A 57,671-nucleotide genomic window follows, 5' to 3' on the forward strand; every position below is an offset into this window, starting at 1 on the left:
TTGCCAAATGGCAAGTATATCCGATGCAACAGATGAAAAATCTGGGCGTAGAACCAACAAGCTGCGTAGAGCCGCCTGGGCCTGTTCCCCATTTCCCAGTTTGCTGTGTAGCGCGGCCTGCCATAGATGGGTCCAGAAGAAACCTGGCATATCGATTTGTTCCAATTGTGCCAGCACCGCTTCATAGTCGCCCCGGTCGAACTCGTAAAAAACCCGCGGAAACAGATACCACTGAGGATGCACAGGGTTCAGAGCGATTGCCCGGTCTACAATAGCAAGTCCTTTGTCCCATTCGCCACTGAACGCCAGACGCATCCCGTAATGGGCCAGAATGTCGGTGTCATTCGGATTCAGGTCAATCGCCCGTTGCCCGGCCTCGCGGAACCCAGCAAAATCACCGAGCACGAACCGAATATTGGCCATCATCAGATGTCCCGCCGCCAGATTTGGGTCGATCTCGACCGCCCGGCGTGCTGCGGCATCGGCTGCGGCCAGAATCTGTTCGCGATTTCCGCCCAGCCCAAAACGTATCTGTTGCAGATACAGGTTCGACAGCACCGCCCAAGCCTCGGCATAATCCGGAGCCTTCTCAAGCGCGTTCAGGATGCAGGATTTGATTTCGGCATGGCGATCCAGATTGATGGTTACCTGATAGCTGTAATAACCAAGCACACATTCATAAGCATCGCGATTGTTGGGTGGAATTCTATCGGCATCTCGCATCGCGCCAAGCGTCAGTAGCCCGTATTTCCCGGCCAGTTTACCCATTACATCTCGGATAATGCTGTCCTGTACCGCATAGATCTCCTTGGAGGTATTGCTGACCTCGTAGCTTTGCGACCAGATATATCTTCGGTCTTTCAGATCAATGAGGCGTGCGGAAAGGCGCAAGGTGTCGCTCCTGTCCATCACATTGCCTTCCAGCGCGAAATCGGCGTTGAATTCTGTACGCAAGCTCGCCGTATCAATCTCGGTTTCACCAGAATGCAGTGTGCTGCCAAGGGGCAAGACCCAGATGTCCCGGAACCGGATCAACTCGGTCGTCAACTGCCGGGTAAGACCATCGGCGAGGTACTCGGGGCCATCTCCCAGAGTTTCAAAGGGCAGTACAGCCACGACGGGCCCTTTGGGCAAGCTGTGATTTGCATGTTCCTCTGGCGTCCCTGAACGGGTCAATCCCCAGATTAGCCCAAACAATGCCAGGCCAAAGGCGACAGCCAGTCCAATCCCAGCGCGTCGTCGTCCGCTGAACCCGGCATTTGGCCGGGCGTCAGCAGGTGCCTGATCAGGGCTCGGCAGTGAAGATTTTGCGAACCGCGGCGCGTATCCTCCTTTGGGTATGGTGAGAGGTAACGGGTCGCCCCGACCGGGCCCGGCATAGTAGGTGTCAATCTCCTGCCGTAGTCGCCGCGCCTCAAATCGGACAATCGGATCGACCTGCTGGTCGAAGCTTTCGTCGCGGTCAAAGACGGACATGGCAATCGACACGCCTTTGATCTGATCTGAACGACCGGCCAGATATTCCTCGATGATATAGTTCAGAAATGCGCGGCGTTTGGGGCTGGCGGTGAAATCCGGATGATCCAGGATACGTTGCATCTGTACCCGAATTTCGCGCTCGGTAGTATCCACTACAATATCCCTCTGCCTCGGGAAAACCAAGGAAAACCATTATGTTGGCCTCGTTGATACATGTGTTTTTCGACATGTGGCAACATGTTTGCACTTCTCGGGAAAAATTCTGCGGATAAGAGGGCCGCACTGCTGGTCGTACAGGCAGGCACCCGGCTTCCAAAAGATCGCGCATCTCGGCACTTCTGGAGGTCAATGCACCGGCGGGACGAATTTCAACCTCGTGGTTCGTCCCGTCAGACCTCCTGCGCTGCGATCTCTTTTGAAGCGTTCATGATAGGAACCGATTATATATGCCACGCCGAACCACCTTACTCTTGACCGTCACCCTTTTGACGCTGACCTCAGGTCTTGCCGTCGCGCAGGATGATAGTCCTCAGCACTTTGACCCGAAGGGCAAGTTGCCCTCGGATTACACGATCGAATTCCAGCAAACCCAACGCAATAACCTGCCGTTCGATGACGAGCGTGACTTTGAAGAAAGCCGCAAGGGGCTAATTGCGGTTCCAGAATACCGCCAGATCAAAACCGAGGATGGCACCGTCGCCTGGGACATCGGCAGCTATGACTATCTGCTCGAGGGCAAAGAGTTCGACTCGATCCACCCGTCGTTGCAGCGTCAGGCGATCCTAAACATGAATTTCGGCCTGTACGAGCTTCTCGACGACAGCATCTATCAGGTGCGTGGCTTCGATCTGTCCAACATCACTTTTATTCGTGGCGATACCGGCTGGATCATCTTTGACCCGCTGGCCTCCAAGGAAACTGCCGCCGCAGCGCTGAAGCTGCTGAACGACACCGTGGGCGAACTGCCGGTCAAGGCGGTTGTCTATTCGCATTCCCACGCCGACCATTATGGCGGTGTGCGCGGAGTGATCACCGATGAGGACGTGGCAAACGGCGTGGAGGTGATCGCGCCCGAAGGTTTCATGGAACATGCGGTTTCCGAAAACATCTATGCGGGCAACGTGATGAACCGCCGTCTGTTTTTCCAATACGGCGTATTGCTGCCACGCAGCCCGTTCGGTCATGTGGATCAGTCCATCGGCAAGAACATCTCGGCTGGCACCACGGGCCTGATCGAACCGACCCGCCATGTCTCGGACGCGTATGAAGAGATCATCGTAGACGGCGTGCGTATGATCTTCCAGAATACACCGGGTACTGAAGCACCTGCTGAGATGAATACCTATTTCCCCGACCTCAAGGCATTCTGGGCGGCGGAAAACATCACTGGCACAATTCACAACATCTATACCTTGCGTGGCGCACTGGTGCGCGATGCGCTGAGCTGGTCCAAGCATGTCAATGACGCGCTGTACAAGTTTGGGCAGGATGTCGAGTTGATGTTCGCCTCTCACTCTTGGCCCCGTTACGGAAATGAGCGCATTCAAGAAGTGATGCGTGCGCAGCGTGACACTTACGCAAATCTTAACAACGGGGTACTGAATCTGGCCAACAAAGGCGTGACCATTAATCAGATTCACAACGTCTATGACGTGCCGGAAAGCCTGCAGCAGCAATGGGCCGCGCGCAGCTATCATGGCTCGGTCGAGCATAACAGCCGGGCGGTGATAAACCGTTATCTGGGCTACTGGGATGCCAATCCCACCACGCTGACACCTCTGTCGCCAGAAGACAGCGCTCCGCTGTTTGTCGAGATGATGGGCGGCGCCCAACCGATCCTGTCGAAAGGGCAGGAATTAGTCGACACCGGCAAATACCTTGAAGCAACCGAGATTCTGAACAAACTGGTCTACGCCGAACCACAGAACCAGGCCTCCAAGGACCTGTTGGCCGACGCGTTCGAGCAGATCGGGTATCAGAAGGAAAGCCCTTCGGTCCGCAACTCGTTCCTTGGCGCGGCGTTCGAACTGCGCAACGGTATTCCGCAGGGCGCTACCATCGAGACTACCGGTCCCGATACGATAAAGGCGATGCAGACCACGATGTGGCTCGACTTTCTGGCCATTCGCGTCAATAGCGCCAAAGCCGCCGATATGGAGTTCACCATCAACCTGTCGATCCCCGACCGGGACGAGAACATCTTTGTCGAGATGAGCAATGCCACCCTGACTCATATCGTCGATCAGGTGGCGGAAGACGCCGATCTTTCGATCAGTCTGAGCCGCACGGACCTAGAAATGGTCATGACCGGTGAGCGCAGATTGACCGAGATGCTCGCTGATGGCACCGCGCAGTCTGAGGGCAACGCCGAGATCGTAGCGCAACTGGCTTCGACCCTGGATCAATTTGATTTGGGTTTCGAGTTGATGCCCGGCACCGGTGCGCAGGATTTGACGCCACCCGCCAATGATTTTGCCCAGCCCGGGTTAGCAAACTCGAGTGGCGGCTGAGACGGGACCGTCCGATTGAAAGCTGGCTCAGGGTTTTGCTGCCCTGGGCCTCTCTCTTTCTGACTATTGGACCGGGAGAAGTTTTCGACCAGTAGTGCTGGTATCGGAGCAGCAGAATGCCCCGCCCGAACGACTGCTGGATTGTTACCGCCGTGCGCGGACTCTTTCATCCGTGGTGTCAATGCGGGATCAGAATCTTCAGCCTAAGAAAGCCAAAGCGCATGACGCAAAAATCAAACTGAGATGTGCTGAAACTTGCAATTTGTGAACATCAGCCAAGATATCAAACTACCTAGAGGTCCTGATCCGTGGATTTCAATTCACTCCTGGACCCTGTCCCGTACAACAATTCAAAAAACTGGCCGCTTAGCGCCGCGGGTCGGATGGGTATCTTCGAACTGGAGGAAGCTTCACAACCCAACTGTCGAATGTGACGTGGTCAGACTTTAGCTGCGATATGCTATGATCGCTTCCAAATTTCGATAAGACACTGTGTGTCGCAAATCGAAGTATTTAGTGTAATCAATAATGTCTTTGCGGAAACGGCAGCCTTTAAAAAGATCATATATACGACCGTTCTGAGAACTACCTTAGCGAAACGAACACCTCAACTGGCTGTTTGGTCAGCCCGAACCCATATCTTGCGACACTTCTCAAGTCGTGAGACGAAACTGTATTTCAGGTTCATTGGACCGAAAGTAGTAACCTGATGTTAGAACAGTGGGACGATTAACTGGGCCAGAAATGCTTGTTCTCTGAAGAAGCACCCGTCAAACTGTATTTTTCTTCAAGCCAAGGTACTAAATTTGGGTTAGAACGCACATTCTAACCAACGCTTCGCGACATTCTACAAACAGGAAATTCCTTGCCAAGTGGACTAGCCCCTGCCGAACTGATCGCAATCCTAATCGCCGTGACTGATGATCAGCCGCGTGTCATGACCTTGCGTGGCGGTAACGCGCTACCTTCGGGACCGTTCGAATCTTCACACCGCAGCTTGCAAAGCGGCTTGCGGGCCTGGATTGAGGCGCAGACCGGCCATCCGGTGGGATATCTTGAACAGCTTTATACCTTTGCAGACAAGGATCGCGATCCACGCTCGGGTTATGCCGACAACTCTCAGCGTATCTCGATCAGCTATCTCGGTCTGGTGCGGGAGCAGGATACTACCGGTGCTGGACGTCCGGCATGGCGTAGCTGGTATCAGTACTTCCCATGGGAGGATCATCGTGATCGCAGCCCAGAAGAGCTACTGCAAATTATCAAACGTATCTCAGCTTGGGCAGGAAGTGATCCGCTAAAACTGCAGCGTGTGGACTATCTGTTTGGTTTGAATGGGAAGACTTGGAACGAAGAACTGGTTTTGCAACGTTATGAGCTGATGTACGAAGCAGGGCTTGTTGACACTCCTGAATTCGGTCGTCACATGGAAGCGGACAACCGTCGCATTCTCGCCACCGGCATATCTCGCTTGCGGGCCAAGATAAAATACTCTCCGGTGGTGTTCGAGCTCATGCCCGAAAGCTTCACCTTGCTGCAGTTACAGCGCACAGTCGAAGCGCTGTCTGGTCTACACCTGCACAAACCCAATTTTCGCCGCCAGATTGATCAGCAGGAATTGATTGAAGATACCGGCGAAATGTCCAGCGGCACCGGTGGTCGCCCGGCGCGCCTGTTCCGATATAGGCCGGCCATTCTAGAGGCTCGCATGCTGTCGGGCGTCAGATTACCTCTCTCCCGGTCCTGAACCTCGCTTGACATAATCTCGAATCGAGAATAAGCATGGCCCCAATATACTCGATGCGAGTATAAATGGAGAAGCCAATGAAAGATTTTCGCCTTCCAGACCTCTACGACCGGGTAAAGCAGATCATCCCGCAACCCGAATGGATGCTGTTTGAAGATGATCTGGAAGCCGTCCTTGATCTCAAGCGTGAGAGGAATGCGGTCATCCTCGCCCACAATTACCAAACGCCGGAGATCTTCCACGGAGTTGCCGATATCGTGGGCGACAGCCTTGCGCTTGCGCGCGAAGCTGTCGAGGTTGATGCCGATGTCATTGTGTTGGCTGGTGTGCATTTTATGGCGGAAACTGCCAAGCTGCTGAATCCTGATAAGACAGTGCTGATCCCAGATTTGGGGGCGGGGTGTTCACTGGCGGATTCCATCACACCCGAGGATATTGCGCTTCTGCGCGAAGCCCATCCCGGCGTTCCGGTGATCACATATGTAAACACTTCGGCAGCGGTGAAGGCGGCATCGGATATCTGCTGCACGTCGGGCAACGCAGTAAAGGTGGTGGAATCCCTCGGAGTGCCGCGCGTGTTGATGATCCCGGACGAGTATCTCGCCAAGAACGTCGCCAAAGAGACCGATGTCGAATTGATCGCATGGCATGGACATTGCGAGGTGCACGAACTGTTTACTCCAGCCGATATACGTGAAATGCGCGAAGCGTGGCCGGGTGTTACGGTCCTAGCCCATCCTGAGTGCCCGCCCGAAGTGGTTGCCGAAGCAGATTTTTCTGGCTCTACCGCAGTCATGTCGGATTTCGTCGGCGACAAAAAACCGACGCGGGTTTGCCTGCTGACCGAATGCTCGATGAGCGACAACGTGGCGCTGAACCATCCTGAGGTGGAATTCGTGCGCCCCTGTAACCTGTGTCCACATATGAAGCGCATTAGTCTGCGCAACATTCGCAACGCATTGGAACTGGGCCATCACGAAGTCACCGTCGATCCGGCCATCGCCGAAGATGCGCGCCGCGCGGTAGAACGGATGCTGGCAGTGAAATGATCTGGCTCGAAGGGCTTCATGGTCGAACTGCCATCATCGGTGGCGGCATCGCCGGGCTGACGGCAGCGCTGGAACTAGCTCCACAACCCGTAGTACTAATCACCCGTGCAGGGCTGGGCCAGGAATGTTCCAGCGCTTGGGCTCAAGGAGGGATTGCCGCCGAACTAGGCACGGATGGTGATCCTGCGCAACACTTGGCCGATACTTTGCGGGCGGGCGACGGGCTGTGCGACGAAACCCTGGCGTCGGCCATTCTCTGCGAAGCGCAAAAGGCGATCACTGGTTTAGAGAAACATGGCGTTCGTTTCGATAGAACCGCCGACGGCACATATGCCTTGGGGCGCGAGGCCGCGCATTCCCGCCGCCGCATACTGCATGCAGGCGGCGACCGCACCGGAGCCGAAATCACATCGGCCCTTGCGAGTGCCGTGTTGCAATGCCAGTCGATCACTTGCTTGACCGGAGTCGAAGCCCGACGGGTGTTGACGCTAGACGGACACGTCACAGGCGTTCATCTGCAAAAAGATGCCCAAGCAGAGGTATTGCGCACATCTCAGGTCGTTATGGCGACAGGCGGTTGCGGCGGTCTGTTTGGTGTCAGCACCAACCCTTCAGGTAATTTCGGCCAGGGTGTCATGATGGCCGCCCGCGCCGGGGCAGCGTTGCGCGATATGGAATTTGTCCAGTTTCATCCCACAGCGCTGGATGCCAAGCAGACACCACTGGCATTGGTCAGTGAAGCCGTCCGGGGCGAAGGCGCAATTCTGATTGACCAAACCGGCAAGCGCTTCATGTCGCATATTCCGGGGGCTGAACTGGCCCCGCGCGACGTGGTGGCTCGTGCCGTGCATCAGGTCATATTGGAAGGTGGGCGAGTGTTTCTTGATGCTCGTGCCGCGCTTGGTGCCGAATTTGTCCAGCGGTTCCCTGGCATCCATGCATTGTGCGCAGCAACCGGAATTGATCCGGCGCGCGATCCCATACCGATACTTCCGGCTGCGCATTACCACATGGGCGGTATCGCCGTTGATGAGTATGGAAGAAGCACTCTGTCAGGCCTTTGGGCCATAGGTGAATGCGCGGCGACTGGCCTGCATGGTGCCAATCGCCTTGCTAGCAATTCACTGCTGGAGGCAGTGGTGATGGGACGCCGTGCCGCAAATGATGTTGCCACGAGTGAATTGCGAAATCTCTCACTTGCTCCTGCGGTGGACGTGCTGCCTAATTCTGATCCAAGCTTTGTCCGGCCTTTGGTTTCAAAATATCTGGGTGTGATCCGTGACCAGACGGGCCTACGTTTTGCCATTTCAAAGTTGTTGCCGTTGGTCGAAACCGCTGCCTGCGCTTCTGACCCGGCACTAGTCGCGCTTTCGATCGCGGTCTTTGCCGATCTGCGCCGAGAATCGCGGGGCGGACACTACCGAAGTGACTTCCCTAATCCTGAGGCGAACGCGCAATCTCTTTTGATGACTCTGACCGAAGTACTTGCTCATGCGAGTTTGACCAGTCAGGAACCCTTTTTGAGGACTGCTTGAGAAATGACTATCATGCCCCTAGCCCCGTTGCCCCGAACGATGCTGGAGCCGGTGATCCGCCGCGCACTTGATGAAGATTTGGGCCTCGCCGGAGATGTCACCTCTTCGGCTGTTATTCCTTCGGATCATGTTTCCGAAGTTGTGGCTTGCGCGCGTCAATCCGGATGTATTTCCGGTCTGGATTGTGCTGAATTGGCTTGTGAGCTGATAGATCCGGCGATCAAAGTAATCCGCCATGTCGAGGATGGTGGGACAGTCGCGCCCGGCGCAGTGATCGCCACTTTCAAAGGGCCGTCGCGCAGTCTGCTGATTGCTGAACGTACGGCGCTCAACTTCTTGGGTCATCTATCGGGTATTGCAAGTGTGACTGCCGATATGGTTCGCCGCGTCGAAGGCACGCGTGCTGCCATCGTCTGTACCCGAAAAACAACGCCCGGTTTGCGGGCGTTAGAGAAATACGCTGTGCGATCAGGCGGCGGCATGAACCATCGCTACTCCCTAAGTGACGCGGTGCTGATCAAGGACAACCACATCGCCATAGCCGGGGGTGTCCGCCCGGCCTTGACGCGGGCCAAAGAGACAGTCGGTCATATGGTCAAGATCGAGATCGAGGTCGACACGCTGGAGCAGTTGGCCGAAGTACTGAAAATCGGTGTTGATGCGGTGCTTCTGGATAACATGGATCCAAGAACCTTAAGCGAAGCTATAGGCATGATTGATGGTCAAGCCATTGCCGAAGCTTCAGGCGGGATAACCCCAGATAATGTGCGGGCTGTGGCGAACACCGGTGTTGATTTGATTTCTATGGGCTGGATCACCCACAGTGCACACTGCCTCGATATTGGTCTGGATTTTGTGCTCTAACAGCACCAAGAGTAAACCAACAGTTACGACGCTCATTGCCCAAATTGTCGAAATCAACGGCCTTTCCAAAAGATTGCCAAACGCAAGAGCATCGCCGACACAATAGGAAACAAGGCAATCAAAAGGTGCGCGGCGGCGCAGCCTGCCTGTTCAGTCTTGTCACTCCGTTAGCCAGCTAAGCTGGGCAAGTTTTAAGTCGCATTCATTCGTCAGAGAGTTGGCGACCGAACCTTTCGTTCTCGCCCACACTCGATTTCTTATGCTGCTTAAATAAGCAGGCCATGACATCTCAATTCGGAGAAACCGCATCGTCGGCGTCATTGCCTCCGGACGTTTTACCCTCATGGCCGAAGAAAGTCGGATCAGTCTCAAAATCAGGCGCAAGGAACTCGGACATCTGGTCAGGGCTGTCTGTTTCTATATTATATATCAATAATTTATCCGGTTGGTCCTTAAAAAATTCGGGCACCTCCTGATGATGCCGGTCCCATTCTTCTGACCAATGATCAATTACCTGATCAACCGACTCGAAATTCATACCCTTACGATAACGCTCGGCATAAAACCCATTGCCATGGTTTCGGCGACTTGCGATCCACCTGTCTTTGTCTCGAGTGTTCAATATGAAATAGGAATTGGGATAATATGCCGCGAGTTGACGAAAATAACGGCAACCTTCAATCACGCGCGAGCCGCTTACCATCTGCATGTCGGTGTAGCCGACCCAACGGTCAATGCCATTGAGCGGCGCATAGCCATACTTAAGATTGTTAGCGAGCGCGCGGGCCAGATTGCCACGCTTGAAGTGAACCGTCGGAATGCCGTTGTTATCTAGAAAGGCGGAAATCGACCTTGTGCCGCACTTGTTGAAACCGACCTGAAATATCCGCCGCGTACGGCCTGCACGAGTAGACAGATATTCAGGATGAGTTTTTGATGATTGCGGCACGAAGGAAGGCTCCTACTCGGACTCTGCGGCGGCTTTCTGGTTCGCGCGCATGGCAACTGAAATAAGCTGACGGGCCGTATGCTCCGTCAGAGGTGTGGTTTGGCCAGCCATCATCAGGCGAGCAAAAAACGCGCGTTCAGGTTCTGACTCCAAAAGTTCCTTAAATCGCTTGTGCCGCCATTCGCAGGCCTTGTCATGTTGCTTCTTCAGTGTGGCATCTGATTTTAGCTCGGTAACCCGAGCAGCCCGTGCCGATTGGTAGCGGGAAATAGAGACGTCCTGATCGCTGTTAAAGTTGTAATCGACCCAATAATCCATGCCGATTTTCTCTTTGAAATGCACCCCACGTCCACGCGCACGTTTGAGCAGAAAGGAGTCCATCGCGCCCAAAGCATAATGGTTAAGCTGAACCCTCATGGTCGTATCTTGCGTATAGTTGGAAAATACCCGCTGGCGGCGATGATCGCCACCAAGCAAACGGCCTGATCCATCATACCAGCGCGCCTCATCCACGCGGGTCTGATCAGGCGAAATTGGCCGATGAATGCCTGGTTTACGGTAAATCCCGTTGTTGCGATAAAGCGTTTTGAACATTGAGGCGCGCCACGGCCAAAGGATGGGTTTGGGGGCGCAGGAAGTGAACTGTTCGGTCACCGGCGCATCTTCAAAATAAACGATCCCTGCATTTCCGAATAGCCGCCAGGTGAGCGTGATCGCATCCGCCTCGGGGAGGCTATGGATGAGCGCGTTTAATGAGCCGTCGCCAATATGGATATTTACAAACTCATCAATATCGAGCGCCAGTATCCAGTCTGCTTCTTTCAATAGAGGATGTTTGGCGGCTTGTTTCATAGCCTGCCACTGTACGCTCTTATCGGGCTTGGCTTCATGGCTGACATGAGTGATTTGCCCCATCTCTTCGAGTCGGTGCAACATCAGATCGGTGCCATCCGCGCAATCATTCGAGAAGATCAGAAAATCAGTGAAACCAACCATCTGATGATGGGCGAGCCATTCCAACAGGAACGCGCCTTCATCTTTGACCGTCAGGATCGCTAGCTTTCGTGTCATTCTATTCCTTTGATCCGACGCTTCAGTCTGGTGATCCGCCAGACCGCATGTCATGTGGTGCTCATTGAGAATAACGGTTTTGCAGATGTTCTGAACTGCGAATTTCGCGTAGGAACGAAAAAAGTACGGCGCGGCATCATGTTGCCAACTTGGGTGATTTCCAACTCGGTGGTAGGTGGATCTAAAAGGCTGAGAGTGAACCGGATAGAGGCACTTATTGTTCAATTAGCCGTCGTAGCCCGACAGCTCCGTTTGCAAGTGCAGATCGGCGGTAAGACTTCAGTGCTACCTGCAGATCGCCGAGTTCTGCATCACTCGCCCCTGAAATGCGGGTCAGGCTTGCCTCCAACCCATTGTCAGCAATCAGCATTGGTGGTCGGTAACAGGCCTCTGACCAGCGGTCCATGACGATCGGCACACAGAATCCACCTGAAGAGGACAGGGCAGATGTGATCTTGATCCGTTGATATTGTTCATAGTCAAATGGCATGAGCGGATGTATCACCTGAGCGCCCGCCAGTGCGTCAAAATACGCGGCATGCCCGACCTGCCCGCTGTTGTCCAAAGGCACGCACGTAAAACGCGCGTCAAGCTTTCGGTCCTGGATCTCACTTTCAACCTTGGCGCGATCTCCGCCTCCTGACGGCAGGATGAAATGCAGATTCTGAAAGGCGTCCGGTCGATTGCCAAGAAGATCCAGCAGGCCAGGGTAATCACGTGTCCGCATGTTAACGTTGCCGGGGATCACGACCTGACGCGGCTGGCCCAACTTTGGTTCCGGATCATCGATCCAATAAAACGGCTCCAACGTCGCGATCCTGTCCATATGGGCTTTGCCCACCCGGCTGATCCATTCAGCCGTGACATGTGCACTCAGGCTGATGTAGCGCGCATTTGGCATCTGAAGCGTCTCGCGCAGGGGTGCCATCTGGCTGAACTGATCCAGATTATGCAGGACCATGATCAATGGCTTCTTCACTCCATGCGCCCAGCTTGCCGCTTTTGGACGACTCAAAGAGGCCATCAGGACGAAGTCATGTTCGGCCGCTTCAATTGCAGCCATAGTAGACTTGATATGTTTTGGTGCATCCGCAGCCCGGTAATCCGGTGTGCTCAAAGGCACATACTCAACATCAAATTCCAATCCCGGCACCAAGGCCATGATATCTCCGCGCAGCTTTAAGATCCGGCGATGCAGAAAGATTCGTGGTCGGTACCCGTTGGCATTACAGGCGGCCACCAAGCTGGGGATAACTTCTTCATGGCGCGGTTCAAATTGTACAATTGCACAGCGCTTCATAGTTTCTTCCTGTTGCCTGGGTTGCCTCGGGCCCTCGTTTTCGGTTTGACCCTGTGGAAGTTGTCTATCGATAGCTACACTTGCCGTCTACATCCAACGCCGAACCGGTCGGCTCTTAGACCAGTTTGTTTGAGCGGAGGTATCCGGTGTGATGGTGTTTCCGATCGTTGCGGTTTCCTTCACTATTCTGATTAAAATCTAATGTGGGCAAATCATCACGATCTGAGTCCGCAACTCCGCAGGCCCGGAGTCGACAACATGTGCGTGTTGAGCGAAATAATCTTATTCATCCGCATGGTTTGCGCTGGCGTGAGGCTCCTGTCGCATATGGCCCGCGCAAGACCTTGTACAGCCGATGGAAGTGCTGGAGCAGGAAAGGTTCTTGCGCGGATAATGGCTGAGCTTGGTGCCGAATACGGCGCGCAAAAGGTTGTTATGATCGACGCGGCCTATCTAAAAGCACACTGTACCGCGACCAGAGTGGTTGCCAAAAAGGTGGCGTGATCGTCTGAATGGTCGAGCCAAGGGCGACATGAACTCCAAATCGCACACCATCTGCGATAGCTAAGGGCGCCCGTTCAACCTGCTTGTCACCGCTGGACAGGTGAGCGACGAAATTGGCGCACACACGCTGCCTGGCAGCCTTCCAAATGTCAAAAGATTGCTTGGGGAACGCGGCTACGATGCCGACAGGTTCCGGGAAGCACTGCGAGACAAAGGGATACGTGCTTGCAATCTGGTCCGAAAGTAGCGCAAGACCCCGTTCAAATATGACAAGCGCCGATTCAAGCGGCGAAACCGCATCGAGATCATGTTCGGCACGCTCTAGGGCCGGAGGCGCGTTGCGACGCGCTTTGACTGCTGTCCAAAGGTCTGCCTCGCAGCCATCGCTCTCGCGGAAACCGTAATCCAATAGTTGGGAAACCTGACGCTATGCATCAAATTGTAGCTTGATCATTGGTATTCGAATCCGACCGTAAGACCATTATCACTCTTTGCCTTCAGATTGTAGTTGACCTCATCTGAAGAGACTGATGTGAAACGAACACTCAGTAATCGGAGGTGTATTGTGGACATCGTACTAGTTGGCGCAGGCAACATGGCAATCGCCTACGCCAAGACTCTAAGATATCTGGGCATCTCCTTTCGTTGTTTGGGGCGAGGTGTTGACTCTGCAAAACGGTTTGAAGCGGAAACCGGTATAATAGCCGGAACAGGCCTGCTTACAGAGCAGCTCAAGAAAACGGATGTGCGCGGCGCGTCAGCAATTGTGGCGGTAAATTTGAACCAATTGTCTGCGGTTTGCGCCTCACTTCTTGACGCGGGCATAAAGTCAATCCTTGTCGAGAAACCCGGAGGCATAGACCTTGAGGATATGCAAGCCTTGGCAGAGCTTGATCGGCAAGACTGCATTCGCGTTGCGTACAACCGAAGATTCTTCAAATCAACCCAGCATGCATTAGATCTCATCAATGAAGATGGCGGTGCGCAATTGATCCACTTCGAGTTCACAGAACTACCAGACAGGCTCGAATCTTTGGGTGTGCACCCACCTGAGGTTTTGGCGAATCTTCCTTACGCAAATTCGTCACATGTTTTTGACATGGCCTTCTATCTCGGTCAGGCCTCCGAGAATTTAGGTGAGGTCTTAATTTCCGGGGCAGTAAGGCAAGGTGAAATCCCCTGGCATCCGGACGGATCACGGTTCGCTAGCTGCGGGTTAGTCGGAGATCAATCGCTCTTTAGTTGTTTTGCAGATTGGCGGTCTGGTGGAAACTGGAATGTCGAAATAGCTACTGCCAACAGGCGGCTGCGATTAAAGCCACTTGAAACGCTTACAGAGCAATGTCGGGAATCATTCCAAGTGAATCCAATCGAGATTGCGGCGGATCCAGAAGGACTAAAACCCGGGTTGCCTGATATGGTTTCCAACTTTATCTACCATGATGGTCACCGACTTCCCAGCATGCGCAATCAGGTATCGCGCATGAAGGTATTTGCCAAAATACTGTCGCGTGACCACTAGTGTCTCCACACTTTTGAAGGGTCGTTTTCCTATTGGGTGATTCCCAGAGCTTCCAATGCGTCCGAGTACGATTTCCTTGACTGCACTTTTCTAGATCTCTCACGCTCTATTCGTCGTGCCCATTCTAGTACTGCGTAAATCTTTTCATCACCCGCTATGCCGGATTTGATGGTGAGGAGTCCGTCGAGCTCACGCGCGTAGTCTGCCTCCAGAAGGCTAGCATAACTGCCGGTTGCCAACACCGCCACGCCTTTGAGGCATGCTTCGAGGATTACGGCAGAGTATCCCGTTATAACACCGTCAACTGCATCAAGAAGTGACGGAAGCGGTGTCTCAAATGCCAAGGAGCATCCCAGCGCCGCTAGTTGCGTCGCATCCACAAGTTTTTCGGTTTCGTCTTTTCGTAGAGGATGACAACGAAATAATATGTTGAGGCCGGATTGGTGCAATTTTTGGGCCAACAGAATGTCATCAGATTGTTGCGCTGCAAATAGCACTAATGGCCCGTTACGCGATTGAAAGTCGGAAAGGGTTCTGCGGTTGCGGTCAGATTGATCAGGCAAAAACTTGGCAAACTGTTCCCATGTCGGACCAACGACCGCAGCACGGCGTTTGGCGTTCTGCCTCATGAAGCTTTCGGCGTCTGACTCAGTCCAGCACATATGCGCTGTAGGACAAGTCGACCAATCCATTTTTGGCGTTTTTTTGAAATAGTAGGACCCGTTGAAACGTCCCTCGATGCCGTGCTGGATGTCAATGTACGGAATATCGTATAGCCGACAAACGTGTGCCAGTGCCCAACCATAAAACGACGCATAATTGCTGGTAATTATTGCATCCGGCCGCATGGAACGGAAAAGGTAAGTAAAGCAGTTTGCCGCGTGATCAACTCTCCCAATTACTGTGTCGACGAAAGCACACAGTTCGGTGTCACCATGGCCGGTCAGACTGACAACCGACTCTAGTGATTTGAAGTGCTTATACAAAAACGCGTGCGAAAGTTTCGGTACTCGTGCTGTTAGCGCTACATTTTTAATAAACGGGTCTAGCGAAGCATGAGGTCCATATTCCGAGCGAGCTGGCATAGCATCGGGATCGAACCCTGAGTACAGCCCGATGCTCCGGTGCCCATTTTCCATCAACGCGACGCGAAGCGCGTGGTGATGCTGGCTTGCCTTTTCACCATCCAAATCATAAAAACCTGATCCCGAACCAAGACACCAGTATTTGTGGCTCTTCAACTGTTCGATCGGCAGAGTGTCAACGGACCGAAGACTATCGGCTGGCTTTCTACTTAATAGCCTCGAATAAGCGGGTCGAAGCCGGTTGCGCTTGGCGAAATTCGGATATCGCTTGTACCGGTCGGAAGATGAGTAGTTGCGGTTCATCGCAAAAACCATCTGTTTCACAATTACATACTTGACGATTGGCCAGACATGAAAGCCACGATAGCGCCAGCGCGTTACTACACCTTGCTTTTCGAAGTCTTCTATCTTCTCTATCGCGCTGATGAAAAGCTCAAGGTTTTTATCAGATATTGGTGGCACTTAGACTAGATCCGCCCCAGAACAGACCGCACGGCTTCAATCACGCGTTCTTGTTCAAGATCCTCGAGATGGGTGGAGCAGGGCAATGGTTGAACACGTTCCCAGATGGCTTCTGATCTTCCGCTCAACATATGCGGACAGCTCTTATATGGGGCTTGCATGTGAATGGGCTTCCAGAAGGCCCTGCCTTCGATCCCATTGTGCGAAAGCGCTTCTCGCAACTGAGACATTAACGCAAGCGACGCATCCGGAAGATAAATACCCGACAGCCAATTTGAACCGTTGCTGTCATCGGGCGAGGGAAACGAAAGAACTCCATTCAAGTCCTCAAATTGGCTGGCATAAGTTGCGGCGATCTTGGCCTTGTTTCGAAGAAACTCATCAAGACGTTCAAGCTGGGCGACACCCACTGCGGCTTGTACATTTGTCATTCGGTAATTGAAGCCGATGATGTCGTGATCATATGCGGCACCGACACGCGCAGTCGACGTCAGGTGTTTGATCTCCGCTCCACCGACGTCTTTTCCCGAGACGATCGCACCTCCTCCTCCTGATGTCACCAGCTTGTTTCCGTTGAAGGACAATGCCGTCAGATCCGCACCCATCTGCGCAAGAGGTCGGTCTTTGTAAGTGGCGCCAATAGCAGCGGCAGCATCGGCGACGATGGGCAGTTTATGAGACTTAGCTACAGTAACAATCGCATCCATATCTGCGGGCAGCCCCATTGCGAAAACAGGCATGACTGCTTTGACTGCCCCACCTGTCTTAGAATAACGCAAAACTCCACTCGCATCGCGGGTACATTCGCGTGCCAACAACTCAGACAAGAGGCTTGCATCCATACCCCAACGTTCTTCGTCGACATCAATGATGATCGGCGCCGCATGGCAGTGCGAGACTGCGTTTGCCGTAGCAATAAATGTCAGTGAAGGAATGATCACATGATCTCCGGGGCCTACACCCAACGAATGCAAGGCGGTGTGCAAAGCCGTCGTGCCTGCCGAGGTTGCGACTGCCCAGGCTGCGCCGGTTACCTCTTTGGTTCTCGCTTCGAACTGGTCCACAAATGGGCCTACGGATGACACGAAAGTCGAGGACACGCACTCGGCGAGATATTTGCCTTCGTTGCCAGAAATATTCGGAATGCACAGGGGGATCATAGCTATACCCTTTGATCAAGGTTCATGCCAGTTTCCTTGTGGCTGTCGAGGAATGCTGGCTCCGCAAGGGCGATCAGAGCTTTCAGGGATTCCTTAGAGATCGCCTCGGATTCAGCCCTCTTGAATATTTCTTGCATTTCAGCAAGAAGTTGCCTCATGACGCCCGCGTCTTCGAGCGGTAGGTATTGAACGCCTAAAAGAGCATCGTATCCTAGCTCAACGCAGGTCTCGCCGTTGGCGACGAATTCCTCGTAAGGCTTCTCGCCCGAAGTCGACAATGGAGTTAGAAGTAAAGGCCAATGCCCTGTTGCTTTGTCGGCTAATACCGTAACGCAGGCCTGCGCCTCATCAGTGTAGTGCTTTGGCTGATAACCGTTCGCCATCAGAACATTTTCGGCAACGGATTGCATTTCTACAAGCGCAGTTTCTGGGTCGAGATCTGGTACCATAATATGCTTGTGCGGGGCGGTTGTCGCGGCCAATAGGCATAGCTGGCCGCTTTCCTTCAGCGACACAAAGTAACGCCGCGTGCCTTTAGGTGCGGCCAAAGGTTGGTCTTTTTGTAGGCGCTTCTCAAAGCTCTGAAGTAGAGATCCATTGGAGAAGGCGACATTTGCGAAACGGGCAGAAGTGATCGTGCAGTTAAGACCGTCGATCAATCCGTCATCGAACATCACATGTTCCATGACTCGCTTTGAGGCGCCCATCAAAGATGTTGGATTTGCAGCTTTATCCGTGGAGACACTGAAATATCTTCCGTCAAATCCGACATGTTTTAACAGCTCTACGAGGCGCGCCTGCTTCAGGATGTTTGTTTCAAACATCTGAAGCGTTGAGTAGCCGTCCTTCTCGGATCTTACATGTTTAATGGCAGCAAAATTCAGAACAAAGTTATAGGGTCCTTCATTTCTCACAAACGCTCGAAATGCGGGCGAACCATAGTCAAGTGGCAGCGTGCGGAAGTCATTTACGTCTATTGGCGATTCCGCCGACCGTAGATTGCGCACCAATTCTGCCAATTCGTTTTCATTCTGATCGATGACATGCAGTGCGGCCGGCCGAAACGGCAAAATCTCGTTGACTGTGGAACTGCCGATTGAGCCAGCACCGCCGATAACTAGAACGCGCGCGCCATTCATAACACGATGAATCTCGTCGCGTTTAGCCCAGAGATCACTTTGGAAAAGGCTTTCAACTCGCCCCGTTGCAAGGGGTGATAAATCCTTCTGCTCCATAGGACACTCCATTTCTAATGATGCGGCTTTTCCGGTAATTTTGGCCTCTGGTCAAGCAGCAAAAAAGTCTGCAAACAGGTGGCATGGCACGAGCGAATGAAATAGAAACCGAGCAGAAACAAGACATTTTCAGGAGCGACAGGTGCAAGATTCAGACCTCCATGTGACCTGCATCACGACAGGTCGTGCGGATTATTCACTACTACGTTGGCCTATGTACAAAATTGCTGACTGTGATGGGCTGAGGTTGAGTATTATCGCAGGGGGAGGGCACCTCGCAACGTCACAAGGCGCCACGATTTCAGAAATTGAACAAGACGGATTTCGAGTCGATCAGACAGTTGAGATGTACCTTGATAGCAGCACTGCAACTGGCCCGGCAGTCAGTGCAGGGCTTGCAACCATGGGCGTAGCTCAGGCTCTCGGGCGGTTGGCGCCCGATTGGGTCGTGCTTCTGGGCGATCGGTTCGAGGTTCTAGGGGCTGCCACAGCCGCGGCCCTTCATCGATTTCCCGTTTGCCATTTGTGCGGTGGTGATGTCACCGAAGAAGCCTATGACGACGCCTTCAGGCATGCGATTACAAAACTAAGCCATCTGCATTGTACGTCGACCGATGATGCGGCGCAGAATGTGCTTCAGATGGGAGAAGAACCCTGGCGCGTAGTAAATGTGGGCAGCCCGGGGCTTGATGCGTTGCACAACATACCACAGATGTCGCGAGCCGATGTTTTTGCAGCATTGGGCTTATCTGATGGTGTCTCTACTTACCTGATCACGTTGCATCCCACTACTTTGAAAGAAGATTTCGGTCGCTCAGAATTGCAGGCATTATTGGCGGCATTGGACGAGCTTCCAGACGCGCAGCTAATTTTCACTGGTGCCAATGCCGATACAGGCGGGGCAGAATTCAATGCCGCTTTACAAGCCTATGTTGCTCAGCGGCCAAGTTCTATTTTCAAAAAAAGCTTGGGTCAGACCCTCTACTTCAACACTGTTCGTCAAGTGCAGGCCGTCATCGGCAATTCGTCCAGCGGCCTCTACGAAATCCCTAGCTTGTCGGTCCCAACAATCAATATTGGGGACCGACAAAAAGGCCGATTGCGCGCAACAAGTGTCTTCGATTGCGCCGGTACAAAAGATGAGATCCTGGCATCTATTCACGCAACAACGGAGTATTCGGACAAAGACGTGGTCAATCCGTATGGGGATGGACACAGTGCGGCGAAAATCGTTGACGCTTTGCGATCAGTATCCCGCAATCGCTCGCGCCACGAAATACTGGCGAAGCGCTTCCACAGTCTGCGATAGAAAGTCGTAATCATGCTGAATAGCAAAATAACCCTCATTGCCGAAGCCGGTGTAAACCATAACGGGGAGCTGGACAAAGCCCTTGCGTTGGTCGATGCAGCCGCCGATGCCGGGGCTGACCTGATCAAGTTTCAAACCTTCTCTGCCAAAGCGATGGTATCAAAGTCTGCTGCGTTGGCCGACTATCAAGAGCAACAGATCGGTTCCAGTAAAACGCAGCTTGAAATGCTCATCGATCTGGAATTGAACGAAGCTGCGCATCACACCCTCATTCAGAAGTGTTCGGAACGCGGAATTGGTTTCCTATCGACACCTTTTGATATTGTGAGCCTCGAATTATTGACCAAGGGGCTTGGGCAACGCCTGTTAAAAATTGGTTCGGGTGATCTTAATAACGGGCCATTGCTTTATGCTGCGGCACAGACCGGATGCGATATTATTCTATCGACCGGAATGTCCGACTTGGGGGAAATTGAGCGCGCTCTGGGTCTTCTAGCGTTAGGATATAGTCCGGCACCACCTGCTGCCCCCAGTAGGCACGATATGAGTATGGCGTGGGCGGATCCGGAACTGCGCGCAGGTCTGCAAGACAAAGTGACCATCCTGCACTGCGTTTCAAATTATCCATCCAGCCCAGAAGCTACAAATTTGCATACAATCAACACCATCCGCTCAGCGTTTGGTTTGCGTGTCGGCTATTCTGACCATACGCTGGGTGGAACCGCTTCAATTGCGGCTGCCGCGCTTGGTGCGTGCTGCATAGAAAAACACCTTACACTCGACAATTCGCTAGAGGGTCCTGATCACGCGGCTTCAGCTGAGCCCGATGAAATTGCCGCTATTTTTTCTAGCGTCAGAGAAGTCGAAGCAATGCTCGGCTCTTCTGTCAAATGCTGTACGCCAGAAGAGCGCAGCACGATGAATGCGGCACGAAAACGTCTGGTAGCAAAGGCGGACATTTCCAAAGGAAATCCTTTCACGCTGGAAAATCTATCAACAAAGCGTGCGGCGTCTGGCAAGGACCCGCTGTTGTTTTGGGAGATGCTTGGTACATCAGCTTCAAAAGACTATCGTGAAGGTGACCCGATTAATGACTGAGAGGTTGTGCATCATCCCGGTTAGGGCGGGGTCCAAAGGTGTTCCACACAAGAACATCCGGGATTTTCGTGGCCAACCTTTGTTGGCCCATAGCGTCCAACATGCGGTCGCCGCTGGCATATTTACGGAAGTCGCGGTTTCCAGTGATAGCGACACCTATCTAGCGATCGCAAAGGAAACAGGCGCAACCAGATGTATCAAACGACCAGATGAGCTGGCATCAGATTTGGCTGGATCGATGGATGTTGTATTGCACGCACTTTCCGAATGCGAAGCCCTGTCTGCCAAGAAATACACTACCGTCGTGCTTTTGCAGGCAACATCTCCATTACGGCAAAGCCGACATATTCAGGAGGCGGTATCTAGGCTCGAAGACGATAAGCTCGATAGTGTGCTCAGTGTAGCGCGCGCCAAGAATTCTCCGTATTTCAATCTTCTTGAATTTGACGCCGACCAAGGAACTTACTCGCTGTCCAAGCCTCTTTGCGGCGATGTCAAGAGACGGCAAGATGCACCAGAAGTCTTTCAGTTGAATGGGTCTATCTATGCGTGGTCAAGGGAGGCATTGACTATTCAGCAAAGGGCAATTTGCCATAAAACAGATATATACGAGATGGACAGCTTATACTCGCTAGATATTGACACGGAAGACGATTGGAGCTTTGCCGAGTTGGCATTCGATCTTCTGGCAAAGCAAGATTTGCAAAATCCCGAGAATAAAGAGGTAAATGAGCATTGAAAGAAATTGCTTCAATTCTTGTCTCTCCGACGGATGATTTTCGCCAAGTTCTTAAGATCATAGATAACTCAGCCGTGGGGTTTGCCCTCGTAGTCGGGCCCGAAAACAAACTGCTGGGTACCGTGACCGACGGAGATCTTCGACGGGCGATGATTCAAGGTCCATTGGTCGACAAGACTGCAGAAGATTTGATGAATAAATCGCCGCGAACAATTGACGCTGGGGTAACTCGCTCGGATCAGCAAAAGTTCTTAATGCGCAACAAAATCACTTTTGCTCCGATCGTTGATCAGACAGGATCGGTCGTGTCGGTTGCTGTTTCCCCACATTTGCCAGGTAGTACACTGGACAATGTAGCTGTTGTAGTCATGGCTGGTGGCCTTGGCTCGCGCCTTGGGGAATTGACCAAAGACAAACCGAAGCCGCTTCTGGAAGTTGATGGCGAACCCATCCTTGAGAAAATTATCAAGCGGTTCAGAAACAACGGTTTGGAAAACTTCATCTTCTGCGTCAACTACAAGGCTGAGATGATCCGTAATCACTTCGGATCCGGCGACAAACTGGGTGTACGCATCGAATACGTAGAAGAGCAAGAACGCCTTGGGACCGGTGGTGCACTTTCCTTGGTCGATGCCGGTGTCTTTGATCAGTTCTTTGTCACCAACGCGGATATCTTGTGTTCGACAAACTACCGCGAGATGCTTGAATTCCACTTGGATCAGAAATCCTGTGCGACGATGGCAGTGCGAGAACATGAAATCGAAATTCCCTTCGGAGTCGTGGAGACCGAAGGTTTCGAAATAAAGTCTCTGAGCGAGAAACCCACCTATAAGTACTTCATAAATGCCGGGTATTATGTGCTAGATCGCACTGCCATTGATCACGTTCCAAGCGGAACATTCTTCGATCTGCCCTCATTGTTCGATGTTTTGCGCGAGCAAAAAATCAATACGCGCATTTTTCCGACAAGCGGAGATTGGATCGATATCGGTAGGCCCGAGGATTTGCAGCGCGCGCGCAAGATCGTGACAGATAGCGAAGGATAAAGATGACAAAGAGCTTTGGAGTAATTGGCCTGGGGCGCATGGGCTATCGCACTGTGCTTGCTGGGCGCGCAGCTGGCCTTGAACTTGCTACGGTTCTGGACAGTTCTGATGAGCCGTGGGGCGTGACACAAGACGCGACGCTAGTGTCGGTTCTAGTTAATTCGATGGATGCCTTTCTCGCTAACGTTCCAGACATCGTAGCAATTTCGACGACTGCCGATAGCCACGCTGATTTGTTCCGCGCTTTGGTCGACGCAGGCGTGAAAATGGTTCTGGTAGAAAAACCGGTCGCTTGTTCAGTTGCTGACGGTTTGGAGATGGTGCGGATCGCTAAGGAAAATAGTATCAATGCGTTGGTCAATCACAATCACCGGTGCTGGAATGTGCTTCGAACAATACGCCAGTTTGATGGGGATTCTCAATTCGGGAAATTGCAATCCTTTGTAATCACACAAGGTGCTGGTGGATTGGGAAACCTAGGCACACATTATTTTGATCTCGCAAATTGGATGTTCTCCGATACTCCCCTTTACGTTTCAGCGGTTGGTACTCAGCCAGAGTCAACAAACCCACGTGGCCCGCAATTCAAAGACGTGGGAGGTGCCGTTCTTGTAAGTTATCCCAAACAACGACGTTTGCTGTTGGAGATCGGTGATGATATCGGTGTCATCGGCGGATATGAGTTCCGATTTGAACGCGGGCGCGTGCTGATGCCATTCACTTCGGAACCTCCTCAAGTCTTTGTACGTAAACCAGAAACACAAGACCTCCCGAAGCATTTCTATGGTGCTGCCTTACAGGAGATTCCGTGGAAGGATTTTGTTCCCGGCGATGTAGTCAATCATACGCGTGACGTGTTTCTTGATCTGTTAAATGACCGCAGCGAAGGCGGCGCTTCGTTGATCGACGCGACATTAGCTCTGGAAGTTATGATTGCAGCTCGCAAGGCAATCGAGACGACTTCAGTCATTGCGTTGCCGTTAAGTGACGTTGATCGCGCAAGCGTTTATCCATTAGCCTGAAATGTCGATATCTGGTCAGGCGTATCTGCCCGCCTGATCTCGCACCAATGGCTGATAGGATCGTGAAAACCTGGGGTTTCGTTGATATGTTCACTTGTACCCAGAAATCTGTGAAGATCTTCCAAGTCATTACACAGGTGAATGTGTTGCGAAGCATCTGACAGGTTCAATCCCAAAAGATTTGGCACGGGTAGGCAGACAGCGGTTTTACCCACCAAAGCAGTTTGCAATGCAACGTTTGAAAACCCGGTTACAACCAGAGAAGTGTTTCGGATGAAGTCCACAAGTGTGCCGTCATCGATTTGGCCGTACCTCCCAAACTGGGCTTTGACCCGAGCCCGGTCTAACCTTGGATGTGGTCGACACAGAATATCGTACCCGGCGTCCCTAATTAGACGGCACGCGGCTTCGAATTCCTTATCATTGATCGGTTGCAGGGCAATACCTATTGGTTTAGGTGATTCTTCCTCGGGTTCTTTTGACAAAGAAACCGCGTAGTCTTTCATGAAATTTGCCATGCCAAAAGATGGTCCAAGCACAACTTTAGTCTCGTGGCTAACGCGGTCGATTTTCTCTTCGATAACCTTCATTGTTGCTGCATCCGAGCAGACAAAGAGATCCATATCAAGGACTTGATACCTGGGATGGGCGCTCCAGAAAAAAGCCTGATATTCTATGGTCTTGACGCCTTTTAGCTTCAGGCCCAAGGCGACGGGGACAAAAACTGCGGAACGGCTGGGTGAGCAAACGAGCGTTTCGATATTCTGAAACTGCGGATGGTTCATGAGGCAGTAATAGAACCCTGCTATCCTGGGCAGTCTGCTATTCGTTGCTGCGAGTGTTTCATTTAACAACAGAGCAAACCAATTCTCTGGGTTAAACCCAAATCTTTGTACCAAAAGCGGGTCGGATTTGGACAACTGCGCATGTACCGTTTTGCAGGTATTCTGTTCGGGTAGTGCCAGTCTTAGTTTTGCGTCACCAAGGGCCGGTTCCGGTGAATTCAGATAGAACTCCGAAGAGTGACAGACAAACTCATCACCCCAATGCAAAGGAGCTATCTTATTAGGGTGTCGAACTTCGAAAATCGCGTCAAAACGCTTTCCCATCTTTAGTTCGGCGTAGCCGATCGCTTCAGCGGATCGAAGATATGTCGGCTGCCCTGGGTTCCCTAATAGGAGTGTCTGAGGCCGTGAATCTGGGAAATGCCCAAACCCTGAAGTTTCAATGTCAGGTCTAAAGAAGTTTGGTTCCTTTGCTACTAGATTAACGTGGGCCGGCCATTCCTGATAACGCCCTGGATAACAAAGGCTCTGGGCATTGAGATTTGTCAAAAGTGAATTCCCAAAGTCTTCCCAAAGATCGTTCTTATCGACCTTGCACTCATCAAATATCGCAAGAAACTGTCTGATTCTCGAATAGAGGTTATCGGCCAGCTGTAACTCTAAACCTGCAGACATATTGGATATGTCTATTCTGTCAAAACTGAACCCGGATTTCGATAGCATTGACGGGGCAATTTTTGACACGATGTACTTTGCCAAAAATTGAGTCTGGATGGCGATCTGAAAGTCCGTTTCGGAGTAGAAACCCGCCAGACCGTCAACCTGGAAAACTTCGATCAATCCCAAACGCTTGTACCGTTTGATCTGTTTTGCATGCTCCTTCGGTATCTGGGTTTGAAAGAACACCAATATCCTACGCCGTGCACGCAATCGAAAGGCAAACTTTCTTAGTTTCGTCCGAGACAATGTTGCCCGCGATGAAGATTGAAACCATATTGTGCAAGATAGTTTACGCATTTACCATTTCCGGTTTAAATAATCCTTTTTATGAGAGTGTTAGCGATCAGTGCGGTTTAGTGGGCGGGCCGGAGTGCCAGCGACTAACTGCTCCGCCGCGACCGTTTTGATCACCGTAGCGCCTGCGCCAACAACCGCTCCGGCCAGGATTGTAATTCCATTTCGCACGCTTGCCCCGACGCCTATGAATACCCGCTCACCCAAAGTAACATCTGCTGCGATCTGAGAACCGGGCGCTACATGGCAAAATGCGCCGACGCTGCTGTCATGGTCGATACTGGCATTTGTGTTTACGATTGTCCCGCGTTCAATCTTGCAGCCGATATTCACAACGGCACCGGCTGAAATCAAGCAGCCTGGTGCAACGTCTGCATAACGAGACACGATTGCTTTGGGGTGCACCAAAGTGGCGATAGGCAGATTAAGATCTTCTAGTCGTTCTTGTAAAAATGCACGTTTCTTATTGTCACCTACTCCAACAAAGAAAAAGCTGTCATGAGGCTGACTCATCAGCACATCCGTGCGATCATCATCGACTACTGGCCAAATACCACTTTGGCGTTGGCTTTCCCAATTGGGGTCAAGAAACACAACTTGTTTCCATCCTGACAGCTCCGCAATTTCAGCGGCAACGCGCCCATTTCCCCCCGCGCCAAGAATAACTAATCGCTGCATTTTTTCTGATCCAAACATTTTTTCTGATTGCCAGAGGCGCAAGGTTGAGACTTCGAACTCGTCCAAACGATGGCTTATACGATCAACGCGCGCAACCGCTTCCATAATGGTGTGTCGCTAGCAGGGTCCGTTCGCTGGGTCGGGATGCCCCACAAGGTTGCTCCATCAAAGCTTGGTCATGACGGGTTTGGGTTTCTGCCGAACAGAAGCGGTTTAAGCCCAATCTTCTGTAGGTTTGAAGCGAATGATGACGCAGCATTGTCAAAACGTGAAGCGAGAAGTTTCCAATCTCTTAGTTTACGAGCGGGATCTCGATGCAGTTTCTGCGCCTGCTATGTCGATTGCGAGCTGCGATGCGGGTTGGAAATCAATGGTTTCTGGTTTTGGGTCCACTTGTTTCGATGCGGCGTTTGCCTCCGATGTTGTAATAGGGGATCTGGTCCAGATCGCAGAGAAATGTGCCTGGAGCGGCAACGGCTTTCACGTCGCTTGCGATGGGTTGGAAATCCGCCCGGAAATGTGTGGTGCTTTTGACACAGATCACTGAATAGGATGTGGGATTCAGGCCGATATGGGTGAAATGAGCGCGGTCTAGGCATTGGTTCCGCACACTGGTGACGACCAAGTCTATCTTCGCGCCAGACTCTATCATCCTCAGAGCGGCCGTTTTGCCAAGCGTCGCGATGCCGCCTCCGTACATCTCACCTGAGTATCGGCAGATGCCATCTCCGATCGCCAGAACTTCGAACTTTGCCACAACGGGGTGGTGTCCGGGCAGACCTGATTTTCCGCCGATGGCCAGGTTCAATTTTGCGCCTTGGCCTGCACGATGCGCTTTCTCTGCGCTTTCGGCGTCGTGGAAGAGACCCATCAACACCTTCTGCGCGTCCCCCTCTATCAAAGCGGCCAGAAGTCCGGTGGTATCGGATGTGCCGCCTGCGCCTGCGTTGTCCTGTACATCCGCTAACACGAGCGGTTTGTCGCGATGCCAACGACAGGCCAGAACGGCTTCGTCCAACGACAACATAGAGCAGTCCACATCAGGTTCTCGGGCCAGAAAAAGGTCGACAATTTGATCTACTGCGGCGGTCGCTTGCGCGGCACTGGTCGCGTAGGCAACGCAGGACGGACCAGTGTCGGGATAGTCGGCCGCTGTAAAACCCAGCGCGATTTCTGCATAGACATGGGCCTGTTCGAACCGGGTGGGCAACTGATAAATCTCATCAAACGGTGCGGCCCAGGTGTATTGCGCATGCAATGGGATCAGATAGGGCACCTGCCGGAAGGCTTTGTGCAGTTTCTCTCCGGCCAGTAGCCTTTGCAGAACCGGTACGCATCGTGCACCGGTTTCGCCCATATCGAGGTGCGGGTACGTGCGGAAAATTGCCAGATAGTCCGCCTGCGAGATCATCTGGTCAGAGATATTGGCATGCAGGTCCAGGCTCGCCACGACCGGAACGTCCTGCCCTACCAGATCACGTACTCGGCGCAACAGCTCTCCCTCACCATCGGCAAGGCTTTCAGTCACCATGGCACCGTGCAGGTCGAGATACACTCCGTCCAGCGGTCCCGCGCCGCGAAGGCCATCCAAGATCATAGTACATATCTTCTCGAACGCGTGATCCGTGACATGAGCGCTAGGTTCTGCCGCACACCACAGGATTGGGAAAAGCTCGAAACCTGCCTGGTTCGCGGCGGAAGAAAACCCGGCGATGGGTAGGTTCATGCCTTTGGTGTCTGCGATGACACGCGCGCCATGCAACATTTCGGGCCAGGAATCTGCCATCTCGAACTCGGGCAGACCCGCTTTGGTCGCTCCGAAGCAGTTGGTTTCGTGTTGAAATCCGGCAATGGCAATGCGTTTGGCTGTCATTCTAAAATTCCAGTTCTTTTCTGGATTTGGTGGTGCCAAACACAATCTGACCTCGCCGGATGGTTGCAACAATCGATGTGTCGAGTAGCCGTTCAGGATCATCTAGGGGATTGCGAGAAAGGATGGCGAAATCTGCCAGTTTTCCGGGCTCAATCGAACCGCGCTGATCTTCTTTGAACACTTGCCACGCCGCATCGATGGTTTGTGCCCGTAGCGCAGACAGTACGCTGACCTTTTCCTTTTCACCCAGTTGCCGGCCGGATGCAGTCAGTCGATTCACCGCGCAATGCGCCAGATGGATTGGCCGCGTTGGCGTAACCGACGCGTCATTGTGGATAGTATAGCGTACACCGTATCGTTCCGCAGTTGCGGCTGGCGAAATCCGTTCAGCGCGTTCCGGGCCGAGGAAGGTATCGTAATGTCGGTCCCCCCAGAAATGCACATGTGCTGAAAAGAAGCTGACAGTTATTCCAAGCCGCGCCATGCGGTCCAGTTGATCGTCGCGCAGAACCTGGCCGTGGATGATTGTATGGCGGTGATCGTCTCGCGGATGCGCTAGCAAGGCCTTGTCCACCGCATCGATGAACATCTCGGCCCCGGCATCCCCGTTGCAATGGCAATGGATCTGAAACCCCATAGCGTGTAGGCGGAGAACCTCGGAATCCATGTCGACCTGCGTGGCATAGATCATGCCACAGGGGTGATCGGGGTCCAGCGACTTGTGGTAGGGCGCAGACAGATAGGCAGTCTGTAACTGGAATGCACCATCGGTAAACAGCTTGCGCGCACCCAGCGTAAAATGTGGGTTGCCGGGCCAGTTATTGTCGATCCAGCCCTGGCTCAGAGCCGGTTCCAGATCGGCAATTGGCAACAATTCCAAATCAATGCCGGGATCCTGATCGGCAGGAAGGCTGGCAAAGTGGTCGAGCATAACCTGCGATGCCCAAGCGTTCTGTGCATAAGTTACTCCGCGGGACAAATACTCATCACGGCAGGCGTTGAACCCTTGCCAGAACCTGTCCCGGTCGATCAGAAAATCAGTGTCGCCCATTTCGCCCATGGCCGACAGCCCTTCGACAAGTCCCGTCAGGGCACCGGTATCGGGGTCGCGGCTATAACGCCCTCCGGCCGGGTCCGGGGTGTCGCGATTGACGCCATGCAGCTTCAGCGCCATCGAATTGGCCGCGCCGTTGTGACCCGAAGCATGCAGAACCCAGATTGGATGCGCCGTTGAGACATCATCCAGTTCGGCCCGGGAGGGCATGCGGCCTTCTGAAATGGCGGTGTTGTCGAACAAAACGCCCATCACCCAATCGCCCTCGGGCGTCTCTTCGGCCCGGCAGCGCAGCTTTTCCAAAGCTTGCGCCATATCCATACACGCGCCGCGCGGAGGTGATGCAAGATCAACCCGAAACAGCTGGATGAAGCCGGGATCGGGGAAGTGGCCGTGCGAGTCGATGAAGGCCGGGATCAGGGTCTGGCCAGCCAGGTCACAAGCACCCGCATCGGATGACATCTGCCGCCGCAGCGTTGCTTCGTCCCCCACCGCATTGATGACTTCGTCCCGCACCAACACCGCCTCGGGTCGGGAATTGTCGGCGTCCATCGTCAGGATGGGACCGCCGAAATAGAGTGTTTCCCTCATCCTTTAGTGACCCGGAGCAGGCGCACCCGACAAGGGTGCGAGACAGCGCAGCCCGTGGCCCGCCGCAACCTCCCATTGCGGTGTCTGTGTGCAGATGTCTTTGGCAAACGGGCATCTTTCGCGGAACTCACAGCCCGACGGGCGTTGTAAGAGGCTGGGCGGCTCACCTTTGAGCGCGATCCGTTCAAGGCGCGCATCGGGGTCCGGCTCGGGGTTGGCGCTGAGCAGGCAGCGGGTATAGGGGTGGCGCGGATCGTCGAAGATCGCCTCTGTCGTGCCTTCCTCGACCAGTCGACCCAGATACATAATGCCCATGCGGTCTGCCACGTGGCGCACCACGTTCAGGTTGTGGGTGATGATCACCATCGCCAGGCCCAGGCGTTCCCGCAGGTCGTTGAGCAGGTTCAGCAGCTCACCCTGTACCGAAACATCCAACCCTGCCGTTGGTTCATCCGCCAGGATCAGTTTCGGCTCCAGCGCCAAAGCGCGGGCAACACCAACCCGTCGTGCCTGGCCACCGGACAATTGATAGGGGTAGCGGTCCGCGAAATGCACCGGCAGGTTCACCATTTCCAGCAGACGCTTGGCTTCGGCATCCAGATCGCGATCTTTCATGCCCTGAATGCGATAGGGTTCCGTGATCAGGCTTCGAATTGTCAGGCGTGGTGACAAGCTGCCCACAGGGTCCTGAAACATCATCGCCATGTCCTTGCGCAGCGGACGCATTACCCGTTCCGGCGCGCCTCGTATCTCTTGCGTGTCAAACACGACCGAACCGGCCTGCGCCGGGGCCAGGCCCGCAATCGCACGGATGACAGTTGTCTTGCCCGAACCGCTCTCGCCGACAAGCGCATAGGTTTCGCCAGCTTCGACCTCAAAACTGACGCCAGCCAGCACGTTGACGGGGCCATAGCTGGTTTGCAGGTCGTGGACGTTCAGCAGGCTCATTTCGCGGCCTCCTCATGGTTCAGCCAGCAGGCGGCGTGATGCCCTTCTTTCAGAAGATCCAAGGGGGGAACGTCCATTGCACAGCGCGGCATCGCCTGGTTGCAGCGGTCGCGGAATATACATCCAACAGGCAGATTGGCCAGATCGGGTACTTCGCCCGGAATGGTTGGCAGGACCCGTGCGCGTTCCTTGATATGGCCCGGGTCACAGTCGATTAGACGGCGTGTGTAAGGGTGCTTGGGATTGTGAAAAATCTCGCGCACTTCACCGCTTTCGACAACGGCGCCTGCGTACATCACAACCACTCGGTCGCACAGTTCCGCGATCACACCCAGATGGTGCGAGATAAATAGGATGGCGCAATGGAATTCGCGCTGCAGCTCTTGCAGGCGTTCGATGATCTGCACCTCAAGCGTGGCGTCCAGCGCGGTGGTCGGCTCATCCGCGATCAGCAGGTCGGGTTCTGACATCAACGCCATGGCGATCGCGATCCGCTGTCGCATTCCGCCTGAAAACTCATGCGGGAACTGCTTTAGCCGTGCCTCTGGGTCCGGAATTCCGACAGCCCCCAGCATCTTTGCCGCATTGGCCAGTTTTTCCTGCTTACTAGCCTTGGACCGGTGCTGAATATCGACCATCTGCTGGCCAATGGTCAGAACCGGATTGTGGGTCTGCATCGGGTCCTGAAAGATGATCGAGATATCGGCCCCGCGCAGATCCCGCATCCTGCGTTCAGGCACTTGCAACAGGTCTTGCCCCTTAAAGCGTATTTCGCCTTGCCGGAACCGCGTGTTCGGTGCGGTCAGCCGCAGGATCGACGAGATCAAGGTTGATTTTCCGCAACCAGACTCACCGACAATACCCACGATCTCACCTTTGCGGATGTCAAAGGTGATATCCCGCAATGCCTTGAGATCTCCGCGTGCCGTTTCATAATCGACGCTGAGGTTCTCGATTTCCATAAGAGTTTCGGTCATCGCTGTTTCCTCAGTTTGGGATCAACCACGTCGCGCAGGGATTCCCCTAAAAACGTAAAGCCCAGGGTTGCCAGAATGATCGGCAGACCGCCGCCCACCACCAGCCAAGGTGTCTGTCGGATCAGGGAATACCCGTCCTTCAGAAGTGCGCCCCAACTGGGGGTTGGGGGCTTCACGCCAAGCCCGAGAAAGGACAGCCCCGCCTCAAGCGCGATCACCGTCGGGATGTCCATAGCAGCCAGGACGGCCAGAACCCCCACGATATTTGGTAGCATGTGCACACCCAAGATGCGGGCCATGCTGGCCCCCATCGACCGCTCGGCCAGAATGAACTCGGAATTGCGCAACGTCAGGGTCTGCGTTCGCGCCACACGGCCATAGGTTGGGATCGAAGTCGCCATCACCACGAACACAACCGTTTGCAAACTGGGACCGACCAGGGCCACAACGGCCAGCGCGAACATCACGGTTGGGAAGGATCGGATGGTGTCAAAGAACAACATCAACAGGTTGTCGAGCCATTTTGGCCCATACCCCGCAATCATTCCCAAGGTTAGGCCAATTACCATCGCACCAAAGACCGCAGGCAAGGCGACTTTCAACGCAACCTGACCGCCGGCAATCACGCGGGAAAACGTATCGCGGCCAAGTTGGTCCGTACCCAGAAGGTGCTCGGCAGACGGGCCTTGCAACCGGGCTTTGATATCCATGGCCACAGGATCATAGGGCACAATCCAATAGGCGAAAATCGCACAGAAGACGATGGTGCCGACAATGACCAAACCAATCAGACCCAGAGGGTCGCGGGCGACGCCGACAATGATCTGACCAAGTTCAGAACGAGATTTTTCCATTTCGGCTTTCCTCAATGCGCTTGTCTAGCGCGTGGGTCGAGCCACGCATTGATCAGATCCGCCAGTGCGGTCGACACGACGAACAAACCGGTTGAGATCAGAACCGAGCCCATGACAATCGGGTAATTGCGGGTGGTTATGCTGTCGATCACCAGCTTGCCCAGACCCGGGCGCGCGAACACTATTTCGGCGAATACGGCCGAGCTCAGCAGGAAACCCATGCCGACGCCGATCACCGTGACAACCGGAAGAATGGCGATACGCAAGGCATAAACCATCACCACGCGGCGCTCTGCGATACCGAAGGCACGTGCGGTCCGAACGTGGTTTTCGCCTAAGACTTCCAACATCGAGGCGCGCACCAACCGCGCGATGTAGCCCACCCAGCTTAGCCCGATGGCAAAGGCGGGTAAAACGAGGTGATCAATGCGACCCCAGAAGCCTTCGCCCGCGCCGATGGCTGGAAACCACTGAAGATGCACGGCGAAGACCAATAGCGACAGAAGTGCTACGACAAAGGCGGGCGCTGCAACAAAACTGACCGAAATCGCCGCCGCAATTCGGTCGATCAGAGTGTTCGGATGGGCGGCGGCATATGCCCCAAGCGCAATTCCCAAAGTGGCGGACCACAGGATCGACGCAATGATCAGTTCCAGAGTGTAGGGTAGCTGCTGAAACACGATATCTGTCACGGACCGGCCCGAGAATACGTCGATTCCCAGATCGCCACGGACCAGGTTTCCATAGAATATGACCAGCTGTTTCCAGATTGGTTGATCCAGCGCCAACGCAGCGGTGAGCTGGGCCTGAAGCTCAGGTGTTGCGCGTGGCCCCAACATGATCTGGACCGGGTCCCCGGGGACGGCGCGGATCATCAGGAACATGACGGTAACCGCCACGAACAGGATAAGCAGCGCTAGCCCGAAGCGGCGGGTTGCAAACTTCAACATGAAAAGCTGGCTCCTTTTGGATGGGTGGCGAGCTGTTTTGTCCGGCGGGCGTCAAACCCCGCCGGACATAGCCGACCTTGGGGAGGTCAGGTCGCCTTGCTGAAGTACCGCAGCAGTGCCAGACCGTCGGGTCTTAGCGCGGGGGTGACACGCGCCGAATGAATCACCGGTGTCGCCTCGTGGGTGATAAAGCGGTAGGCACCACTTTCTTCCATCAGATCCTGCGCCCGCTGATACATCTCAGCGCGTTTGGCCACATCCGCTTCCTTGAATGCCGAGTTGTGAATTTCGTCAAATTCAGCGTTGCTGAACCGCTCCCAGTTCCAGATGCCGACCTGTTCGGTGGTGAACCAGGCCGTCGCATAATATGGATCGGGGGTCATCGAGAAGCGGTTCAGAACCAGTTGCAGGTTCTCGTTGTCTCCGCTTGCCCAGAATGCACCGGATTCCAGTACGTTGACTTCGACCGTGATCCCGATCTGCGCCAGAGTTGCCTGAATGATCTGAGCCGTCGTGGTGAAAGTGGTCTTGTTCAGCGTGTCCAACGTAAGCGTCACATTGGTCTCGCCAGATTCCGCCAGCAATTGCGCCGCTTTCTCGAAGTTTGCCGCCGGAGGGACCAGAGATTGCGGGCGGTGGCCCGCAAGGCCAGGTGCGATGATGCCTGTCGAGGGTTCAGCGGCTCCAAAATAGGCCGCCTCTAGGATGCTTGGTACGTCGACTGCATGTTGAATCGCCTGACGCAGTTTTGGGTTCTGAAGCTTGGGGTGATCCAGATTCATGCCCAACCAGACATAGAACAGTGAGGGTTTCTCGACCAAAGATCCGCCATTCGGAACACCGGCCCGATAGCGTTCGACCGATCCCAGCGAAACCCGAGTCATGTCCAGTTCGCCCGCCTCAAAGGCGATCTCGGCGGTGTTTTCGTCGTCGATCGGCAGGATTTCGATTGTGTCCCATGTTGGTGCGTCACCCTTCCAATCCGGGTTGCGCTTAAGCACGGTTTTTTCTTTGGGTGACCAGCTGTCCCGCAGATAAGGGCCGGATTCAGCGACCGGATCAGCCCCGATGCGGCCCCCTGCGGCCTCGACCGCAGCTTTCGAGACGATGTTGCCGGTGATGTAGGGCAGGGCGATCGACCAAATCGGAGCAAACGGCTCGTTCAGAACGATGGTACCTTCGCGTTCGCTGCTCACTTCGACATGGCTGAACGGACCCAAATCGGGCTTGTTTGGGCTTTCGGTCGCATCGTCCACGATGCGCTCCATGCTGAATTTCACGTCTTCAGCGGTCATCGCACCGAAGCCATTGGTGAAACCGATATCATCGCGTAAGGCGAACTTGATATGGGTCGGGTCAACCTGCTCGATCATCGCCGCCGCATCCAGCTGCCAACCCCATTCCTCGCCGGGCTTGTATTGGATCAGCTTGTTGTAAATCGAGGCATGCACTTCTTCTTCGACAACACCGACGGAATGTGCGGGGTCCATGTTCTGGGCATCACCGTAGGCGCGCACCCGCAACACCCCGTCATCAGCGGCGAAGGCGCGATTGGCCCAGCTTGCAGGCAGCGCGGATGCCGCCCCAAGCGCAGTTGCCCCTTTCAAGAAGCCCCTGCGCCCGACATTTGCTTTTGTCCATTCGATTTTCATGATGTTCTCCCTTGGGTCAGATCGTTTACAGAAGCCTGCGCGGGATGGTTTCGTTCCATTCCTTTGTCAGAACTTCTGTTTTGTCCGCGCCTTCGGTGGCGCGCAGTTTTCGATGCAGATAGAAATTCTCGACGTCACAGGTCATCGCGTTTTCGGTGCTGATCTCGACCTGCCATTCGTCCCTCTCGAACGTGAAACGCCAGCCCGCCGTGAATCGCGCGGTCGCTGGGTCATCGGGATGGATCGCATAGCGCATGGCGACGTGGCTTCCGACGATCAGGCCGTGGCCGGGGTCCTGTGCTTTGCCGTAGTCGTCGAATGTCTCAAGTACGACGGTTCCGTCCGCTTCGATGCGCCGTTCGGATCGGCCCGACGGCGCGCGCAGCTCGGTGCTTTGCAAAGTCGGATAATCCTGCGCTGGTCCGGGATGTGCAGGATCAGCTTCCTCAGACATCGTCCGAACCGGCAAATACAGCGCCGAACCTTGCAGTTGCAACGTCACCTCTGCCGCTTCTGGCGCGGGCCAAACGATTGGCCAGTAAGCGGTAGACAGCGCAAGACGCAGGATATGACCGGGTTTCACGCGATGCGCGCACTCATTTAGTGCAATTTCCGCACTGTAGACCTGACCGGGAACCAACGCTTCAGGGGTCTCGTGGCTCTTGTAGTGCGTCAGGTTCAGCGCCCGATAGGTGATCCGCTGAGAAACCCCATCCGGGGCGACATCACACAATCGCGCAATCAGTTGGGCTACCGGTCTGTCCACGGTGAAGGACAGTTTCAGTCGCGCCCGTCCAAGCAGTTCAAGCGGCTTGTCCAGCGGTGCCGTATCGAAACAAAGCGACAGTGCGTCATCGGCTGCTTGATCTTCGGCCAACTCATTGTCGATCCGCATGCCCGGGCAGAAATACCCGCCAGCCTGTCCGATATGGGCCGGATTCGATACGGTTGTCTCGGCCGTAGTGGCGACGTCGGAGAACCCACCCAATCCCAAATGCCAGACTTCATCGCTGACATTGGGCGACGGCCATTCTGTCTCGGCGATCCAGCGGCCCTGCCTGGGTTTGTTCTTTTTGCTCGGGCCAAAATGATCCTGCATATAGGTTCGGTAGGCGGGCAGGTCTTCGGCGCCATTCTGCTGCCCCTTCAGCCAGCGATCAAACCAGCCGATCACCTCGGAGTGGAAATCCCCAGCCTCTAGTTTCGAGATATGCGGATAGCGGTGCTCCCACGGTCCGATCAGCGCTTTTGACGGCACGGCCAGATTTGCTGCCAGCGCTGGCGGAGCGTTGACATATGCATCCGACCAACCCGTTATCGCAAGAACCGGAGCTTGAATCGCCGACCAATCCTCGCAAACCGAGCCATGTTTCCAGAACGCGCTGCGCGTTGGATGAAGTAGCCAATCGGCTGCTGAGAATGGTACATTCTCAAGTCGGGCAAGCCAGTCTTCTCGCCAATCAGATCGCAGCTCGGGGTCTGCGGGCCGTGTCAAATAGGCGAACATCTGACTGCCCCAGTTGATATTGTCGCTTAACAGGCAGCCGCCCATGAAGTGTATGTCATCGGCGTACCGATCCACGGTCGAGGCAACACTAACCACCGCCTTGAGCTCGGGCGGATGGCGAAAGGCCAGCTGCAGCCCATTGAATCCTCCCCAGGAGATACCGATCATCCCAATGTTTCCGTCGCACCAGTTTTGTGCGGCGATCCAACTCAGAACGGCTTCACCATCGCGGAGTTCTTGTTCCGAATACTCGTCGTCGAACTGCCCCTCGCTATCACCGGTTCCGGCAATGTCGACGCGGATGCAGGCGTATCCTGCGTCGGCAAATACTGGATGAGTGGTTGCATCTCGCGGCGCAGTTCCATCCCGTTTGCGATAGGGGAGGTATTCCAGAATGGCGGGTGACGGCCAGGTTTCGGGCAACCAAATTCGTGCAGCCAGTTTCCGACCATCCGGCAGGGGGATCCAGGTGTTTTCGATGATTTTTGTGGACATTCGGAGCGAGGTCCCGTTGTTGCGTTTGGTACAGCCAACCCGCATTCCGAAAATTATTGAACTGAGCTACTTTACGCGCTTTTATTCAATCTTTAGCATTATAGCGTCAAAACGCGAAAGAAATGACGCTTATGTCCGAAAGTTTTTCCGCAAATTTACGGTCTTTGTGCGCCGAGCGAGGCAATATCTCGCAAGTCTGTCGAGAAATCGGCCTGAACAGGCAGCAGTTTAATCGCTACCTCAACGGCGAAAGCTTGCCATCAGCCCACAACCTGCGCCGTATCGCTCGGTATTTCGATCTGCCTGAGGCGCAGCTTTTTGCGCCTCGGACGGATTTCGAAGAAACATTGAAAGACTCGATCGTCCGTCGGAAAGAAACTCCTGCCAGCTTGTTTGTTAAGCCGTACAGTGATCAGGTGAAAAATCTCAGACGCTATGTGGGCTTCTATCATTCTTTCTTTTGCACCCCGTCTTGGCAGGGGCGCATTTTTTGTTCTCTGATCCGACTTAAGGAGGTGGATGGCGTGGTGACGATCCGCTCGCACGAAAACGCCACGTCCCCGGACAAAAGCGTTCGGCAGATTTCGCGCTACGAAGGGCTGGTTGCCCTGCGCGGTAACAGGATCTTCGCCACGGAACATGAATGCGGCAAGGAAGGAAGCATTGCGCAGACCATCCTTTATTCCGCGCATCGCCAACAGCTAAAATACTTGCGTGGCATGACAATGGGTGTGGCTTGGCGGCCGTTTCCACACCCTTATGCGGCGAAAACAATCTGGAAACGGCTTGATGAGCGCATTACCGCCCGTGAAGCGCTCACTGCCTGCGGTGTCTATTCAGAACAGAGTAAATCAATCGACCTGGCGGTCCGAAAGTACCTTTTGGGATCAGGCGATGCCCATTTTTCTGCGATACCGACAGAACTTGCCAATTGAGTGATGCATTTTGAAATCGCCGTTTAGTGGCGCCATTTTCGCACGGGGCGGATCCAGTTTGTGACTCAGAACCTTGTGATGACCGTCGCACCGATTGAGGTAAACTTATCCATCCCTATCAAGGCCTTGGGTGCGTCTTCCAGGCTGATTTTTTCCCCCACCAATCGCGCCGGATCCAACTTGCCATTTTTAATCATGTCGAGCATCGCGCCATAGCGATGCGCCTGCATCCCGTGCGAACCAAGCAATTCGATCTCTTGTCCTACGATCTTTGGCATGGGTACTTCTGGCGAAGCGTGATCACCCAGCATCAGACCGACCTGAATGTGCTTGCCGCGCGGACGCAGGCAGAGGATTGAGTTGGTCATAGTGACGGGATGACCCAAAGCGTCGATTGACACATGGGAGCCGCCTTTGGTGATTTCGCGGATCGCTTCGGGAACATCAGCATCTGTACCGTTAATGGTCGCAACTGCACCCAGTTCTTGCGCAAGTTCGAGTCTGGCTTCGTCTAGATCAACCCCGATGACATTGGCCCCGACGGTGGCAGCAATCATAACGGCTGACAGACCGACCCCACCGCAGCCATGTACGGCAACCCATTGACCGGCCGAGACCCTTCCTTGATCGACGATCGCGCGGAATGAAGTGGCAAACCTGCAGCCAAGGCTGGCGGCGGTTGCAAATTCCATGGTTTCAGGCAGCGCGACCAAATTAAGGTCAGCCTGATGAATTGGCACATATTCCGCGAAACTGCCCAATGGGTAAAGCCGGGTTGCTCTTGATACAGACAGACTTGCTGATGCCCTGCGTGACATTCGCTGCACGTTCCACAGCCGCAGACGAAAGGCACGGTTACCTTGTCGCCAACTTTCCAGTTCTTTACATCCCGTCCGACGGCTTCGACCACGCCAGCCAACTCATGACCGGGTATGTGAGGCAGCTCGATATCACTGTCATGCCCCATCCACCCGTGCCAATCGCTACGACAAACGCCGGTGGCTTCGACCTTCAGAACAACGCCATGAGTATCGGGTGCAGGGTCGTCGACTGTGACAACCTTGGGGGTTTGTTGGAACTTCTCGAACAGGACAGCCTTCATAGTGTGCTCTTTCATTTTTTTCGAAAAGTTGTGTGAACCTAAACCAACTCAGCCGAACTGATCCAGCCTTAGGGATGAACCCAGGTTGTGGCATTTTAGCACTATTTTAGCCAAATCCAGTTTTAGACAAATTTAAGAAATCCACTCTCCTTAAACTTGCGCATATCTTTCTTTAGGTGGTGATGGGGAATTTCCCAAAAGCAATGTGTTGCTTTTGGGTGCAGCTCTTCTTTGCCTTCTGTGCTGGTGAATTGGGTTGTAGGGTCTCAAGGTGTCAAAGTTTTCAAACCTGCTGTTTGCGCTTTCTATTTTTCTATTTAATTCAACACCTTTGCTTGCCGCGCCGACCGCAGATTCAATTGTTGGAGACACTGTTAACAACCCTGTGACTGGTCTGGATACGACAGTCACCGCACTGATCGTGGATCCCGCTTCAACACCTACAGCCGGGACGACGGCTTTTGTTGAGACGGCGGATGGCTATGTGTTTCTCGTCAAAGATGCCGGCGATACAATTTACAACTCCGACAATCCCCCACTGGCATTTGAGATTGTATCCATAACGGGAACAACGGCTCAGATCAGTAATTCTGGTGCGACCGGAACGGCCAGCTTGTCCACTCAGCTGACCCTGTCTCAGTACAACAGCAACTTCAACAGTTCGGGTACTCCTGGCTCTGTCACCCCGCCGGTGAACGTCTCCGGACCTAACGGTGTGAGCCAGGTCGTTTACGGGCGAGATGGCAGCAATGGGCGCGATGGTGCGCTTGTTGTGCCACCAAGTTCAGGTGGAAACGGTGCCGATGGCCCAACCCAGACACAAACCCTGAGCGGGAATGTCAACGCAACCAGCAATGTTGGTTGGCAAGTGGGTAGCGTTGGCGGTGACGGTGGTCAGGGCGGCGACTCGTATCTGAGCTTTTGGGACGGGCGCGATGGCGGCGACGGCGGGGAAGGCGGCACGGTAAACGCAACACAATCCTCCAGCAGCACGATCCAGACATCGGGCGACGGCTATGACGGTATATTTGCGTTCAGCCGCAGCGGCGAGGCTGGTGATGGTGGCAGCGGCTTCGCGGCTCCGGGTGGGGGCACCGGTGGCCACTCGGCAGATGGTGGCGATGTAACCGTTACGCAGCGGGGTGACATTTCTACGTCCGGCGACTCGGCTGATGGCATCTATGCACTGAGCGTTTCGAACAACGGCGGTAATGGTGGCTCACAATGGGGGCTGGTTGGCTCGTCCGGTAACGGAGGCTATGGCGGTAGCGGTGGCACCGTAACGGTAAACACGACCTCAAGCGGTAGCATCTTGACGACCGGCGACTATGCGAACGGGATTTACGCCCAATCCATCGGCGGTTCGGGGGGGTCAGCGGGGACAAGTGGCAACTTGTTGGTTTCGCTCATTGGCGGGGCCGATAATGGCGGAAATGGAGGCAGGGTTAACGTCTCGCATAGTGGCGCGATTGAAACACAAGGTGATTTCGCGCGCGGTATCGTTGCCCAGTCCATCGGTGGCGGCGGTGGTTCGGGCGGAACTGCAGGCGGCCTGGTATCACTTTCTCTTGGTGGCGTGGGCTCGAACGGCGGTAGCGGGGACGCGGTGAATGTCACTGTGCAAGGTTCGGGAAGCATCCTGACTTCGGGCATTGGGGCTGACGGCGTCATGGCGCAATCCATCGGCGGCAGCGGCGGAACCGGTGCAAATTCATATGGGCTTGTTGCGATTGGTGGCACAGGATCTCGGGGCGGAACGGGCGCTGCGGTGAGCGTCAGCAACTACGGGCGTATTGTAACCGAAGACGACAACGCCCGCGGGATTATCGCGCAATCCATCGGCGGCGGTGGCGGTGACGGCGGCTCGTCCGGTGGAATGGTCTCGGTCGGTGGCAATGGCAGCGGCGGTGGCAGCGGGTCCACTGTGACGATCGTGAATGACGGGATCATCACCACTTCGGGTGATGATGCGATGGGTATTCTGGCCCAGTCGATTGGTGGCGGTGGCGGCAATGGTGGTTCGTCCGGTTCGGTAGGTGCGTTTGTCGGGGTAGCCATCGGTGGTGATGGCGGGGCCGGAGGGACTGGTGGCAATGTCAACGTAACCTTATCCAACACCGATGGCAGCCAGCCGTCGGCTATCCGGACTTCGGGCGCGCGCTCGGCAGGTGTATTTGCACAATCCGTCGGCGGCGGTGGCGGCAACGGTGGCGGAGCGGTCTCGGTTGCGGTTGGCGCATTTGGCGCGGCATCGGTCTCGGTTGGTGGGTCCGCTGGCAATGGTGGCAACGGTGGGACGGTCACGCTTAGCGGCAGCGGTTCAGCTTCGGTGCAGACCGGAGGCGACGACTCGGTTGGGGTGATGCTGCAATCTGTTGGCGGTGGCGGCGGCAATGGTGGCTATGCGGTATCTGTCGCAGCCTCTGGAGGTCCGGTATCGGGTTCGCTGGCTGTTGGGGTTGGCGGTGACGGTGGTACAGGCGGCACGGGTGGTCCGGTCACGGTTGGCCAGTTCGATGGTAGTGGCGTCGCAACAGCAGCTGGGTTTGAAGGCACTGTCGTCACGACCGGAAACCGGTCGACAGGTATGCTGTTTCAGTCCGTCGGCGGTGGTGGTGGCAATGGTGGATTGGCGGTCGCCGCGACCGGAGGCGCTTCGGCTCTGTTTTCGGGCAACGTATCAGTCGGAATTGGTGGCAAGGCCGGCAGTGCGGGCAATGGTGGACTTGTTCAGGTCTATACCAATGCTGACGTGACCACGACTGGCACAAGCTCCAGCGCGATCATCGCGCAATCCGTGGGTGGCGGTGGCGGTAATGGTGGTGGAAGCATCGCGGCCGGTATCAGCGCAAGCGGAGGCGCTGCAGTCGGGATCAACGTTGGTGTCGGCGGAGATGGTGGTGGTGCCGGTATCGGTGGCAACGTCACTTTGCGTGCCGGTGGGACCTCAATCGAAACCAGTGGCGCATTCTCCAGCGGTGTCGTTGCGCAATCCGTTGGCGGCGGCGGTGGTAATGGTGGTTATGCCATCGGTGCCAGCGCCGATATTGCGGGCGGCGCTGCCGGGTCCATCAGTGTAGGCCTCGGCGGCAAAGCTGGCGGTGGAGGTGCGGGCGGTACAGTGACGGCCCAAGTTGATACGGATGTCACCACCCGTGGGGATGATGCCGGTGCGGTCGTGGTGCAATCCATCGGCGGTGGCGGTGGCAATGGCGGCTTCAGCGTCGCTGCTGGCTTGGCGGCCGGCGGTGGCGGTGCCGGAACGATTGGAGTCGGACTTGGCGGCGACGGAGGCAGCGGCGGCATAGGCGGTACGGTAACCGGCGTGCGCGTCAACGGCGACGTTCGGACCGAAGGTGCACGCTCGACGGCTGTCGTTATTCAATCCATCGGCGGTGGCGGTGGTAATGGTGGTTTCAATGTCACCGCCGGAGTGGCAGCGGCAGGAGCCGGTGCTGGGTCAATTGGCGTCGGGCTCGGCGGCAACGGCGATACAGGCGGCAATGGCGGCCTGGTTGAAGGCCAGGTTGCAGGAAACATCACAACAGTGTCCGAAGGCTCAGGCGGCGTAGTTTTCCAATCCATCGGCGGCGGTGGTGGCAATGGTGGCTTCAACGTGACGGCCGGTGTTGCTGGCGCGGGGGCAGGTGGCGGTGCCGTCACCGTAGGCCTTGGTGGCGACGGCTCAGGAGGTGGAATCGGTCAATCGGTGACCGGTCGAGTCACAGGCACCGTAAGCACCGGTGGCGCGGACTCAACTGCCGTTCTGGCACAGTCCGTTGGCGGCGGCGGTGGCAATGGTGCTTTTAATGTTAGCGCGTCACTTGCAGGGGCTGGGGTTGCGAGCGGTGCAGTTTCAGTTGGCCTTGGCGGCGACGCAGGTACGGGCTCGACGGGTGGCACAGTCAATCTGACGACTACAAATACGATTGTAACTGTCGGGGACCGTTCTTCAGGCGTCGTCGCCCAATCCATTGGTGGTGGTGGCGGCAATGGTGGGTTTAATATCTCGGGGACCGGGGCCGGTGCAGGTACTGCAAGCGGTGCGGTCAGCGTCGGGCTTGGTGGAACGGGCGCAGGTGGCGGTAATGGCGGGTCGGTTACGCTAAGGTCCAGTGGGACAATTCTGACGCAAGGCGACTCGGCGACAGCATTCCTCGCGCAGTCCATCGGCGGTGGCGGAGGTAACGGCGGGTTTAACGTCAGCGCATCGGTTCAGGGATCGGGCACTGCAGGGGCTGGCGTCTCGGTCGGATTGGGTGGCAACGGCGGCGGTGGAGGCGATGGCAGCACGGTCGATGCCACATCGAATAATGCGGTTGAAACGCAGGGGGATCAGTCCTCGGGCGTCGTAGCGCAATCCATCGGTGGCGGAGGCGGCAATGGTGGGTTCAACGTAGCCCCGGTTCTGTCGGGCGCAGGTACAGCCAGTGGTGCGGTGAGTGTAGGACTGGGTGGTTCAGGTGATACCGGCGGCAATGGCGGCATTGTCACGCTGACTTCGAATGGCACCATCCTGACGGATGGCTTCGCCTCAAGTGGGTTTGTTGCGCAGTCGCTTGGCGGTGGCGGAGGTAACGGCGGGTTCAATGTCTCGCCCACCGTGTCCGGGGCTGGAACGGGCGCGGGATCGGTTTCGGTTGGTCTGGGCGGCTCAGGGTCCGCCGGGGGTGACGGCAGTTTGGTGACGGCCAGCACAACAGCTAACGTGGTGACCCGAGGGGATGCTTCGGTGGGTATACTCGCGCAGTCCGTTGGTGGCGGCGGTGGTAATGGTGGCTTCAATGTCTCACCGGCTCTGGCTGGGGCCGGCACCGGATCGGGCGCGATCAGCGTTGGCCTGGGTGGGTCCGGTGGCAGTGGCGGCAGGGGGGGTGTTGTTGGCCTGACGGTTGCCAATAGTGTTCAAACCGAAGGTGCGCAGTCCAGCGCAGTTGTGGCGCAATCAATCGGCGGCGGCGGCGGCAATGGCGGGTTCAACGTTTCTGCTTCCGTCGGTGGCGCAGGTACGGGTTCTGGCGCTGCGGCAGTTGGCTTGGGCGGTCGCGGAACTGGCGGCGGTGACGCCTCGGCGGTCACGGCGAATGTAACCGGGAATCTGATCACGCAAGGTGAAACCTCCAGCGGTCTCTTGGCACAATCTGTCGGCGGTGGCGGCGGTAATGGTGGCATGAACGTCTCGGTTGCAGTGGCCGCGGCGGGCACTGGCTCGGGTGGGGCATCCGTGGGTCTTGGTGGCGCGTCCGGTACCGGCGGCAACGGAGGCACAGTTGAAGCCACATTGAACGGAAACGTCTCGACACAAGGCGATGAATCCGGCGGGGTGATCGTGCAAAGCCTTGGCGGCGGTGGTGGCAATGGAGGCATGAATGTTTCCGCCACAGTCACTGTCGCAGGAACCGGTAGCGGTGGTGCGTCTGTTGGTCTTGGTGGCAGCGGTGGCGACGGGGGCGACGCGGATACGGCCGAAGGCACGGTCGTTGGCAGTGTTACCACTACCGGTGACAATTCTGGCGGCGTCTTGGTGCAATCTGCTGCGGGTGGCGGCGGCAATGGCGGGCTGAACGTATCAGCAGCCGTGAACATCTCGGGGACCGGGGGCGGCGCCGTCGGGGTTGGCATCGGTGGCTCGGGTGGCGATGGCGGTGCTGCGAGCGCGGCGACGGGGTCGGTCACCGGCGATGTCACTACAAGTGGTGAGAACGCGACGGGCGTTCTGGTCCAATCCGTTGGCGGCGGCGGCGGTAATGGCGGCGTCAACATTTCGGGCGCTCTGAGCATCGCACGCACTGGATCGGGTGCGGCAGGTATCGGCGTGGGCGGCTTCGGCGGCAGTGGCGGGACCAGCGGGGTAGTCGACAACACGTTCTCTGGCAATGTGAGCACCTCGGGTCCGCGGTCGGCTGGTATTATCGCACAAAGCCTTGGCGGAGGTGGCGGGAATGGCGCCACAAACATTTCCGGGGCCATTTCTGTAGCCAGCAACTATTCCGGCGGTTTGGGGATCGGCGTCGGCGGCTTTGGCGGGGACGGTGGTGCGGCAGATAACGTCACGCAGCGGGTCACCGGAGATGTCATGACAACCGGTGATGACTCGGTCGGCATTCTGACGCAAAGCCTCGGCGGCGGTGGTGGCAACGGCGGCACCAACATCTCGGCAGCGTTGTCTCTGTCCCGATCAGCCAATGCGGCGGTCGGCATCGGTGTGGGCGGTTTTGGCGGCGGCGGCGCTGATGCCGGAGCGTTGGTGCAATCGACAATCACCGGTGGAGTAACCACAACAGGTGATCGCAGCACCGGGATCCTGACACAGAGCCTTGGCGGCGGTGGTGGCAACGGCGGCACTAATATCTCGGCCTCGTTGGGTATCAGCCAGGAAAATGGCGGCTCGGTCAGTCTGGGCGTTGGCGGCTTCGGTGGCGGGGCGGGTAACGCTGGTGAAGTGAACAGCACGTTGCGCTCAAGAACGGACAGCAGTGGCACAACTTCGGTGGTAACCACTGGCGTAGACAGTATTGGTGTCATGGCCCAGTCGGTCGGCGGCGGCGGCGGTAACGGCGGTCTGAACGTTTCTGGCGCTGTCAATCTCACCGGCAAATCCGGTGCAGCGGTTGCCCTGGGACTTGGTGGCTTTGGTGGCGGTGGTGGCAATGCCGATGCGGTCACGTTGGATGTTCAAAGCGATGTAGTGACGGCGGGTGACGGATCGCATGGTCTGTTTGCGCAAAGCCTTGGTGGCGGTGGCGGCACCGGGGGCGTGAATATTTCGGGCACTCTGGCGCTGACCAAACCATCGGGATCGGACACGATCTTTTCGGTTTCAGCGGGTGTTGGCGGCTTTGGCGGGGCTGGCGGTGACGCAAGTGACGTCGATCTGGACTATACCGGCAATGTGCAGGCCGTTCCGATGGTCGAGCAACCGGATGGAACATTCGCTGTTGATGAAAGCAAAGGAGCCAGTGGCATCATTGCTCAGTCGCTTGGCGGCGGCGGCGGTGACGGTGGTACGAACGTCTCGGGCGGCCTCGCGATCAGCGGCAAACCCGGCGCAGGCCAGACAGATAGCAGCAAATCCTACGCGGTTGTCGTGGGCGTCGGGGGCTTTGGTGGCGGCGGTGGAGACGCCGGAAATGTCGATGTGAACATTGGCGCAGGCAGTACGATCACAGCTCACGGCACTGGCCAATCCGGCCTGCTGGCCCAATCCGTTGGCGGCGGCGGTGGCAACGGTGGTCTGAATGTGTCAGGCGGAATCGTATCCGACAGCTCTCTGATCGTGGGCGTCGGTGGTTTCGCAGGCGATGGCGGCCAGGCCGGAGACGTCACGGTCACCTCGCAAGCGGATATTACGGTTACAACGAACCCGGACGATATATCGATCCCCAACACAACGACGTTCGAAGACAAACTGCGTGATTTCCTGGGCGACTCAATCGTAGATGAGACCGAGGAATTGGCGTCGAACTTCGGGTTGGAACGCCTGTTCATCGACATGGGTGTCTTCAACGAAGAAAAGCCGGATACTGACGGTTCGGCGGGTCTACTGGCGCAGTCCATCGGCGGCGGCGGCGGCAATGGCGGTCTGAATGTCTCGGGTGGAATTGCGCTCAGCAAAGATGGCAAGATCCCTTCGGTTACGTTTGGCGTCGGAGGCTTTGGCGGTGACGGCAATGTCTCGGGCAATGTGGGCGTCAATCACGCGGGAACTGTGTCAGTCGCCGGCAACTGGAAACATGGAGTTTTGGCCCAGTCGATCGCAGGCGGCGGTGGCAACGGTGCTTTGAACGTGACCGGGCAGCTGAACTATGGCGACTCCAACAACTCGGACGGCAAAACGGATCTGAGCATTGTGGGCGGCCTTGGCGGCCACGGAGGTACTGGTGCGGATGCGGGTGACGTGTCGGTCACTCAGACCGGCAACATCGCAACAAATGGCTATCACGCGCGCGGAATCTTTGCCCAGAGCATCGGCGGCGGCGGTGGCACTGGCGGCATTAATGCGACCTTTGTTGGTACCAAGGACAGCTCACCCATCGCGATGGGGATCGGCGGCTTTGGCGGCGGTGGCGGCGATGCGGGTGACGTGACCGTCGCGCGTGGCACAGCGGCCCTTGCTGCGGGGACAATCACGACCGATGGCGTTGGATCGCACGGTATCGAGGCGTCGAGCATTGGCGGCGGCGGTGGCGATGCCGGGATCAACGCAGTTGTGGGTATCAGCAAGACCACCGGCAATCAAAGTAACGGCGGCACCGGCGATTCCACGGATCGCAAGACACCGACCAATACCGGCGTCGATGACTCGGTCATCGCCAACTACAACGCGGTTTTGGATGAGCTTGAAGGCAAGGTGAACCCTGCAGATTCCTCGGGCAACAAAACCGGAGTTTCGGCGGTGGTTGCCATCGGCGGCGATGCAGGTACGGCAGGGGACGGTGGCGAGGTCGATGTTGACCACTATGGTGATATCGTCACCTTGCAAGATGGCAGCCACGGTTTGTTTGGGCAATCCATCGGCGGTGGCGGCGGCAACGCCGCCTTGAACCTCGGCATGACCTATGAGCTTGCCTCCGACGCGACCAACAAAGGCTTTGGCTTGGCTATTGGCGGCGGCACGGGTGAGGGCGGAATCGGTGGTTCGGTGGATGTGCGCAATACAGGCGACATCACGACCTCGGGCGCGGACTCTCATGGTCTCTTTGCGCAGTCCGTTGGCGGCGGCGGCGGCAATGCTGGCTACAATTCGGCATCGACGTCGGTCGATGGCGGCAATGTAAACATCCAGATCGGCCGCACGGGTGGAACCGGGGGCAGCGGTGGGGACGTCTATGCCAGCTCGAACGGCGCGATCAGCACGACGGGCAACCGGTCTTATGGCTTCTTTGCACAGTCCATCGGCAATGGCGGGGGTAACTCGTCATCAACTTCGGTCAGCATCGGCACCCCGAAATCCGGCGACAGCAAAGGCAACAAAGCCAGCCTGTCAGTCGGGCTTGAAGGCGGTACGGGTGGCGCAGCAGGCGATGTGACTTCTGTGGTGGCGGGCACTGTTGTCACGCAGGGCGATGACGCACATGGCGTATTTGCGCAGTCAGTTGGCGGCGGCGGCGGCAATGGTGGCAAGGCCAGCAACTCGGCTGGCAAGGGCACTTCAATTGCCTTGTCCATCGGTGGCACTGGTGGCACCGGAGGCGTTGGTGGCACGGTGGACGTGACCAACACTGCCCAGATCGCAACGTTCGGAGATCGTTCGATTGGGCTGATGGCGCAATCCATCGGTGGCGCAGGCGGAACTGGCGGCATGGTACAGGCCGGACAATCGAACCTCGATACCATCAAAGCTGTGGTCAACCCGTCCACAGTCGGCACCACAGCATCGATCAACATAGGCGGTACAGGTGGGGACGGTATGACCTCGGACATCGTGACCGTTGTGAGCGACGGAATAATCAGCACAGCAGGCACCATGGCCCATGGTATCTTTGCGCAGTCCGTCGGAGGCGGCGGCGGCATGGGTGGTGTCGTGGAAAACCGCATCATCAGCCTTCGTAAAGAGATTGGAAACACCGCGACCTTGTCCATCGGCGGCAACGGCGGCTCGGGTGCGATGTCGGCGGCGGTATCTGTGACCAACCGGGACGTGATCCTAACCACGGGCGACAAGTCGGTGGGTATCTACGCGCAATCGGTCGGCGGTGGCGGTGGTGATGCACAGCAAGTTCGAAACATTATTCTGGGCCGGTCCTCGGAGGGGTCTACGACAAACGCGATCCTTATTGGTGGCACCGGCGGCACCGGTGGTTCTGGCAGTACAACCACTGTTGTGAACGAAGCCGATGGTACGATCGTGACCAGCGGAGCCGAAAGCCACGGTATCTTCGCGCAGTCTGTCGGCGGTGGCGGCGGCAATGGCGGATCGACAATCTCGGTTGATGGTCGCTATGGCGGGGCCGAGGCGAGCACTCGGCGGGCGTTGCAGTTTGGCCTGGGTGGCTCGGGTGGTTCCGGTGGAACCGGAGGCAACGTGGCCGTCACAAATGCGGGCACGATCATCACCATTGGTGCAGGTGCGCATGGCATCTTTGCTCAATCCGTTGGCGGCGGCGGCGGCAATGGTGGGAGTTCGATTACTGGGACGCTGCGGCTAAAGACTGGGGACAACAGCTCTCCGACCGCGCAGTTGAACATCGGTGGTTCGGGTGGCAGTGGCAATGCTGCCGGAAACTCGGTTGTCACCAATACCGGCGACATCCGCGTTGATGGCGAAGGGGCCTACGGTATCTTCGCGCAATCCGTTGGTGGGGGCGGCGGTAACGGTGGTTTGGCCGTCGCGATGGATGTGAACGACCTCAAAAACACCATGACCGGCCAGTCATACTCGAAGATCGCCATTGGCGGTTCTGGTGGCGACGGTGCGGATGGTGGAGATGTCACGGTCAACCATACCGGTACGATTGTCGTGAACGCTGAAAACGGGTTCGGTATCTATGCCCAATCCGTAGGTGGCGGCGGCGGTAATGCGGGATATTCGGTATCGTCGCCCTTGGTCTCGGCGCTGGACTACACGATCTCTCATGTGTTGGGCGCGCGAGAAGGGACCACCGGATCGGTGGGAACCGCGACTGTCAATTCAACCGGTGACATTCTGGTGAATGGTGCAGGCAGCGAGGCCATCTTCGCACAATCCGTCAATGGCGGCGGCGGCAACTCCGAAACATCGGTCGACTTTACGACCGCGACGGCAAGCGCGGGTGGAACCGGCACTGTTTATATCAGTGACATCTCGCTGGGCGGTGATGATGTTTCGGGCACGGCGGGCAGCCAGGTTGCCCAGTCGCACGTCGGTAACATAGCGACCACCAGTGACCGCTCGACAGGTCTGATGCTGCAGAGTGTTGGCGGCGGTGGTGGCACATCGGCCAACAACATCAGCCTTCAGGATGGCGACGGTATCGAGATTGATGCGCGCCTGGGTGCGATTGATACGAATGATGCAGCAGGTGGCGATGTGTTCGGCAGCCGGACTGGCGATGTCGGCACTGATGGTGCGTTTTCCTCGGCAGGTACGGCGCAATCTATTGGCGGCGGCGGCGGTAAGCTGGTGCTCAACAGCACGGGCCCGGCTGATACCAACAGGTTTGCTTCGGTAATCCTGGGGTCCGATCCAAGCTTCCGCAACAGCGGCGGTGATATCGATCTTGATCTGAATGGAGATGTCTTCACCAGCGGTGACCGGTCCTTTGGCCAAAGCGTTCAAAGCATCGGCGCGGGCGGTGGTGAAGCTGTCGTTGCTGGTCTTGGAGGCGTCGATGTGACCCTCGGGGCGCAGGACGATTCAACTGGAGATGGCGGCAACGTCGATTTCACCAATGCCGGTGACGTAAACACAAGTGGTACCGGATCGCATGCGTTCGTGATCCAGAGCATCGGCGGCGGCGGTGGTCTTGTCACGACAGACCTGGACCCCAGCCAGGTGACCGTAAATCTGTCAGCAGCGAATGGCGGGGACGGCGGGGACATTCTGTTCTTGCAAACTGGTAACACGGTTACCAGTGGAGAGAACGCGATCGGTGTCGCCGCGCAGTCGTTGGGTGGCGGCGGCGGCATCGTCGATTCCATATTCCGGGGTGCCGCAGGTGGCGCCGGGTCGGGCGGTGCTATCGACATGACCCTGACCGGCAATGTCTTGTCGGTCGGCGACGGTGGCATTGGTGTCTTTGCACAATCCGAAGGCCGTGACGGTGCAGACGCCATTATGCTTGGGTTCGATGGTGTTGTCATGGGCGGCACCGGGCAAGCGAACTCGGTTGCCTCGATCATTGTCGAAGGAGGTACCGACAACACGCTGACCCTATCAGAAGACACGGTGCTGATCGCGGGCAATAACCAACTGGTGAACGGCGGCGATGGCAACGAACAAATCACGCTGTCCGGACGCGCGCTCGGTAACCTGAACCTTGGTGACGGGACGAATGGCCTGACCGTGGAAGATGGTGCAACCTTCTATGCATTGGATACCGTGAATCTGGGCGACGCCGGGCTCATGCAGGTGGATGGCAACTTGGTTCTGGGCGCAAATTGGGGCGTCGACGGAGGCCTGACGGCTGCTGCTCAAGCGGATGATTTTTCCTTCACCGAGAATGTTAGCCAGACCACGAACGTGACCGGAAGTCTGGCCTTTGGCGGCACTGCGACTTCAACGTTCGACGTGTATTTCCGAACCACTGGCATATCGGGTGGAGACAGCGATCTGATCAATGTCACCGGGGATGCCACCATTGGTGGTACATTGGTGCCGCGGTTGAACACGCTCGAACGCGCATTGCCGCTTGTCATCATCAATCCCGATGGAACGGCCGCAGATGCTGGCACGACTATCCAGGACACTGTGGTTCTGGATTACTCCATTGGTTTGAACGGGGCGACTTCGGACGGCAGTTCGATCGATCTGGTGATCACACCAGACTATTCGACGCCTAGGATGAACTCCAACCAGACCGCGATCGGTGACTATATCAATGATGTCCTGAACGGGCGGGGAACGTCCGACCAGGGCGAGCTTTTGGCGCTGATCGGGAACATGCAATCCGAGGCCGATGTGATCGCGGCCATTGAGAGCTTGTCGACAGCAGACTACGCCGCAGATGCGGTGGATGCGTATTTTGGCACGCGGGTATTCGCGGATACGCTGCAAAACTGCGAACGCTACACCAATTATCAAGCCGGGGATGATCCGCGTAACTGTATCTGGTTTACCGGCGGCCGCTATTTCTTCGACCGCGAGCAGACAGGGATTTACAACGATCTGAACGTCAATAACACCAATTGGTCGGCGGGTGTCCGTCTACCGGTGGGGGATGAGTTGTATGCAGGGTTTGCCTTGGGCTACGATCAGATCAGCCTGCAGAACGGATCGCAATACAATGCATCCGGCGATCGGTTCAATCTGGGTGCATCGCTGACCAAATACACAGGCGCGTGGGAGTTTGCGGCCATGCTGTCGGCAGGTTGGTCAAACTACAATACAAGCCGTGCAGGTGGGATCCGGGGCGTTTTGCCCAATGGCACAATTGTGGACACCGTTGGTGTCAGCGAGATCAAGCACAAGATGAACCACCAGAACCTGCGGCTCAGCCTGGCGTATGATCAAAGACTTGGCGCTGGTGGAGCGTACCTGCGCCCCGAACTGGCCGTCGATGCGACGCGGTTGGCGACGGAAAGCAATGGCGATGCCACTTTGTCAGGTATCGTCTTGCAGGACGACAACGAGATGATCTATTCGCTGACGCCGTCGATTGAGATCGGGACCGAGCAGATACTGAGCGCCTCGCAGAAACTGCGTGCGAGCCTGCGCGCCGGTGCCATCCTCTCGTCTGACGACACGGTGTCGGTAACCGCTGGCTTCAGTGGGGCCAGCGCCGCCGATGGAGGGTTCGTGAATACCAGCTATATCGGTGACGCCCACGGCGTCGTGTCCGCGCGGTTGGGATTGTTTGCTTTGGATGACAGCAGCTTTATCAACCTGAGCCTGGACCATATGTTTGGAGACTCAACCGAAGCCCTGCAGGTTGGCATTGGCCTTGGGATACAATTCTAGTTTATGAGGAACAGCAGTATGAAAACTTGGATCTACGCTTTGGTGGCGTCGTTCGGTTTGACAACTCAACTTGGCGCACAGGAAAACGAAGCGCCATTGTGGTCGGTCAACTGCAGCAATCAGGTCAACGGAACTGAATTGATTTGTGAAATGACCCAGACCATTATCTTAACCGAGAACAATCAAAGGCTTGCCTCGATTGCGTTCGTCAAACCTGCCGGCAGAGACGAGATCGAAGCGGTGCTGACACTGCCATTTGGCCTGCTGTTCTCTGAAGGGCTGATTGCTAAAGTGGATGATGCCGAGATCGCGCGGCTGGATTTTCTAACCTGCGAAGCACAGGGTTGTTTTGCCCGTTCTCCTGTTTCTCAGGACTGGATGTCAAAGATGCGCGCTGGCAATCTGTTGAGTATTGAAAGCGTAAACCGGGTCGGCGATCCGATTTCCTTTGGTTTCGATCTGGCGGGATTTAGCAGAATATCCGATATGCTGCCGTGATTGCCTGGCCTTCCTTCCAGTAGGCCGCGCAGGCCTTCTTGGTTAGCAACGCGTAGATGGGTCTGACCATAGCGTTCATTTTGTGATTGCGCTCGCAACGAGCGGAGGCTGCGGCGTAGGGCTATGTGATGGCTTTGGATTTCCGAGATGCGAGCGTTCGCGCCGACTAGTTCTCAGAGACACTCCTGGTCGGCGATGTCGAGGGTGCGGTCCAGAATCGCCAGCCCTGTCATCAGGTCGTCTTCACTGATGTTGAGCGGTGGGGTCAGGCGGATCACGTTCGAGAAGAAGGACAGGTAGAGGCCTTCGTTCATCGCAAAGCTCATCATCTCGCTCATGGGTCTGGCGTCTTCGCCTTTGGCGGCAAATGGCACCAGCGGTTCGCGGGTGTCGCGGTTCTTGACCAGTTCGATGCCGTTGAACATGCCCTTGCCGCGAATATCCCCGATCGAGGGGTGTTTCTTTGCCAGCTTGTGCAGCTCTGCGCGCATCTTTTCCCCCACCGCGGTGGCGTGGGCCAGCGTGCCTTCTTCCTGCATGGCTCGGATCGCGGCAATGCCAGATGCGCATGCCAGCGGATGGCCGGCATAAGTCAGGCCTCCGGGCAATGGGTAATCGCGCAGCCAGTCATGCAGCTCGGTACTGACGGACATGGTGCCAAGCGGCACGTAACCCGAGTTGATGCCCTTGGCCGAACAAATGATGTCCGGCTGAACACCCCAGTGATCGACGGCGAACCATTTTCCGGTCCGGCCAAACCCGGCCATGACCTCATCCGCGATCAGTAGGATGCCGTATTTTTCGCAGGTTGCCTTAATAGATTGCAGATATCCGTCGGGTGGCACGATGATCCCGTTTGTGCCGACAATAGGTTCCAGAATGACAGCGGCCACGGTGTTGGGGTTTTCATACATCAGGATTTCTTCCAGATGCGGCCCGCCTTGGGCGACCGGGCACTGGGCCGGGTCTTTGTGGCCTGTTGGTAACCGATAGACGTAAGGATCAAGCATCCGCACGATGCCCGGCATATCGGCGCGGGTCAGATGGTGGCGCGGGTCGCCGGTCAGCGATAGCGTGCCACCGGTTGCCCCGTGGTAGGAACGGTAGCGGGCTATGATCTTTGTCCGACCGGTGTAATGCCGCGCCAAACGGATCGCGGTTTCATTGGCGGCGGACCCTCCTGTTGTAAAAAAGGTTGATGAGATGTTGGCAGGTGTGATCTCGGTCATGATTGCCGCGAGTTCTGATCGAACATCCGAGCCCATGGCCGGGCCGATATAACAAAGCTTGTCCGCCTGATCCTTAATCGCTTGTACGATCTTGGGGTGCTGATGACCCATATTGGCGTTCACCAGCTGGCTTTGAAAATCGAGGTAGCGTTTGCCGTCGCTGTCCCAGAACCAACTGCCCTGAGCACCTGTTATGACGCGCGGGCGGCTGCCCTGCTTTGACCAGCTTTGCAGGTAATGGTCCGCATGCATGTCTTTGACCCACTCGGGATCGTGTGAGGGGTAGGCGTTGCTGAAGTCTTCCATGACAGGCCTCTTGGCGTGCGGGGTTGGGATTAATCGATGATGGTTACTGGCTGGCCCAAAGCGTCTGCATCAGGCGTGACGCCAAGGCCGGGGCCTTCGGGTGGGGCGATGCGACCGTTCCGGCGGCTAGGTGCATTCGGATCGAGACGCGGTTTGACATAGTGGGACAGATCGCATGTATTCATGATGCCGTGCGCTGGGGTTGAGGCCGCAAGATGCAGCGAGGCGGCCGTCGTAACATCGCTGCCCCAAGTATCCTCGATGCACATCTGCGTGCCTAGTGAAAGGCAGAGATCGCGGATTTGGCGCATTGCCGAAAGGCCGCCCATCTTCGACAGTTTCAGCGCAGCAGCATCCATGCAGCCAGCGCGGTGTCCTGCCAGAACCGAATGAATGTCACAGGCGCTTTCGTCCAGCTTCATCGGCAGACCAGTCGCGGCGCGGACATGGGCGCATTCCTCGATCGTGGCGCAAGGTTGTTCCAGCATTATGTCCAGATGCGAGACAGCGCGGCCAACTCGTGTGGCGGTCAGCGTATCTGACCCGCAATTCCAGTCTCCATAAACCAACGGGCCATCACCAACAGCCTCGCGCACTTGAATCAAACGAGCAACGTCGGCTTCCCAGTTGTTATCTGCACCCAGCTTCACCTGAAACTGTCGCATGCCCTGATCAAAGGCATTGCGCGCCATGCGCGCCATTTCTTCCGGTGCGATACAGGTGATTGAATGATACAGCGGCATATCGGCAACGGCGCGCCCACCGAGCAAAGCATATAGCGGTAGTCCCGCTGCCTGTGCGGTCAGATCCCAAAGCGCTGTATCAATGGCTGACTTGGCGTAGCCATGCCCGATCAGATGCTTATTAAGGCGCTCCATCAGCGCTTCGGGACCAACCGGGTTAGCGCCGATGAGAACGGGTGCCATCTCTTCAAGCGCTGGAACCACGCCCGTGGCATAGGCGGGTAAATAATGCGGGATCGGACAAACCTCTCCCCAGCCCGATGCGCCGGTGCCGGTATCCAGGCGGACGACCACTGAAACCGTCGTATCGCAGGTCTTGCCCTCGGCCATGTAATAGGTGTCATGCGAGGTCAGCGGGACTTCCCAGGCGGTGATGCGGGTTATCTTCATCAGGCGGTTTCCATCAGGCGCAGGATTCGTAGGTTGCGACAGGTGGGCCAAGGCTGTCAAAGTCCGGCGTCACCCCAAGCCCCGGAGTATCTGTGGCATAGAGTTTACCGTCCCTTACTGTGGGGCCGCCAATCCCGGTGTTACGGGTGTTGTAGTTCATCAGATCGGTTGAATTGATCAGCATCTCTTGGGGTGTTGAGGCCGCAAAATGGCCGACCGCAGCGGTGGTGATCTGCCCGCCCCATGTATCCTCGGAGACAACCGGAATACCGTGATCAATCAGGAAATCACGCACCCGGCGGGCTTTGGACAGCCCACCAAGGTTTGAAATCTTCAGACAGCAAATTTCGGCACCCCGATCGTTTACAATACGCCGGGCCATGTCGATCCCGGTCACACATTCATCCAGCTTCATCGGTTGCTCGGCTACGCGGCGCACCTGCTGGCATTCGTCATAGCTGTGGCAGGGTTGTTCAAGGATAAAGTCCAGATCTCGGGTTGCCCGGGCCACACGGATGGCGTTGTCAACGCGCCAACCCTGATTGGCGTCTGCCATCGCCTTTTCACCGGGTTTCAGCAGGGGCACGCCTTCGCGGATACGGTCGATATCGGTCACCCAGTCGCCACCTACCTTGATCTGGAACTGCCGGTATCCCGCTGCGCGGTGCTGCTCCATCTCGGCGATGGTTTCTTCCAAGACAGGCCTTTGCGGCACAACCCGGTACATCGGCGCACCATCGGTGAGTTTGCCGCCCATCAGCATCCAAACAGGTTGTCCGGTGGACCGTCCCAGAATATCCCAACACGCTGCATCAAAGGGCGCTTTGGCGTAGCCGTGACCTTGGACCGTGCCATCCATCAACCGTTCGATCTTGGACAGCTGGCGGGGATCTTCCCCCAGCAAGCGCGGGGCGACGAGGCGGGCAAAGGCCTCGACGCCTTCGGAATGGGCGATCATGTAGTTCTCGCCGCATGGGGCAAACTCGCCGCAGCCCTGTAGACCCGCATCCGTGTCGATCAACACTACCGAAGACATCGACGTTGTGATCGCGTTGCCCGCGCCCCAGCCGTATGATCCGCCGACATAGGGCAGGGGAGTTTTGAACACACGGATACGGGTTATCTTCATGGCGTCACCATAGGGCTTCCGCGATGGCCGATGCTCTGGTTTTCAGATCACGCCAGTTCACGAACTGCGTCCTTGCGTGGGCGTTCGGATTTCGGATCATAGGCTGCTTCGCCGAGGACACGCCCTTTGCGGGGTACACCAGCGATAACTACTTCGATCTCTGTGCCCGGAACATTCACGTGTGGCTTGACGTAAGCAAAGGCGAGGATTTTGCCGACGCTGTGGCCATAGGCGACCGAGGCTGTTGCACCGACAACCTCGCCGTTGATCCGAATAGCCTCGCCCCCATGACCATCTTCGACCCCATCCGGTTCGATCTCCAAATAGGCGCAAATCCAAGGCATCTCGCCCGCCTCAGACTGAGCGGCGCTGGCGCGCGTTGCTTCGACACCCAGATACTCTTTGTCCAGCTTGAAGAACCGGCTGACATTGGCCTCTGGCAGCGTGACCTCGTTGGTCAGTTCTCCAGCACCGGGGAATGCTTTTTCCATGCGCAGGCTGTTCATCGCAAACGAGCCGTAGTTTTCGATGCCAAATTCCTCGCCGGCAGCCCACAGTGCGTTGTAGACGTCAACGCAGGCTTCATCCGGCATGTGGAATTCCCAACCCAACTCGCCCGCATAGGACATGCGAAAGGCCCAGACCTTGTGCCCCGCGATGGTGATTTCCTGAGCCGAC

General features: G+C 56.0%; 37 protein-coding genes and 1 pseudogene (2 of these 38 only partly in view). 15 read left to right on the top strand and 23 right to left on the bottom strand.

All coding sequences use genetic code 11. The annotated features are described in order from the left end of the window. Positions 1-1,632, bottom strand: the 5' portion of a protein-coding gene (locus ACRZ9U_RS10615) for a tetratricopeptide repeat protein (RefSeq protein ID WP_480901768.1). 66 nt of this gene lie to the left of the window's left edge; 1,632 of the gene's 1,698 nt are visible here — the first part of the coding sequence; it begins with the start codon at positions 1,630-1,632; its stop codon lies beyond the left edge, outside the window. Between the two features lie 317 nt (positions 1,633-1,949). Between ACRZ9U_RS10615 and ACRZ9U_RS10620 the strand changes: the two genes are divergently transcribed. From ACRZ9U_RS10620 to nadC, 5 genes are all read left to right on the top strand, one after another. Then, positions 1,950-3,989 (top strand): alkyl/aryl-sulfatase, encoded by a 2,040-nt coding sequence (locus tag ACRZ9U_RS10620; RefSeq protein ID WP_480901771.1) that lies wholly within the window; start codon positions 1,950-1,952, stop codon positions 3,987-3,989. 865 nt (positions 3,990-4,854) lie between these two features. Continuing rightward, the gene (locus ACRZ9U_RS10625) at positions 4,855-5,736 is read left to right on the top strand and encodes an NrtR DNA-binding winged helix domain-containing protein (protein ID WP_170407551.1); all 882 of its coding nucleotides are present in this window, start codon (positions 4,855-4,857) and stop codon (positions 5,734-5,736) included. Positions 5,737-5,813: 77 nt separating this feature from the next. Next, positions 5,814-6,785, top strand: coding sequence for a quinolinate synthase NadA (gene nadA / locus ACRZ9U_RS10630; RefSeq protein WP_170407554.1), 972 nt, complete (start codon positions 5,814-5,816; stop codon positions 6,783-6,785). Next, the gene (locus tag ACRZ9U_RS10635) at positions 6,782-8,320 is read left to right on the top strand and encodes an L-aspartate oxidase (RefSeq protein WP_480901775.1); all 1,539 of its coding nucleotides are present in this window, start codon (positions 6,782-6,784) and stop codon (positions 8,318-8,320) included. The genes nadA and ACRZ9U_RS10635 overlap by 4 nt, the downstream gene beginning before the upstream one ends. Positions 8,321-8,332: 12 nt before the next feature. Continuing rightward, positions 8,333-9,184: a carboxylating nicotinate-nucleotide diphosphorylase gene (gene nadC / locus ACRZ9U_RS10640; protein WP_170407886.1), complete on the top strand. Its 852-nt coding sequence runs from the start codon at positions 8,333-8,335 to the stop codon at positions 9,182-9,184. Positions 9,185-9,473: 289 nt separating this feature from the next. Here nadC and ACRZ9U_RS10645 read toward each other — a convergent pair whose 3' ends face one another. The 3 genes from ACRZ9U_RS10645 to ACRZ9U_RS10655 form a co-directional block, all read right to left on the bottom strand. Then, positions 9,474-10,133, bottom strand: coding sequence for a sulfotransferase (locus ACRZ9U_RS10645; protein WP_170407560.1), 660 nt, complete (start codon positions 10,131-10,133; stop codon positions 9,474-9,476). A gap of 12 nt (positions 10,134-10,145) precedes the next feature. Next, entirely contained in the window at positions 10,146-11,258 is a 1,113-nt protein-coding gene (locus ACRZ9U_RS10650; protein WP_480901779.1) for a glycosyltransferase family 2 protein, read from the bottom strand. 160 nt (positions 11,259-11,418) lie between these two features. Then, positions 11,419-12,504 carry a hypothetical protein gene (locus ACRZ9U_RS10655; protein ID WP_170407566.1) on the bottom strand — a complete coding sequence of 362 codons (1,086 nt, stop codon included), beginning with the start codon at positions 12,502-12,504 and terminating at the stop codon, positions 11,419-11,421. A gap of 201 nt (positions 12,505-12,705) precedes the next feature. Here ACRZ9U_RS10655 and ACRZ9U_RS10660 point away from each other — a divergent pair. Together ACRZ9U_RS10660 and ACRZ9U_RS10665 are read left to right on the top strand one after the other, a co-directional pair. Next, positions 12,706-13,420 (top strand): annotated as a pseudogene (locus tag ACRZ9U_RS10660) (IS5 family transposase). A gap of 153 nt (positions 13,421-13,573) precedes the next feature. Then, on the top strand, positions 13,574-14,530 hold the full coding sequence (locus ACRZ9U_RS10665) for a Gfo/Idh/MocA family oxidoreductase (protein ID WP_170407569.1): 957 nt from the start codon (positions 13,574-13,576) through the stop codon (positions 14,528-14,530). Positions 14,531-14,559: 29 nt separating this feature from the next. On the opposite strand, the gene ACRZ9U_RS10670 is transcribed toward ACRZ9U_RS10665, so the two are convergent. Genes ACRZ9U_RS10670 through ACRZ9U_RS10680 form a run of 3 tightly spaced genes read right to left on the bottom strand, consistent with a single transcriptional unit; the run spans position 14,560 to position 18,472 of the window. After that, positions 14,560-16,077, bottom strand: a complete 1,518-nt coding sequence (locus ACRZ9U_RS10670) for a hypothetical protein (RefSeq protein WP_170407572.1) — start codon at positions 16,075-16,077, stop codon at positions 14,560-14,562. A gap of 5 nt (positions 16,078-16,082) precedes the next feature. Continuing rightward, positions 16,083-17,237, bottom strand: a complete 1,155-nt coding sequence (locus tag ACRZ9U_RS10675) for an aminotransferase class I/II-fold pyridoxal phosphate-dependent enzyme (protein ID WP_170407576.1) — start codon at positions 17,235-17,237, stop codon at positions 16,083-16,085. A gap of 2 nt (positions 17,238-17,239) precedes the next feature. Next, a complete protein-coding gene (locus ACRZ9U_RS10680; protein ID WP_170407579.1) occupies positions 17,240-18,472 on the bottom strand; it encodes a polysaccharide biosynthesis protein in 1,233 nt (410 codons plus the stop codon). 142 nt (positions 18,473-18,614) lie between these two features. Between ACRZ9U_RS10680 and neuC the strand changes: the two genes are divergently transcribed. From neuC to ACRZ9U_RS10705, 5 genes are read left to right on the top strand one after another with little or no spacing between them, the layout of a single operon-like run. Then, positions 18,615-19,781 carry a UDP-N-acetylglucosamine 2-epimerase gene (gene neuC / locus ACRZ9U_RS10685; RefSeq protein WP_170407582.1) on the top strand — a complete coding sequence of 389 codons (1,167 nt, stop codon included), beginning with the start codon at positions 18,615-18,617 and terminating at the stop codon, positions 19,779-19,781. A gap of 12 nt (positions 19,782-19,793) precedes the next feature. Beyond that, a complete protein-coding gene (gene neuB, locus ACRZ9U_RS10690) occupies positions 19,794-20,879 on the top strand; it encodes an N-acetylneuraminate synthase (RefSeq protein ID WP_170735978.1) in 1,086 nt (361 codons plus the stop codon). Continuing rightward, on the top strand, positions 20,872-21,618 hold the full coding sequence (locus ACRZ9U_RS10695; protein WP_170407588.1) for an acylneuraminate cytidylyltransferase family protein: 747 nt from the start codon (positions 20,872-20,874) through the stop codon (positions 21,616-21,618). The genes neuB and ACRZ9U_RS10695 overlap by 8 nt, the downstream gene beginning before the upstream one ends. Then, on the top strand, positions 21,615-22,664 hold the full coding sequence (locus ACRZ9U_RS10700; RefSeq protein WP_170407591.1) for a nucleotidyltransferase family protein: 1,050 nt from the start codon (positions 21,615-21,617) through the stop codon (positions 22,662-22,664). Before ACRZ9U_RS10695 ends, ACRZ9U_RS10700 begins: the two co-directional genes overlap by 4 nt. Before the next feature lie 2 nt (positions 22,665-22,666). Then, complete coding sequence (locus ACRZ9U_RS10705; RefSeq protein WP_170407594.1) at positions 22,667-23,686, top strand: Gfo/Idh/MocA family protein; 1,020 nt, start codon at positions 22,667-22,669, stop codon at positions 23,684-23,686. Here ACRZ9U_RS10705 and ACRZ9U_RS10710 read toward each other — a convergent pair. The 10 genes from ACRZ9U_RS10710 to ACRZ9U_RS10755 form a co-directional block, all read right to left on the bottom strand. Further along, positions 23,671-25,377 (bottom strand): hypothetical protein, encoded by a 1,707-nt coding sequence (locus ACRZ9U_RS10710; protein ID WP_170407597.1) that lies wholly within the window; start codon positions 25,375-25,377, stop codon positions 23,671-23,673. The genes ACRZ9U_RS10705 and ACRZ9U_RS10710 overlap by 16 nt on opposite strands. Before the next feature lie 150 nt (positions 25,378-25,527). Further along, positions 25,528-26,229: an acetyltransferase gene (locus tag ACRZ9U_RS10715; RefSeq protein WP_170735976.1), complete on the bottom strand. Its 702-nt coding sequence runs from the start codon at positions 26,227-26,229 to the stop codon at positions 25,528-25,530. 301 nt (positions 26,230-26,530) lie between these two features. Further along, on the bottom strand, positions 26,531-28,036 hold the full coding sequence (locus ACRZ9U_RS10720) for a M81 family metallopeptidase (protein WP_170407603.1): 1,506 nt from the start codon (positions 28,034-28,036) through the stop codon (positions 26,531-26,533). A 1-nt stretch (position 28,037) separates the two neighbouring features. After that, positions 28,038-29,681, bottom strand: a complete 1,644-nt coding sequence (locus ACRZ9U_RS10725) for an amidohydrolase (RefSeq protein ID WP_170407605.1) — start codon at positions 29,679-29,681, stop codon at positions 28,038-28,040. A 3-nt stretch (positions 29,682-29,684) separates the two neighbouring features. Further along, complete coding sequence (locus tag ACRZ9U_RS10730) at positions 29,685-30,629, bottom strand: ABC transporter ATP-binding protein (RefSeq protein ID WP_170407608.1); 945 nt, start codon at positions 30,627-30,629, stop codon at positions 29,685-29,687. Then, positions 30,626-31,606 carry an ABC transporter ATP-binding protein gene (locus ACRZ9U_RS10735; protein ID WP_170407611.1) on the bottom strand — a complete coding sequence of 327 codons (981 nt, stop codon included), beginning with the start codon at positions 31,604-31,606 and terminating at the stop codon, positions 30,626-30,628. The genes ACRZ9U_RS10730 and ACRZ9U_RS10735 overlap by 4 nt, the downstream gene beginning before the upstream one ends. Further along, a complete protein-coding gene (locus tag ACRZ9U_RS10740) occupies positions 31,603-32,460 on the bottom strand; it encodes an ABC transporter permease (RefSeq protein ID WP_170394253.1) in 858 nt (285 codons plus the stop codon). The genes ACRZ9U_RS10735 and ACRZ9U_RS10740 overlap by 4 nt, the downstream gene beginning before the upstream one ends. An 11-nt stretch (positions 32,461-32,471) precedes the next feature. Beyond that, the gene (locus tag ACRZ9U_RS10745) at positions 32,472-33,410 is read right to left on the bottom strand and encodes an ABC transporter permease (protein ID WP_170407614.1); all 939 of its coding nucleotides are present in this window, start codon (positions 33,408-33,410) and stop codon (positions 32,472-32,474) included. Positions 33,411-33,496: 86 nt separating this feature from the next. Then, positions 33,497-35,062, bottom strand: a complete 1,566-nt coding sequence (locus ACRZ9U_RS10750; RefSeq protein WP_170407617.1) for an ABC transporter substrate-binding protein — start codon at positions 35,060-35,062, stop codon at positions 33,497-33,499. A 25-nt stretch (positions 35,063-35,087) separates the two neighbouring features. Further along, a complete protein-coding gene (locus tag ACRZ9U_RS10755; RefSeq protein WP_480901792.1) occupies positions 35,088-37,064 on the bottom strand; it encodes a CocE/NonD family hydrolase in 1,977 nt (658 codons plus the stop codon). A gap of 131 nt (positions 37,065-37,195) precedes the next feature. Here ACRZ9U_RS10755 and ACRZ9U_RS10760 point away from each other — a divergent pair, with 131 nt between their 5' ends. Continuing rightward, a complete protein-coding gene (locus ACRZ9U_RS10760) occupies positions 37,196-37,999 on the top strand; it encodes a helix-turn-helix domain-containing protein (RefSeq protein WP_170407624.1) in 804 nt (267 codons plus the stop codon). A gap of 65 nt (positions 38,000-38,064) precedes the next feature. Here the strand turns inward: ACRZ9U_RS10760 and ACRZ9U_RS10765 are convergent, their stop codons facing one another. Beyond that, entirely contained in the window at positions 38,065-38,556 is a 492-nt protein-coding gene (locus ACRZ9U_RS10765; RefSeq protein WP_480901795.1) for a zinc-binding dehydrogenase, read from the bottom strand. Then, positions 38,553-39,116, bottom strand: a complete 564-nt coding sequence (locus ACRZ9U_RS10770; RefSeq protein WP_480901798.1) for an alcohol dehydrogenase catalytic domain-containing protein — start codon at positions 39,114-39,116, stop codon at positions 38,553-38,555. Before ACRZ9U_RS10770 ends, ACRZ9U_RS10765 begins: the two co-directional genes overlap by 4 nt. Positions 39,117-39,486: 370 nt before the next feature. On the opposite strand from ACRZ9U_RS10770, the gene ACRZ9U_RS10775 reads away from it, so the two are divergent. Both ACRZ9U_RS10775 and ACRZ9U_RS10780 read left to right on the top strand, forming a co-directional pair. Next, on the top strand, positions 39,487-52,698 hold the full coding sequence (locus ACRZ9U_RS10775; protein ID WP_170746928.1) for an autotransporter outer membrane beta-barrel domain-containing protein: 13,212 nt from the start codon (positions 39,487-39,489) through the stop codon (positions 52,696-52,698). A gap of 18 nt (positions 52,699-52,716) precedes the next feature. Then, the gene (locus ACRZ9U_RS10780) at positions 52,717-53,196 is read left to right on the top strand and encodes an invasion associated locus B family protein (RefSeq protein ID WP_170407630.1); all 480 of its coding nucleotides are present in this window, start codon (positions 52,717-52,719) and stop codon (positions 53,194-53,196) included. A 173-nt stretch (positions 53,197-53,369) separates the two neighbouring features. Here the strand turns inward: ACRZ9U_RS10780 and ACRZ9U_RS10785 are convergent, their stop codons facing one another. The 4 genes in view from ACRZ9U_RS10785 to ACRZ9U_RS10800 are tightly spaced (at most 47 nt apart) and all read right to left on the bottom strand, a layout consistent with a single transcriptional unit that may run on beyond the window. Continuing rightward, entirely contained in the window at positions 53,370-54,731 is a 1,362-nt protein-coding gene (locus tag ACRZ9U_RS10785) for an aminotransferase class III-fold pyridoxal phosphate-dependent enzyme (RefSeq protein WP_480901802.1), read from the bottom strand. A gap of 29 nt (positions 54,732-54,760) precedes the next feature. Then, the gene (locus tag ACRZ9U_RS10790) at positions 54,761-55,864 is read right to left on the bottom strand and encodes a mandelate racemase/muconate lactonizing enzyme family protein (protein WP_170407633.1); all 1,104 of its coding nucleotides are present in this window, start codon (positions 55,862-55,864) and stop codon (positions 54,761-54,763) included. Positions 55,865-55,877: 13 nt separating this feature from the next. Further along, positions 55,878-56,993 carry a mandelate racemase/muconate lactonizing enzyme family protein gene (locus ACRZ9U_RS10795; protein ID WP_170407635.1) on the bottom strand — a complete coding sequence of 372 codons (1,116 nt, stop codon included), beginning with the start codon at positions 56,991-56,993 and terminating at the stop codon, positions 55,878-55,880. 47 nt (positions 56,994-57,040) lie between these two features. Beyond that, positions 57,041-57,671: the end of an FAD-dependent oxidoreductase gene (locus ACRZ9U_RS10800; protein ID WP_480901806.1), read on the bottom strand. The gene runs 1,844 nt beyond the window's last position; the window shows 631 of its 2,475 coding nt (coding positions 1,845-2,475); its start codon lies beyond the right edge, outside the window — the gene reads right to left on this strand; its stop codon occupies positions 57,041-57,043.

It is taken from the genome of Ruegeria sp. D7, from assembly GCF_056534355.1.

Bases quoted from the DNA above. Each gene is read 5' to 3' on its own strand.
- nadA (WP_170407554.1), top strand. From the start codon at position 5,814: ATGAAAGATTTTCGCCTTCCAGACCTCTACGACCGGGTAAAGCAGATC.
- ACRZ9U_RS10635 (WP_480901775.1), top strand. From the start codon at position 6,782: ATGATCTGGCTCGAAGGGCTTCATGGTCGAACTGCCATCATCGGTGGC.
- nadC (WP_170407886.1), top strand. From the start codon at position 8,333: ATGCCCCTAGCCCCGTTGCCCCGAACGATGCTGGAGCCGGTGATCCGC.
- ACRZ9U_RS10650 (WP_480901779.1), bottom strand. From the start codon at position 11,258: ATGACATGCGGTCTGGCGGATCACCAGACTGAAGCGTCGGATCAAAGG.
- ACRZ9U_RS10655 (WP_170407566.1), bottom strand. From the start codon at position 12,504: ATGAAGCGCTGTGCAATTGTACAATTTGAACCGCGCCATGAAGAAGTT.
- ACRZ9U_RS10675 (WP_170407576.1), bottom strand. From the start codon at position 17,237: ATGATCCCCCTGTGCATTCCGAATATTTCTGGCAACGAAGGCAAATAT.
- ACRZ9U_RS10680 (WP_170407579.1), bottom strand. From the start codon at position 18,472: ATGGAGCAGAAGGATTTATCACCCCTTGCAACGGGGCGAGTTGAAAGC.
- neuB (WP_170735978.1), top strand. From the start codon at position 19,794: ATGCTGAATAGCAAAATAACCCTCATTGCCGAAGCCGGTGTAAACCAT.
- ACRZ9U_RS10695 (WP_170407588.1), top strand. From the start codon at position 20,872: ATGACTGAGAGGTTGTGCATCATCCCGGTTAGGGCGGGGTCCAAAGGT.
- ACRZ9U_RS10705 (WP_170407594.1), top strand. From the start codon at position 22,667: ATGACAAAGAGCTTTGGAGTAATTGGCCTGGGGCGCATGGGCTATCGC.
- ACRZ9U_RS10720 (WP_170407603.1), bottom strand. From the start codon at position 28,036: ATGACAGCCAAACGCATTGCCATTGCCGGATTTCAACACGAAACCAAC.
- ACRZ9U_RS10725 (WP_170407605.1), bottom strand. From the start codon at position 29,681: ATGAGGGAAACACTCTATTTCGGCGGTCCCATCCTGACGATGGACGCC.
- ACRZ9U_RS10730 (WP_170407608.1), bottom strand. From the start codon at position 30,629: ATGAGCCTGCTGAACGTCCACGACCTGCAAACCAGCTATGGCCCCGTC.
- ACRZ9U_RS10735 (WP_170407611.1), bottom strand. From the start codon at position 31,606: ATGACCGAAACTCTTATGGAAATCGAGAACCTCAGCGTCGATTATGAA.
- ACRZ9U_RS10740 (WP_170394253.1), bottom strand. From the start codon at position 32,460: ATGGAAAAATCTCGTTCTGAACTTGGTCAGATCATTGTCGGCGTCGCC.
- ACRZ9U_RS10745 (WP_170407614.1), bottom strand. From the start codon at position 33,410: ATGTTGAAGTTTGCAACCCGCCGCTTCGGGCTAGCGCTGCTTATCCTG.
- ACRZ9U_RS10750 (WP_170407617.1), bottom strand. From the start codon at position 35,062: ATGAAAATCGAATGGACAAAAGCAAATGTCGGGCGCAGGGGCTTCTTG.
- ACRZ9U_RS10755 (WP_480901792.1), bottom strand. From the start codon at position 37,064: ATGTCCACAAAAATCATCGAAAACACCTGGATCCCCCTGCCGGATGGT.
- ACRZ9U_RS10760 (WP_170407624.1), top strand. From the start codon at position 37,196: ATGTCCGAAAGTTTTTCCGCAAATTTACGGTCTTTGTGCGCCGAGCGA.
- ACRZ9U_RS10765 (WP_480901795.1), bottom strand. From the start codon at position 38,556: ATGATTGCTGCCACCGTCGGGGCCAATGTCATCGGGGTTGATCTAGAC.
- ACRZ9U_RS10770 (WP_480901798.1), bottom strand. From the start codon at position 39,116: ATGAAAGAGCACACTATGAAGGCTGTCCTGTTCGAGAAGTTCCAACAA.
- ACRZ9U_RS10780 (WP_170407630.1), top strand. From the start codon at position 52,717: ATGAAAACTTGGATCTACGCTTTGGTGGCGTCGTTCGGTTTGACAACT.
- ACRZ9U_RS10785 (WP_480901802.1), bottom strand. From the start codon at position 54,731: ATGGAAGACTTCAGCAACGCCTACCCCTCACACGATCCCGAGTGGGTC.
- ACRZ9U_RS10790 (WP_170407633.1), bottom strand. From the start codon at position 55,864: ATGAAGATAACCCGCATCACCGCCTGGGAAGTCCCGCTGACCTCGCAT.
- ACRZ9U_RS10795 (WP_170407635.1), bottom strand. From the start codon at position 56,993: ATGAAGATAACCCGTATCCGTGTGTTCAAAACTCCCCTGCCCTATGTC.